This is a genomic window from Larkinella sp. (assembly GCF_965227735.1).
Classification (GTDB): domain Bacteria; phylum Bacteroidota; class Bacteroidia; order Cytophagales; family Spirosomataceae; genus Larkinella.
In genome coordinates, this window is record NZ_OZ245776.1 from 518,788 (window position 1) to 576,458 (window position 57,671).

Sequence of the window (57,671 nt, forward strand, 5' to 3'; positions counted from 1 at the left end):
ACTGAAAATAGCCAAAACCCCGGATTGGATCGATCCGCCAGTCGGAACTGGCATCACTGGCCACAAACAATCCCTGGTATTTGTAAGGCCCCCGAATCGTAACATTCTCCCGTCGGCGGGTGCGCGGGATGGCCACCGATGCCGACGTGTTGGTACTCCGGCGTTGCTTGAATTCAATGGTTTTGGCCACGTCGCTGTCAAACTGGTAGTTGTCCGTATCGACCTCCCCCGGCCCCAGCTTCAGCGCAGAGACTGCCGTGGAATCGACAGTTTTGGCCGCCGTCACAGAGCTCGTACTGGGAGCCGTCGTGGGAGTTGCCACGGCTTTGGGAACTTCCTGAACGGTAGCCCGGCGGGTGAGCGGCAACTGGCGCGCCTGATTCAGGTTGACCCGGGGCCGAAACCCAATGACCTCACTCCCGTTTTTCAACTGGCTGTAGACCAGCGCGCCCGAAGCAGGGTTCAGGTCGTAGCGACGAATATTCTGGCTAAAACCGGTAATAAATTCCCTTGTTTTGGTTTCAACATCCATTTTGGCGAGATTCCGTACACCGGTTGCGTCATCGAGATAATAGATGATATTTTCGGAAGAAGCCACCGGGCGCATGGCGATACTCAGCGAGTCGGTCAGGCGACTCACCACCTCGACGCGGGGTGTTCCATCGTGCAGAAACAAACTGAGCTGGTTGCGAATGGATTTGTAATTTCCTTTGTCGAGGCTCAGCGAGTCGATGTGACGATTCGAAGAAAACACGATTTGCCGGGTTCGGCCCACAAACTGCGGATACAGATCATCATACAAATCGTTCGTCAGTTGCTGCACGGTTCCCCGGCCCATGCTGAAGAGATACAAATCATTTTGCCCCCGACGATCTGCACTGAACACGACACTCGCCCCATCGTCGGAAGCATCCATATCGATCACCTGGCTAACGCCCCGGACGACCATCCGCTGTTTGAGCTTCGGTTTTTTATCCAGGTTATTATATACATATAGGTAAGTCTGTCCCCGCTCTTCGGTCAACACCAGCAGATTGTCACGTTGCCAGGTTACAAGTGGAGACGCCGGTTTTACGGGCGATTCGTCCTGCTTATAGCCCCCTTTCCGTATCACCTGCTTCTTCTGCGTCTGGGTGTTGACCACGGTTACTTCAAACTTTCCGCGCCAGGTCGTTGCATAAGCATACTGGCTCTGATCGGGGCTCAATTTCAAACTGGTCAGTTGGGCGGGTTCTTTGGAACTGGAAACCGTTATCTGAAAACCGTCTTCACCCGGTTTGTAGGCATCGACAACCGGTTTGGCCATCGACGAATAATATTCCCGCCATTCCCGCAAAAACCGGGAATAGGGAACTCCGAGTGTGCTGGCAATGCTGTTCTGCTCGTTGCGAATGATGCGGGTCAGGTTGAGAATATTGGAAATGTTGTCTTTCCCGTAACGCTCCGCAATGTAGTTCCAGATGGAATGGCCTACGTACATGGCCTCCTCCCCCACCAGCGTGGACGGTTTACGAACCGGACGCGTCAGGGCAACGTCGCGCATGTAATCGTCCAGGTCAACACTCCAGCCATCGGCAATGTAGGATGCAATGCCCGGCATATACCATTCCGGCAATGAAAGGAGCAGCGAGCTTTGCAGGGCGTCTTTCAAACTGCCGCCATAGAGCATGTCGTAGACGAAAAGCAGCGAAACTTCCTTAATCAATTGCTTGCGAAAGCTAATCTGGTCGCCCGTGAAAGCAAGTTCCAACCGCGATTTGGCCAGGCTTAACTCCTTGTAATTAGTGCCGCTGGGCGCACTCAGACCAATGTTACTCTGGGAAAGCTCCTGAGGTGAGTTGTAAATAAACACCTTGATGCGGTTATACGGCGTATAACCCAGGATCTCGGTGATCCGGTCGAAATCCGTTTCGGCGTATTGCGCCGTCAAATTGGCAATCTGGTTGCCTTCCTGATAAAAGTAAATCTCAAAGTTGGAGGTTTTGATCACCTTCCAATCAAACTTCCGGTATTGAATACGGTTTCTCCCAAACTGTTCCTGCGAAGGATAGTTCTGTGCGACCGCTTCATTCATCACCAGCAATAGTCCGGCCAGGCAGAGTATAAATTGCTTACTCATAAGTTACGCTACTTTTAGACATTGTTTCGGATCTGACAGGCCCCTGATTGTGCAACCGGTATCAAATCTTATCCAACATTTTTTCCACTGTAATATAACGAAAAGCTACGCTCAATATTAACCTCCGGGTCTAATTCTTTCCGACCTTCCAGAAAGTCTGCGAATTGGTCGGCAAAATACGGGGCCAATGATACGCCCTTGGTACCCAATCCATTGAAAATCCCCACCGCCGGATGAGCCGGATGCAAGCCAATCAAGGGACGTCGGTCTTTCGTCGCCGGTCGAATCCCAACCCGCTGCCCGACAATCCGGTACGGAACCTTTAGCAAGCCCTGTACTTTCTGCTCTAAGAACGCTTTTCCATCCTCGGTTGTTTGCCAGTCGATGTCATGCCAGGTGTACGTCGCCCCGATCCGGTAACGATCTGATTCAACGGGCATTATGAAGACGCCCTGGTTAACGATGCTGGTAACCGGATAATTGTCCATTGTAACATCCAGAACCTGCCCTTTCACGGGATTGTAAGGCAACCAGTCGAACAACGGATTTCGATACGCATGGGGGCCTTCACAGAAAATGATTTTTCCATAAACACTTTCCTGCCATAAAATTCCGTCTTCCCTGATTTCTATTTCCTTAGCGTCAAAATCTGTTTCGACATATCGGTTTTGGTCCTGAAAAAACAGCCGGATAGCGTTCAAAAAAACCGGCACATCCACCCAACCGGACCGGGTTACTTCCAGACCACCGAAGGGGTTATGAATATAAGGCTGATACTGCTGATTGTCAACGGATTCGGCCACGTAGCGACTGATGGAGGAATCCGACGTCTGAGCCAGGTAATTATTTTGTTCTTCAACCGAACGGAAGGGGCGGTAAATGTTGGAAAAATGGAGCAGCGGAATCTTCAGTTCCTGCTCCACTTCGCCGTAGAAAGCCGTCAGAAATGGAAACAACTGATCGGCCTTCCAGGTACGGACGAGTTTTTTTCCCGTTAGCGGATTAAAAATTCCCGCTGCCGCCAGCGAGGCTGAGGGAAGATGGGACGAATTGACAAGAACGACTTTTTTACCCCGCTGATGGAGCGTCCAGGCCAATACCGACCCGGCAATACCCTGTCCGACAATCAAGTAATCGGCGGTCATGCGTCTATGGGTTTGAAGTGCCCTTTGCGGTGGAGTTTGGAGATTTTCTCGTCGGCCAGTTGAATTACCCAGTCAATTTGTTCGTCGATGGTGATAAAGGAAGTATCGAGTTCAATGGCATCCTCAGCTTTCCGAAGCGGCCCCTCGCTGCGATTGCTGTCGATAAAATCCCGCTTTTTGAGGTTCTCCAGAATAACATCCAACCCAACCATCTCCCCCTTTTGCAGCAACTCGATCTGTCGGCGCTGTGCCCGAATGGTGGCGTCGGCCGTCATAAAGATTTTCAGTTCAGCGTCCGGGAATACCTTGGTCCCGATGTCCCGCCCATCCATCACCACGCCCCGTCTGCGCCCCAGCTTCTGTTGCTGGGCCACCATGGCATACCGCACTTCGGGAATTGCACTGACTTCACTGACAATATTGGAAATATACATTTTTCGGATTTCCTCTTCAACATTCAAGCCGTTCAGACAGGTTTCGTTCCGGCCATTTCTGGGATTGAAATTGAAGGTAATCTGAATGAGTTGAAGCGCATCCTGGACGGCTTTGGGGTTGGTGAGGGCAACGTGATTCTGGATAAAATACAAACTCACGGAACGGTACATAGCGCCCGTATCGATGTAGGCATAACCCATCCGGGCAGCCACCTGTTTGGCCGTCGTACTTTTTCCACAACTGGAATAGCCGTCGATGGCAATGACTATTTTTGGCATGAGTGCAAAGAAACAACTTTCCGGGGAACCCTACTGCTTTCCGGCCAGGGAAATACGCTCCTGCCGGGTTACAAATTCTTCGCGGAGCAAGGCGAATATGTGTTCGTCGAGGTATTGATTGTTCTTGATGGCGGCTTTTTTCAGAACGGCTTCTGCCCGGAAACCCGCCTGTTCCAATACCCGCATCGACACCTTGTTTCCCTCCAAAACGCAGCCAAAAAGCCGGTTTACCTGAAAATTAACGAAAATGTAGTTGACCATAGCCGGCAGCACTTCGGTCATGATGCCCTGTCCCCAGTGCGACTCGCCCAGCCAATAGCCAATTTCGGCATTGTGCCGGTAGATGTCTTCCTTGATAGTAAAACCCACGTTACCAACGGCTTTGCCGCCAATATCAATCGCCAGATTGACCGGTTGCTGATACGAACGATTCATCCGTATCCAGGAACTGGCATCGCGGACCGTGTAAGGGTGCGGAAAAAAATCCCGGACACGGTCCCAGATTTTTCGGTTGTTGGCCTGCTCGGATAACGAAAATTCATCGCCATCACGCCAGGATCGCAGAGTGCAGGTATCTAGATAAATGGTTGCCACGTTGCTGCCCGTTTTTGGCCAATATACGGTTTTTACAATATGGCCTTTCACTTTTTAGTTATGAATTTTGCAACAAAACCACCGAAAGGCTCCGCGCGCCGTGGGCACCAATGACCAGGGCCTGCTCAATATCGGCGGTTTTCGACGGCCCGGCGATGAAAACCCCAAAACCGGATTCGTCCATATTCAGCCGTTCGTAGGCATCGTGCATATTTGGCACCAGGTCTGCCGTGTTGAGCAGTAAAACCAGATGCTGGCAGATGAAGGGCAAAACGCGGTGGCCGCCCCGCTCCTCCGGCACCCAGATGGCCGAGTTTTCGGCCACGCCAAAAACACCCTGAACGATGGCCAAATCGACGGTTTCCAATTGGTGCGGATCCACGACGTCCCAGTCTGTGGTTGCCAGATGACTCAAAGCCGGGACTTTGCTCACCACACTGGGCAAGTCGCTGTAGGTCTGCCGAATGTACGTCTCCGCTTCGTTGTAGTCCGCCACCAGCACCGGTGTTCCGCCGATAAACCGAAGGATTTCGGAAAACTTGGCAACCAGATCCGGGTAATCGGACTGAAACCGGGTCGTTTCCGGCAACGGTTGAAACTCGGGTTTGTTCTGCTTCACAGCAGAGAGAATTCGTTCGCGACTGTTCATTTCTTCGTTTCTCTGTTCACATACCACTCCCGGAAACTCTCTTTGGGCGGTTCCGGCATTTCGCGCTGCTTAAACCAGGGATTGAGGGGATTGGAGACCGAATAAGGCAATAACCGCATCATCGTCCGACCGGCTTTCCCGGAAAACCGGAACAGTTTCGGGCTGGATAAGACGCTCGCCATCAGCTTCATACCCTGTTTTTTGGTACTGTCAACGTAACCTTCGGCCACCAGCACCTGCCGCCACTTGTAAAGCTGATCGTGGATGTCGATCTTGACCGGGCAGACGTTCGAGCAAGAACCACAAAGCGTTGACGCAAAGGGCAAATCGGCGTTTTTCCGCATGTCCAGATTCGGGGCCAGAATGGAGCCGATGGGACCCGCTACGGCATTGTGGTAACTATGTCCGCCACTCCGGCGATAGACCGGACAGGTGTTCATACAGGCTCCGCAGCGGATACACTTGAGCGAGTTCCGGAAATCCGGTCGACCGAGCTGCGTGGTCCGGCCGTTATCTACGATGATGATGTGCATCGTCTGCCCTTGTCGGGGCCGGTGAAAATGGCTGGAATACGTCGTGATGGGCTGACCGGTGGCGCTCCGGGCCAGAAGCCGCAGAAAAACGCCGAGGTGCTGCGCCTTCGGAATGATTTTTTCGATGCCCATGCTGGCAATGTGAACATCAGCCAGGTGGGCACCCATGTCGGCGTTGCCTTCGTTCGTACAGACCACAAAACCGCCGGTTTCGGCAATGGCAAAGTTGACACCGGTGAGGGCGGCCCTGCGTGTCAGAAATTTCTCCCTAAGGTGCTGGCGCGCGGCTTCGGCCAGGTATTTTGGATCAGATGCGCCTTTTTCTGTCCCCAAATGTTCATGAAAAAGCGCCCCGATTTCTTCTTTTTTCTTGTGAATACAGGGCATCACAATGTGGCTGGGCGGTTCGCCGGCGAGTTGAACTACGCGTTCGCCCAAATCTGTATCAACCACATCGACGCCTTTTTCGATCAGGAAATCGTTCAAATGGCATTCTTCCGTCAGCATCGACTTGCTTTTCACCATCTGGGTGGCCCCGGTTTCCCGCAGAATCTGCAACACGATTTCGTTGTGCTCGTGGCCATCGGCCGCCCAGTGAATTTTAACCCCGTTTTTGATGGCGTTCTGCTCAAACTCCAGCAGGTATTCATCCAGGTTGGACAAGGCGTTGTGCTTGATTCGGGAACCGGCTTCGCGCAGGGCTTCCCATTCCGGAATTTGAAAAACGGCTTTGTCGCGTTTCTCGCGCACAAACCACAGCGTCTTATCGTGCCAGGTGGTTCGGTCGACGTCTTCCGTAAATACTTCGGCGGCTTCGGAGTGATTCATCATGTTAAAGGTCGCGGGCTTTAACCCGAACAGGTTTTCCATCCCGGGCAATCACCAGTTCTTCGTCGTTACGTTTTGCCTGTTCAATGACGCGCTGAACAGCCCGGCGCATGCCTTCCAGAAGTTTTTCGTTTTCCGGAGTGATTTTAATCTCGCCCATTTTGGTTAATCTTCTCCCAGATTTTTACATTAAACAAATCAAGCGTGGCAGCTATTCCCCCTTGTGCAATAAATTCAGGAACTGTCCCGGAATTATTTATGACTAAAAATCGATCACTTATGGGAATGTATAAAGTCAGTAAATTTTCAATACTCCGACTGTACCGTCGCTCAATCACATCCGGCGGAATCGAATGTTCACCTTTTGCAATCCGAATGCCCACCCGCTCCTTCGCCAGTTCAACGGATTCAAGCCACACGTAGAACAAAGTAACCGAATAACCGGCCTGCTTCGCGCGTTTAATGAGCTGAACGTAGGATCGTGTCGAAAGCGTCGTCTCTAATGCAAAGTCAACGTTTTGTTCAAGCAAATGGTTGATGCGGTTCAACATAATTCTTCCCGCTTCAAACGCTACCGTTTCCGGCTGGAAGGGTGACAAGCCTTTTGCTATCGCTCCGGCGACCCGGTTCATCAGCGTTCACAAATTCCCGGCAATTCAGTACTTCCGGCAAAATAGTGTAAGCCGCCGTTGTTTTTCCGGCCCCGTTACAACCCGCAATAATATACAGATTCGGCATCAGGATTAATCCGTTTCCTCCAATTGAAAGATCTCGTTCACGGTTTTCTCAAACACCTGCGCCAGTTTCAACGCCAGAATCGTGGAAGGTACATAACGACCGGTTTCGATGGAATTGATCGTTTGCCGACTCACGCCGATCTGCCCCGCCAAATCCGCCTGTGATAAATCCTTTTCAGCTCGCTCTACTTTAATGCGGTTCTTCATAACGCCATCAAAACCGTCTTTTCATTCCGGCGAATGGCGAGCCTAAACCGGATAATGAATACAATCAAAACCGTAAACAGGTTGTAAATCATGACACTAAAAAAAAGGCCGCCGTGAACCAAAAGGATGAGCACCCCCAAAATCAGATAATTCACATACACCGCCCATTGCAATGATTCCAGTCGTAACTGGCTGATCATCTCATCTTCCACTTTCTCTTTCGAAAAAGCGATTAACAACAGTCCGATTATAACCCCCAAAGCCGCTAGTTCATCGGTCAGATTCATGGAGCTTTCACTTCCGCTTAAGAAATCACCTCCGCCACTCAACCACCAGATTATCGTATAAAACCCGGTTTCATTCTCTTCGGGTGCTTTCAGTATAATGTCCAGAAAACCAAACCGAAACTCAGCGTACAGTACCAACAAACCCAAAATCGTCGATGGAATTAAGAGTAACCAGCCCATCAGCCGGTAGCGATTCGGAAATAACCAGTGTGTCTTCATAAATATGTCTAATTATGTTGACCAAATGTAAAATTTACTTTACATCTTGTTAAGATAATTGGACAAATATTTTTCCAGTGGTTACCCCTGATTCAAGATTTCGGCAATATGCATCACTTTCACCGGCAGCTTATTCCGGCGAACAATGCCTTCCAGGTGCATCAGACACGACATGTCGCCCCCGGTCAGCACTTCGGCACCGTTGCGGATGTGGTCTTCGACCCGGTCGATTCCCATTCGCGCCGAAACCGCTTCTTCAAAAACACAGAACGTTCCGCCAAATCCGCAGCATTCGTCCTTGCGGTCGAGGCTGATCAACTCCAGGTCATCCACCATATTCAGCAGTTTTTCCGGTTTGGAATACGGCGCAGCAACCAGTTCCGACATCTGGGAAAGATGCAAACCGCGTTGTCCGTGGCAACTCTGGTGTAAGCCTACTTTGTGCGGAAACCGGGCCGACAGGTGATCCACTTTCAGCACATCCGTCAAAAATTCGGTCAGTTCATACATGTGGCTGCGGATTTGCAGCGCATCACCCTCCCGCTTGTCCGAATGGAGGTGGTGTTTAATATGAAGCGCACAACTCCCTGACGGACAGACAATCGCGTCATAATCATCCCCGAAATTTTCGACAAACAATTCGTTGCAATCGTGGGCCAGATTTTCAAACCCCGAATTGGCCATCGGCTGTCCGCAGCAGGTCTGGTTCAGCGGATAAGTAACCGTGCAGCCCAGTTTTTCCAGCAGTTGCAGCGTGGCGATGCCAACTTTTGGGTAAAACTGATCGACGTAACACGGCAAAAAAAGGGCAACTTTCATCGTTTAGTGAGCAGTTTACGTCCGACCGTTCAGCGTTACCAGCGGTTTTAACCCGTTTAGCCCCGTACAACGGTCTCTTATTTTTTGGGTTTTCGGAAGCGATACGTGGCCAAAACCGGCAGGTGATCCGACAATTTCGGCACATCCAAAACCCGGTATCGAACCAGTTCCAGTTCGCTTTGTTTCAGACTCAGGATGTAATCGATCCGCGCTCCGGTTCCAACCAGCGTCGACGTATGCGAGTCCCGTCCGGCGTCCGACCAGCGATCCAGCAGCTTTTCAATTTCCGGATCATCGGGGTCAGTGTTCAAATCACCACACCAGATGACGGGTTGAATGCTGTTCTCCAGGGTTTTATCAATGAATGCCAATTGGAGACTCCGGTTCAGCGGGGATTGGTGGTCGAGGTGTGAATTGCAAAAACGGACCGTTGTCTTTTCTGATAATTCAACGTACGCACACTGCAAAATCCGCTGCTCGGTTTTATCCGGATTTGGTAACATCATCTTCTGATTCGCAATGATAGGGTACTTCGACAAGATAGCTGTCCCGTACTTACCGCCCTGAAAATCGATGGCACTTCCATACAGCGGATACATCGACGTTAGCCGTGACAACTGCCCCAGGTGATCCTGCCCCCGGCTTCGGGTGGTCACACTGTCCACTTCCTGCAAAGCAATGATGTCGGGCTTATATTCCCGGATCAACCGTCCGATCTGAACAATGGTATTGTGTTCCTGGGTATTCGCTCCGTGGTGGATGTTGTAGGTCAGAACGGTAATGGTCGATTGCGCGTTTGTTTCCCGAACTAATCCAAACACCAGCACCACAATCAATAAACAGATTCGCATACAGTCGCACAGTTGGTTTCTGCCAAAAATACGCACAAATCCCGTTTCTGACAGCTTCCGCCCGGATCGGCCATGTTAAAGCGTAAAAATGTTATCCAGCAGCATCCATTTTTCGCCCGGTTTGGCCATCGGCAACGCCTGCTGGTAAGTCCACATCAGTTCTTCCCATTCCTGTACTTTCGGGTTCGCGGCATCCATTGCGGCCTTTTTTTCAAACGAAAAGGAATCATCGGTTTCCATGATCATGAACAGCCGGTTACCAATGCGGTAAATCTCCATTTCCGTAATCCCCGCCGAACGAATGCTCTCTTCAATTTCGGGCCGCAGTTTTTCGTGGTATTTCTCGTATTCGGCAATCGAAGCCGGGTCATCGATGAGGTCAAGGGCGAAGCAGTAGCGCATAGTTTTAATTGTGAATGAGTGAATAGATCGAAGATTACGCTTTTTAATTCACTCAATCACTCATTCACTCAATGGTTTGAGGTTTGTATCCCCGCCAGCCGTAATACGCCACCACCAGAAAACACAGGAGCGGGACGATGTAGGCGACTTTGATGTTACTTTGGTCGGAAATGTAGCCCATCAAAACCGGGAACAATGCACCCCCGGCAATGGCCATTACCAGCAGCGATGAACCCAGTTCGGTATCTTCTTCCAGTCTGTTAATGCCCAGCGAGAAAATCGTGGCAAACATGATCGACTCAAAAAACGGAACGGCAAAAATCGCCCAAACCGCAATTTGCGACTGCATGGTCATGGCCACCAGCAGCAGCAACACGCTGATCAGGGAATAGATGGTTAGCAGGCGGTTGGCCGACACAAACCGCATGAGGTAGGTCCCGATAAACCGGCCAATCAAAAAGCCCAGCATGGCCCAACCCAGCCATTCGGCAGCGGTTTTTTCGGGAACATCGCTGGAAAATTTGGCAAACCGGATGAAGAAACTGGTGACACACACCTGCGCGCCAACGTAGAAAAACTGCGCAATGACGCCCCAGCGCAAATGCCGGTGCCGAAACACCGAACCCAGGGTCGAAGGCGCTTTCTTTTCGCTTTCGCTGATGTCCGGCAATTTCGTAAACATGAACAAAGCGGCCACGGCAACCACCACCACCCCGATGACGACATACGGCATTTTGACCTGATCGGCTTCATACTGCAAATAGGCATTGAGCTGTTCCGACGACATGGCGGACAGCTCAGCTTCCGAATGCTCAATGCCGCTCAGAATCACCCGACCGCCCACGACTGGTGCCAGAAAAGCCCCCAGACCGTTGAACGACTGGCTGAAATTCAGCCGGGTCGTGGCCGTTGCCGGATCGCCCAGAATGGTTACGTACGGATTGGCAGCCGTTTCCAGAAACGCACAACCCGAGGCAATGATGAACAAGGCACCCAGAAAAAAACCGTACATCCGGGTATCGGCGGCTGGAACAAACAGAAAGGCTCCTGCGGCATACATCAATAAACCGGCAATGATACCGCGCTGGTATCCGTATTTTTTCATCACAAAACCGGCGGGTAAGGCCATGATGAAATACCCCAGATAAACCGCCGAGTCGATCAAAGCCGACTGCAAATCCGTCAATTGACACGCTTTTTTTAAGTGCGGAATCAGAATGGGTTCCAGATTATGGACAAAGGCCCAGAGAAAAAACAAACTGGTTACCAGCGCAAACGCCAGCGTATAGCCGCGCATGGAACCGGCGGATTTGGCGGTGGTGGAAGAGGGAACGGAGGCCATGAAAAGTCCGAAAATTAGGATGTAGGGATTTAGTTGCGATTTACTGCACGGCGGCACTCAATCGCTCAATAACAATTCACAAATGATCAGGTCAAAGCCCGGTCCAGGTGCACATAACCTCCATCCACGTAGATGAGTTGTCCCGTTGTGTGACTGGATTTATCGGACAGCAAAAAGACCACCATATTGGCAATTTCCTCCGGGGTCGTCATGCGTTTTTCGAGCGGTATTTTCGATACGATGCTGTCCAGCTTCTCCTGCGGATTGTCAAACGTTTTGATCCAGTTTTCGTACAGGGGCGTCCACGATTCGGCCACCACCACGGCATTGACCCGGATGCTGTACGGCAGCAACTCCACCGCCCATTCCCGCGTCAGCGCATTCCGACCGCCGTTGGCAGCGGCATACGCCGAGGTGTTTCCCTGCCCGGTTTCGGCGGTTTTGGAGGTGATGTTCACAATGGCCCCCTTGGATTCTTTCAGAGCGGGCAAAGCGTAGTGCGCCATCAGATAATAATGGACCATGTTTTTGTGCAACGACTGCATAAATCGCTCGTAGTCACCACTTTCTAACCCAACACCATCATTGACGCCCGCGTTGTTGACCAGGCCGTCGATGCGGCCAAACTGCGCCAGCGTTTGCTCAACGGCTTTTTTACATTCTTCCGGTTGGGTCAGTTCGGCGGCAATCTGAAACGCTATGCCGCCCGTTGCCGTGATGGCGTCAACGGTTTTCTGGTTGTCGGCTACGTTGCGCCCGATGATCACCGGGGTTGCTCCTTCGGCAGCCAGCACGGTCGAGATGCCCTCGCCAATGCCCTTCGCCCCGCCCGTCACGATGATTATTTTGTCTTGTAGGTTCAGGTTCATAAACGTACTTACGGACGAAATCCGCGTAGTTTTGGTAGGTAGGAATGGTTAAAATTGGGCTTTCGCTTTTACAGGTTATAAAATTTTACGGCATTGCCGCCAAACACCTTTTGTCGGACATCCTCACCCCACGGTTTCACGTAATCTTCCACAATGCTTTTCATTGCTTCATACTCGGCAGCCACGAGGCAAACTGGCCAGTCGGAGCCGAAAGCCAGCCGGTCAGGGCCGAAATGTTCGAAAACCACATCGAGATACGGACGAAAATCATCGGGTTTCCAGGTTTGCCAATTGGCTTCCGTCACCATCCCCGACACTTTGCAATACACGTTCGGACTTTTGGCAATTTCAGCCATGTAGTTCGACCACGTATTGATTTTCTGATCCTTGATGTACGGTTTAGCGATGTGGTCGATGATGAAAGAAACCTCCGGAACCGTCCGAACCAGGTGCAGAGCGGCTTTCAGTTGCGTGGGATAAATCAGGATGTCGTACGTCAGATCAAAAGCCGCCAATTGCCGGACACCGCGAATGAATTCCGGGCGCATCATGAAATCGTCGGGTTCGCCCTGCACGACGTGCCGAAATCCTTTTAATTCTTCAAACTGCGAGAAGAATTCCAGCCGTTCGTAGAGATTTCCGGCCCGTAAATCGACCCAGCCGACTACGCCTTTGATAAAATCATACGCTTCGGCCAGTTGCAGCAAAAACAGCGTTTCGGATTCCGACTGATCGGCCTGCACGGCCACACAGCCCTCGATGCCGTTCTGTTTCAAAACCGGCTCCAGATCGGCGGGCAAAAAATCCCGCCGAATCCGGTGCATCTCTTCCGTAATCCAACCATCCCGTTCCGGAGTGTAGAACCAGAAATGCTGGTGCGAATCGATCGTCATAACTTTTAACTGTAAGCAACAGCCGTCTGCTTTTGGGTTCCCAGGCCTTCGATGCCGAGTTCTACCACGTCGCCGGGTTTGAGGAAGCGTTGCGGTTTGAGGCCCATGCCGACGCCGGATGGCGTACCGGTCGAAATGACATCGCCGGGGAGCAGCGTCATGAACTGGCTGATGTAGCTAACGAGCGTGGGAACGTCGAAAATCATGTCGTCGGTGTTGGAATCCTGCAAGGACTCGCCGTTGACGCGCAGCCAGAGACCCAGTTTATTAGGATTTGGCACCTCGTCTTTCGTCACCATAAACGGTCCGAGGGGCGCGAAGGTATCGGCACTTTTGCCTTTCACCCACTGCCCACCGCGCTCCAACTGGAACGCCCGTTCGCTGTAGTCGTTATGAACGGCGTATCCGGCGATGTAGTCGAAGGCGTCTTCTTTGGAAACATACGTGGCTTTCTTGCCAATGACAATCGCCAGTTCCACTTCCCAGTCCGTTTTTTCAGACGCTTTCGGAATCATCACGTTGTCATCCGGACCAACCAGAGCCGTGGTGGATTTGAAAAACAAAATGGGTTCGGCAGGAACCGGAGCGTTGGTTTCGGCGGCATGTTTGGCGTAGTTCAGACCCACGCAGACGATTTTGGAGGGCCGTTTGATGCACGACGCCCGGCGAACACTTCCCGATACGCTGGGGCAACTTGATGCGTTGGTTTCCAGCCAGGTAGCCAGTTTTTCAAGACCGTTGGTCTCGAAGAAAGTTTCGTCGTAATCGTGTCCGAAAGCAGTTACATCCAGACTGGCACCCGAAGGCAGCATGACACCGGGGCGTTCGTTGTCCGGTGGGCCAAAGCGAAATAGTTTCATTATGGAGGGTTTACTTTTTTGACAATAAAGGGAAAAACCGGGGGCTTTTAACCTTGCGTGCAAAAATAAAGTGTCGAAACCGGATTGTAACAGCCCCGAAGAAATCTTATTATATTTGTAAAAAGCTTTTCTACACGCATGACGACGATTGATGACTTCCTGAAAGCGCCAAATTTACGAGAACTGCTGGATGAACTTGAAAATGCCTGGCAGGAAGAACAACGCCGTCGTCATCAATTCTGGGCCGAAGTCGACGAAGGAAAAAAAGCCGAGTTTATTTTGGGTGAAATCATCTATCACTCACCGGTTTATGGGCGGCATTGGATGGCTTCTACGAATATACTCGGCTATCTTATCCCCTATGTCAGAGAAAGCCGTTTAGGAAAAGTTGGCGTCGAAAAAGTGATGGTTCGTTTAACCCGAAATGATTACGAACCGGATATCTGTTTCTGGAAAAAGGAAAAATCAGCCCAATTCCAACAAAAACAATCGGCCTTTCCCCCGCCCGATTTTGTGGTCGAAATCCTTTCTGACAGCACAAAAGAACGCGACTACGGCATCAAGATGACTGATTATGCGCTTCATGGCGTGCAGGAATACTGGATTGTGGATGTCGAACACGAAACCGTCGAACAATATCTGCTCGACGGAAACGCGTTTCAACTAGCGCAAAAATTGAAAGATGGTGTTCTGGAATCTGAAGTGATCAGCGGTTTTCGAATGCGTATCAAAGAAATCTTTACTGAGTCCTGAGCCCTACTTCCCCACCGCTTCCCGACTCTCCAGTTTCCAGGTATTGTCAAAAAAACCGGCTTTCCGAACGCCCTTGATGCCCTCTTTGGCCATGTCCAGGCCGAAAATCATATAATCCGGGAAACCGCTGCCAGCCGCAAAATACTGGTTGGCATCGGCGGCTTTCAGACCTGCCAAACCGGTTCCGGTCACCACCGCCACCGAAGCTACAGGACTGTCGGCGCGGGGCCAGCTAAAATAAGCACTGACATCTTCGCCGGTATACTGCTCATTTCCAATCCGTAACGCCCCCCGACTGACCTGAATCGGGCAGTCTTTCAACAGCTTGTTCCACGCTCCGTTGGTCGTTGCATTACCAAAAAGCACGACGCCCCGATCGGCAAATTGCGCCGGATTAAATTCCTTGTCTGATACCATGTCCACGGCGCCATTGCCCCGGTAATACCAGGTTTCGGCATCATACCGCGCTTTGTTGAACGCCCATTCGTTTTCGGCCGCCGTCCCCGTCGTGCCGTAGACAAATACCATCCGATGATTGAACGGTTCTTTAAACGTGCCATTGCGGTGAGATCCCTTCGCCGTCAAGGCCGGTTTGCTACCAACTTCCCATGCCGCATTTTTGACGAGAAATAGTTTTTCAGCCGGACTTTTGACCTGATACGCAATCGATTTCAGACTATCCATCGTAATCGTTACGGTTTCTCCAATGGCAAAATCCGCCAGATTCAGCGACAGCAGGGCGACATTATCGGTTTTCCCGGTAATCGTTTTGGCTTTTTTATCGCGTTTCAACTGAACCCGGCTGTAGTGCAAGGGGTGTTCCTGCTGCTCGACCGATACCCAACGCATGGTCGGTGAAATGGCGGGGTTAGCGGTCGTAAAGTCAATGACGTTAACGGCGCTGTCGGCGGCAATGCGGTGCCATTTGAAATAGTCGAAAACCGGCTTCCAGTCCACACTCTCATTGCCGTACCAGTGCGACCCGCCCGGATATTCGTAGTGCGTAAAATCGGGATGAAACGTACCGAGCAGTTTTCGCATCTGGCGGGCGTATTCCACCGAAACCGTGCGGTCGGCGTCGCCGTGCAGGATGTAGACGCCCAACGGTTTGTAATTGGACGCCAGAGCCAGCACGTTGCTGGGATTGCTGGTCCGCAAGAGCATTTTTTCCAAAGCCGTGCCGCCTTCTTCCGGAATTTTCCCGTCGTGCGAACCGTAACCGGCCAGCGTCGGATACCCGGCGCAAGGTGCAATGGCCGCCCAATTGCCGGGAAACGTCGCTCCCAGATACCAGGTGCCGTGTCCGCCCATCGAGTGGCCGGTCAGGTAAATGCGCTGCGGATCGGGTTTGAATTGCTTTTTGGCAATATCCAGCACTTCCAGGGCATCCAGTCGCCCCCAGTCTTCCCAGTTGAAACCACGGGGCCGCCGGTTGGTCGGTGCCACCAGAACGCCCCAGTCTTTCGGCTGATAGGCCCGCGCCTGCCCAATGGCTTCGACCCCGGCCCCGTGGACCGACAGAAACAAAGCCGGGGCGTGTCCGTCCGGTTTGGTCTGGGGGGCCACCCCGAAATACTGAACACTGCCGTCGATGGCACTGATGAAGGTCTGGCTGTAATGCTCGCCCGGCGCAGCGACGGATAGCGTCAGTTCTTTTTCGTCAATCACTTTTCCAGACTGCACTAAATTAACCAAAACCGCTCCCTCTTCTTTTTTGGAAACGCCCGACGCGTCCATCCGGAAACCCACCTTGCGGGTGCTCAGGGCCGGAACCGTCAGCAAATCCGTCAGCATCTCTTTGCCAGACAGGCGGCTTTTCATTTTCAGACCCGCCAGCGGTTTGTTGGTGGTGTTGACCAGGACGACTGCGCCCCAGAGCGGTTCGGTCTGACGGCCCAACACCACGCTCGGCAAGGTCGGATCTTCGATCTTCAGGAACACCGGTTTTTCGGGAAAAACGAGTTTTGCCATGAGACCCTGAAAACGCGAAAACTGCGACGTCCGCAGGTAAATTTCATTCAGCCCTTTTTTCAGCGCGACCGGAACGGCCAGCCAGCCGAGCGCATACGGATCGCCCGCGTGAGGTGCGCCGTTGACATACACCATGTTATGCCCGGTGGCCTGTAACACGGCCACCTGATCGCGGTCGGCCTGGTACGTCAGGTAGAGGTAGCCGTTGTTAAACGAACGTCCCCGGAATTTGCCCTCCTTATCAGGGGTGACAACCTGCCAACGGAGCGAGTCGGTGCTGCTGGACAAGAGTCCCTGCCCCTCGGCCGGTTTTTTCAGATCCCCACGGTATAAATGGTACGCCAGTTGATCGGTATACAAAGCCTCACGGCCATATTGGTGACACGGCCCAATTGCCAGACCTTGAGAAAAGTTGTAAATGCGTTGCGCCTGAACCGTCAAAACCGTAGCCATGACCAAAAGCGCAGAAAGAAAGTTTCGGTTTTTCATCGGAAGTTCGTTAATCCATTACCCAATTTTGACAACCCAAACCGGTTTCCCGGCCAGTTGCTGCCGCAGTTTTTCCGGAACACTCACCTCCACGCCACTCCCCACTTTTTTCCATTTCAAGGCCTGTTTGCTGCCCAGAATAGTCAGCGTTGCTTTGGGTTGAGTCGGCACGATTGGGAGCGTGAGGGTGGCAGGCAATACAGTTTCGGTTTCCGTTGGCAAATACGACGCATACTGGACTTTGCCGTTGGCGGTAAAAGCCCACTGGTTCTGGCGGTAGGGAGCCAGCGGTTTGGTGCCATACACCGACTCGCCGTTGACCTTGATCCACTCGCCAATTTCCGCCAGCCGCGTGTAAGCTTCCTCGTGCCATTCGCCGTCGGGGCCGGGGGCGATGTTCAGCAGCAGATTGCCGTTTTTGGCCACAATATCGACCAACATTTGCACCAGTTTACGAGCCGGTTTAAAGTTTTCTTTCGGAATGTACGACCAGCTATCGCCCATCGTCAGACAGCTTTCCCACGGAATCGGCATGTAGTGATCCGGGATTTGCTGCTCGGGCGTTACGTAGTTTTCAAACTCGCCCGAAACCGTCCGGTCGACGACGAGCAAACCGGGCTGGTTTTGGCGACCCATCCCGGCGATGCGTTCCATGTCGATGTCCTGGCTGTAGGGAATCGTGCGCTGCCAGCTCACGGTCGAGTCGATCGTGCTGGCCGGGCGAACCCAACCGCCATCCAGCCACAGAATGTCCACTTTTCCGTACCCGGTCATCAATTCCTGAATCTGGTTGTAGGAAAAATCGCTGAATTTCTTCCAGAGTTCGGGGTATTTCTTCGGGTCGTAGCTCACGTTGCGGTCTTTCGGCGGAAAATACGGCCACCAGTACGACTCGGTATTCCAGTCGGGTTTGGAAAAATACGTGCCGACCATAAAGCCTTCGTTCCGAAACGCTCCCAGAATTTCCTTGGTCACATTGCTGCGCGGATTCGACGCAAACGGCGATTTGGTGCTGGTAATTTTGTAGTCGGTTTGCTTCGAATCGAACATGCAAAAACCGTCGTGGTGCTTGGTCGTGAAGATCATGTACTTCATCCCTGCGGCTTTGGCGGCCGTGGCCCAGCGTTCCGGATTGAAGCGGGTGGGGTTAAACGTAGTTTGCAGATTTTCGTACGCTTTTTTGTATCCATACCAATTACCAGACTCCGGTCCCCGGCGCACACACCAGCCTTCGTCCTCCGGGCAAAGCGACCACGACTCGACCACGCCCCACTGGCTGTAGGTGCCCCAGTGCATCAGCAGTCCGAATTTTATATCCTGCCACTGATTCAATTTTTTCTTCACGAGACTGTCTTTCGGCCAGACATACTTGTCGTGATTTTGCTCGGAATGTTGCTGGGCAACGGCCGATCCGGCGAAAACGAGTCCGATAAGCAAACCGATGAGAATGGATTTCATGGGGTAAATTAATAATGGGTTAAATGATACAAATTAAACTTTCTGTTTTATTAATCAATGCTTTAGCCAGTCCGAAGGCACCTCCCGGGGCTCTTCGTTGCCTTGGCTGTATTTCAATTTGAGGGTATAGCCGCCACCGCCTTCGATGAAGTCCAGTTCGACCGGGTGAAGACCCGCCTTCAATGCAACCTGCCCACTTTTCTCAATCGGGCCGTGTTGTCCGTCGTTGTCAACCACCTCGCGGTTGGCGATGCGCAGGATGCCTCCGTCGTCACAAGTCAGAAAAAAACTGTAAACGCCGGTTTCCGGAATGGCCAGATACCCCCGAAAACGGAGTCCGAAACTGGGAGCCGTGGCCTGTGCGGGTACTTGAATCATGGAGGTTATCAGACTTTCAGTAACCGTCGCCGAGGCCATTCCTTTGGAATTTTTGAACGAACCGGCGAAGTAATGGACTTGCAAGCCCGGTTGCGTCGTTCGGGCGGTTACGGGCTCCGCCAACGCCTGTTGCCGAAACCGGGTGGTATAGGTATCACCTTTCAGACCACCGGGCGTAAAAGCCGCAAACGTCACCGTAGTCGGCTGCGTAATGGGGAGAGCCGCGGGCAAAACCGTTGAGGTCGAATCGGGTGGCAAGCCGTCGGTTCGGTAGCGAATAACCAGGTGATCAGCCGGTTTCTGAACCGTAAAGATTGCCTTGTCGACATACACATTTTCTTCCGTAAACCCGGATAAATCGGGAAGACGATAATGAACATTCAACGCATTCAGCCGGGGATAATGGCTTTTCAGCCGCTGCAGATAGTTATCATACCGGTCTTCTTTCGTCCAGATCGCTTCGGCCAGGGCCGTCATCCGGGGCATGGCCATGTAGTTGACCCGGTTTTCGGAGGGAATGTATTCCGTCCAGATATTCGCCTGCGCCCCCTGAATCGCCGTGGCTTCGGACGCGGTCAGGCCAGCCGGGATCGGGTTGAAATGATAGACGTTGTCAAGGGAATTTTTATTGGGCAAGACATCGAAATACAACGTATTGACGGGTGTCATCACGACTGGATTGCCGTTTTTGACCGCCTTCACCGGCGCATCTTTCACCCAACTCCGCCAGTACATGATCGTCGCCGAAGCATTGATTCCCCCTTCCAGCGCATCGTCCCATACCAGCAGCTTCTTGCCCTTCGACTGAACGTATTTTTCCATGCGATGGACAAAATAACTCTGCAATTGGTTGACATCCTTCAGCCCTTCCCGCTGCATCAGCACCTTACACGCATCCGACTGCGCCCAGGTCGTTTTTTCAACCTCGTCGGCTCCCAAATGAACATACCGGCTTGGAAATAAGGCCATGATCTCATCCAGCACCGCTTGCGTAAATTCGTAGGTGGTTTCATTGCAGGGGCAAATCGGCACCGAGAAATCCTTGCCCCACCCCTCTTTTCCGGTGCAACTCAGAAACGGATACGCTTTGATGGCAGCCGCCAAATGGCCCGGCATATCGATTTCCGGAACAATGTCGATGTGCCGGGCGGCCGCGTAGGCGATGAGTTGCTTCATCTCAGCCTGCGTGTAAAAACCGCCGTACAGCGTTTTCCCGTCTTTCTGAATCAGGTGCTTCGACGGCAAGGCAAAGTCCGGGTTGGTTTTCGCCCGCTCCAGCACCACCGAATCCTGGTTGTTGAACGTCCGCCAGGCCCCCACTTCGGTCAGTTTCGGGTACTTTTTGATTTCGATCCGCCAGCCCTGATCGTCGGTCAGGTGCAGGTGAAAGGTGTTGAATTTGTACAGAGCCAGCAGGTCGATGAACTTTCGAAGGTAATCCATCGAAAAGAAATGCCGCGAGACGTCCAGGTGCATTCCCCGCCAGGCATACGCCGGTTGGTCTTCAATCTGCACCGCCGGAACCGCCAGTGACTGGATCGGGAAATTTGACCGGTTTTCCAGCGCGACCGGCAGCAACTGCCGCAGCGTTTGAATGGCCCGGAACATCCCCGCCGGTTCTTTCGCCGTCAACGTTACTGTTTTGGGCGTAACGGTCAGCCGGTACCCTTCCGGCGCCGTCAATCCGGCGTCATACTGAAAAATAAGTTGTGTCGCCGTCAGTTTGCCCACTTTCGCCAGCGGTTTTTCAAAGCCGGTTTCCAGCATCGTGCGCAAATAATCCGCTTCACGACGAAAAAGGGCGGCTGATTTTGGGATGACAATGCCGGTTTCCGGCGTCAGAACAGCCTGGCCCGGTTTGGGGGTCAGTGACGTCGGATACGGGATGATGGCGTACCTTTCGGCGACGGCCTGCGCGTGTAGCGTCGACCGATTCCAGACGCTGAGTATTACTAACAAAACCACTATTCTACTTTTCCTATACATACTTACACGCTGTTCATGGTGTCTTAAAAATGGCCTACTTAATTCCTGCGCTGATCGCGATTTGCAATCGCGATCCTCTCTGTTTCGGATTTGTAATCCGAAATTAGCCCTGCTCGTGAAGGGCGTTAAAAAAAGCAGATTACAAATCCGAAACAGAGTGGGTCGCGATTGCAACGGCGCCGGCCGCCCGGTCGCGACCAGCGGACGCTACTTAATTCCCATTTTTTGAATAAAAAACCGTCCGATCTGCTTGCCCTGCGCCACGCCGTTTTCAATGGAATCCCGGAAGTGAATCCCGCCGTACAAACGGGAAACGGCGGCTTCACTGGCGGCCTGTTCAAATGACCGGAACGACCGGGCCGGAATCCCAAATTCCAGTTCCACCGTGTCGGTATAGGTGACCGGCCCACCGGCCAGGGTCGTCAAAACCGTCGCAATGGCTGCCGACATCACACTGTGGCCACTGGTGTATTCCGGAAATGGGGGCGTTTGCAACATTGGTCGCCAGTCCCGGTCAAGGTGCTGATTGATAAAGGTTTCCGGACGAATCCGGTTGCTGTGGTATTTTTCTTCCCAGCACGAGATAAACGCATCGGCCATTGTCAACCCCACCAGCGTGTGCCAGCGCACGGTTTCGGCCAGCGACAGGTTTCGCTGGAGGCAGACAATGCTGGTGATCCCCATCCAATGCCCGCCCGGCGTGATTTTCTTGGTCCCGAAACTAACGTGGCCCTTCTGGTTCAGGAAAAAAGGATTGCAGTCCCAGAAATTGGCAATGTGCCGTTTCTGATCGGTCAGCGCGCGGGTCGTGTCGTATACTTCTTTTGCCAGTTGAAAAAACGGCGATCCGGCCTTTTCGTCGTACTTCACCATTGGCAAAGGCCGAAACTGCGACGCACTATCGAGTAGAAAAGGGCGCAATCTGGGCCAATGGGGCTCATACGCTTCCGAGTAGGCCGGGGGCGTCGGTTGCCAGTAACCCGGTTCGTTCGTGGGCGTGAAACGCAAATAACCGCTCGTTTTGATGTAACCATCCTGAGCCGCATACCGGACGAGTTTTTTTACCAGCGTATCGGCATAGGCCCGCGTGGCCAGGATACGGGCGTCCGTCAGCCGAAACCGGTTTTTGGCTTCTTTCACCAACGCCAGCCGGTCTTTTTCAAGTGTATAGCCCGATGGCAATAACTCCTCCCCCATGCGCAGCAGGGCGTACAAACTGCCAAACCGGGCGTCAATTTGGGTGTCGGGCTGTCCGGTAAACGCCGGATAACTGCGCAGCAAACCGCCAAAAGGGACATAATTGGCCGGGCGTTTTTGCTGGTACAGCAATTCGTAGGCAGCCAGGTTGGCATACGCATAATACCGGGCCGATGCGCAGGGGCCGGTGACGTCGTTGACCATGACATCGGTCAGTTTTTTCAAGGTTTTCGCGTAGGCATCAGCTTCCGTTTCCACCACAGGCGGTTCGGCCCGGAGGGTGAGGCTGCAAGCCAGCAGCAACAGAACTGGGAGTCTTTTTTTCATACTCAACGGGTCTTTTGGTAAACCCGGATGCTGTCATTATTGCGGCCAAACAAGATGGTCAGGGTGTCATTCTGTTCCAGAACGACAAGGTCCCGCACGTCGCCCTCGACCCGAAAACCGGATTTTAGCTGCGGTACATACGAAAACCGGAACGTTCCGTTGTTTTTAAACAGCGAACCGTAATTGGCATCCATCTTTCCAATCTTGATGCGGGTATACGACTGGTTTCCTCCAACCAGCAAATCCTTCAAACCGTCGCCATCGTAGTCGACCAGCGCCAGGGCAAAAATGGGCGCAAATTGGGCTTCAACGGGCAGGTCATGTTTGATAAAGGTGCCATCCCCCTTGTTTTCCAGCAGGATAGAACTGAAGGTGGTCGCCTGAAGCGTGTCGGCGCGGGTCAGTTGTTCCGGCGTCAGGATCTCTTTCAGGGTGGCGTCGGCGAAGGACTGGTAGGTCGGAAATTTCCGGCGAAGTGGAAAAAGCTGGTTGAGGGCTTCGTCGCGGCTCACCAACGGATACGAACGACCCTGGTTGTAATAACACAGAAACGGATCGATGGCTTCATTCTGGTCAAAATCGCCGTATACCATCGTCACCGGCTCGGTTTCGGCCGGTTTCATCTGGCTGTTGCGGCCAAAATTGCCGACTACCAAATCCAGATCGCCGTCGTTGTCAAGGTCGGCGGTTTCAATGCGGTTCCACCAGCCGTTTAAATGAGTGAATGAGTGAATGAGTGAATGAGTGAATACCCTGCCGGATTCATTTTTTAGAACGGATATGGGCATCCACTCGCCGACGAGGACGAGGTCTTGCCATCCGTCTTTGTCAACATCGAGCGTGACGGCGTCGGTGACCAGACCGATTTTGGTTAGAAAGGGCGCAAGCTGAGCGGTTTTATCGGTAAAAATGCCTTTGCCATCGTTGATGAGGATGCGACTGCTGGTGGGTTCGGGATACCGGCCCGGTATGACCCGGCCCCCAACGAACAAATCGAGGTCACCGTCTTTGTCGAAATCCAGCGAAACGACGCAGGCATCACTGATGGTTTCGTCGGGAAGCGCCCCGGTTTGCCGCGTAAAATTCCCTTTTCCGTCGTTGAGATACAACCGGTCCTGCAACAGCAGATCGTCGGGCAAATAGGCAAAACCGCCACTGGCTACGTACAAATCCGGATCGCCGTCGCCGTCGGCATCGAAAAACAGCGCGTCCGTGTCTTCGTGCATTTTGTCCGCATCGAAAGCCGGTTGCGGGCTTACCTGCCAGCTTCCATTCTTTTGCTGCAAAAGCAAGCTTCCCGCCTGACCTTTCGCACCGGCGGCATACAAATCGATCAGGCCGTCGCCATTCACATCCGCCTTTGCCAAGTGCGGCCCCTGAAACGATAACATATTGGGAATCAGTAACTGTCGTTTGAAATCATTGTAAGCATCCTCCGTATGCCGGTACGGGAGCGAATCGGTAAGAAATTCCGTAAAAACCGGTTTCTCCGGGACGGTTTTGTTCCAGTCATATTTTCCGGCTGCCTCCTCCGGTTTCAAAACCAGCTTTTGGTTGGCCTTTACGCCCCGCAATACCTGCATCTGGTCATTCGGCCAGACAATCCGCAGACTATCGACGGTTGTCGCCTTTCCCACACCAAAATGCAACGGCGTGTGCATGCAGGACTGAAAACCGCGCGAGGGGTTAAACTCCTGATACTGCGTCATTCCCTGGCTATACACCCATACTTTGGTTCCGGCAGTGAGTGTCGCCGAGCTGTTCCCGAGCTGAACCTGCAAATAATGCTGCTCCGAAACCCGGCTGTCGTTGCGGTAAATCGAGGGCGGAACGTTGATGTTGTTGGTGATGATTTCCAGATCGCCGTCGTTGTCCAGATCGGCATAAACCGCCCCGTTCGAAAGCGCTTTCTGGTCCAGCCCCCAGGCTTTTACCTTGTTTTCGAACGTCAACTGACCGCTATTCCGGAAAATGTAATGCTGGGTTGTGGTCGACGGCATTTGTCTGAGAATATCCATCATGGCCGTCGAATCGCCCCGGGCAATCTTCAACTGCTGGTCGGCGTAGAACTTCATGAAGTCCATGTTGGTGTAATCCCGCAGGTAGCCGTTGGTGACGTACAGATCCTTCCAGCCGTCGTTGTCAAAATCCGCAAATAGCGGACACCAGCTCCAGTCGGTATTGGAGATGCCCGCCAGTTGTCCGATTTCGCTGAATTTAGGCACCCGAAAACCGTTCTCTTTTTGAACGCCGGTATGCAACTGCAACATGTTCCGCATCAACTGGTGGTCGAACCCGTTGCGGAGCATGTTCTGGTAGGTTTCGTAATTCTCCGGGCCATAGAGCAGTTTTTGCCGCCGGTTGTCTTCGGGCAGCATGTCGAGCGTGAAAATATCCGGCCAGCCGTCGTTGTTGATATCCGTCACCTCGTTGCCCATCGAAAAGTAGCTCAAATGCCCGACCGACTTATCCAGCGAATCGTAAAAGTGGCCCTTTCCGTCGTTGAGATAGAGGTAATCCTGTTCGATGTAGTCATTGGAAACGTAAATATCGGGCCAGCCATCGAGGTTGATGTCGGCAATGGCAACGCCCAGTCCGAAACCGATCGGATTGCCTTTGATCCCGGCTGCTTCGCTGACGTCCACGAACCTTCCATTGTCGTTGCGGAGCAAGCGGTCGCCCGCAAACTCGTCGCGCATGGCTTTTACGGCAGCCGCATCGAACCGCTTGAAATCCTTGATGTTGTGGTTGAGCAGAAAACAGTCCAGATCGCCATCTTTGTCATAATCAAAGAAAGCGGCCTGGGTGCTGTGGGTGGGCAGATCCAGTCCATATTGGGTGGCCTGATCCGTAAACGTTAGATTTTTGTTGTTAATATACAGCCGGTTGCGCCGTTGTTCCGGTCGTCCGCTGCCGGAGTAACAGACGTAAATATCCAGCCAGCCATCGCGGTTGATGTCGACCAGCGTCACGCCGGTTTTCCACCCCAGCCCCTTGCCGATTCCCGCCGAAGACGAAACATCTTTGAACTTCAAACTGCCCTGATTGACGTACATCCGGTCGGCCACCATGTTCCCGGTGAAGTACAGATCGGGCAAACCGTCGTTGTTCAAATCACCGACTGCCACGCCCCCGCCGTTGTAGAAATACTCGTAGGCCAGCACGTTGTTTTTTTCGGTCTCGACCAGTTTGTTAACAAATTTTACACCGGTTTGCTGGGGAGTGAGCGGGGTAAACTGGGCCAAAGCAGGTTGGGCGGTCAGCAGACCGATGAGGCAGCGTATCAGGCCGGAAAGCCGTCTGATTCGAAGAAAGTGTACGGTAGTAATCATCAAAAAGACTTACGGGTTAACAAGCCCACATAGCGACAGCCTATTAACCCGTAAGTTACGAAAATATACAAGTTACTTATTGTTTATCCCACCAGATCCGGGTCGTAAACAGATCGGGACCCTGCACCGCAATGGCCGCGTTATACTGAGCCGCATTCCGGCTGGCTTCCGATGATGGATAGCGCAACCGGCGCATGATCGTGCCACCGGTTTCGTTGCCCGCGTAGTTGGTCGGGGTCAAAACCGGGTAGCCCGTCCGACGCCAGTTGGCGTAGGCTTCGTACGAATTCAGGAAGTTAACCGCCCAGTATTGCGTACCAATTTGCTCCATTTGCTGCGCCGTCGTACCGGTTGCCAGATACGGATGCGCCGTCAGGTAGGCCGTGATGGAAGCCGCGGGAATGGTTCCGCCATACAATGACATCATGCTCATGGCCGCCGTCACGCCTTTGTTGTAGTGTGCAGCCGCCTGACCGTCACCCCAGCCGCGAACGGCGGCTTCGGCGAGCAGGTATTCCACTTCGGCATAGCTCTGGAAAACCGTCGGGGCCGAGTTGCTCGCGATTTTATTCAGGTTGGCTTCCGAATACGTCGCCATCGACTGGTCGGTCCAGGTTGGAATGAGCGTTTTGATGGTCGTCACGTCATACCCGTTTGGCAGGCCTTTCTGCACAGCTGGAGCCGATGCAGTGGCTTCTTTCGTCGGGTCTGCGTTTCCTTCCCATAGGGTTGCGATAAACGGCAGGCGCGGATCGTTGTTGTTTTTCAGGAAGTTGACAAACGTCTGGCTCAACTTGCTGTTGGCATTGCCTTTCAGGTTGGTTGCGTCATATTCCTGCGTTTTCAGCGTGTTGCTGTCGAGGTTCCGTTTGTTGTCGTCACCCTCGGCATGGTTCACTTTGGCAATGTCGTCGTTGCTTTGCATAACGCCCCCGGCAATTGCTTTTTTCACGTAAGTTTCCGCTTTGGCCGGGTCCACTTTCGTGAGCCGCATACCCAGGCGGAGCATTAGCGAATAGGCGAATTTCTTCCATTTGGTCAGATCGCCCGCGAAAATGATATCACCCGCGCCGTACCCGGTTTTGGTGGCATCCAGGGCCGGAGCCGCCAGATCCAGTTCATTGAGCATGTCGGCATAAATGTCGGCCTGCTTGTCGTATTTCGGCGAGTATGTATTGTTCAGATACCCTTTTGCCGCTTCGGAATACGGAATATCGCCGTACAGATCCGTCACGCGGTGGTAGGCAAACACCCGGAAAATCCGGGCCACGTTGTAAAGGTTCGACTGCGCCGGATCGTCTTTTGTCAGGGCAATAATCTGTTCCAGTTCCTTGATGTGCGAACCGTAGGCCGTCTCGAAAAATGCATCTGAATACGGGCCGTTGTACAGGTACTTATCCCCCGACCAGTAGGTGTTCAGGGCGGCAAAATGCTGGATGATGGCGCCGGCATAAATCAGATTCCCCCGGTGATTTTCGTAACCTGTTCCGGCGGTTTTCACCACGCTGTAGGAAAACAGGTTGGGAATAACCGGCGTCGTGAGGGCATTCGGGTTGGTGTTGAGTTCCTCAAACCCGTTATCGCAAGAGGAAAACAGGAGACTGGCGCTCAGGAGACTCGTCAGGATCGGCAGTCGTCTTCTTTTTATTGTTTGTAACATGATGCTGTAGTGTTAAGATCAGTAGTTCTTAGAAACGAACCATCAGGTTCAGACCAAAGCTGCGGGCCGGTGGTACGCCGAACATTTCGAGTCCCTGCGCATTTCCGCTGTTGTAGGTCGATTCCGGATCGACGTTCGGCACTTTGCTGTACAATAACAGCAGGTTCCGGGCGACGAACGACAAACTAACCGATTGAATGGGCGTTTTGGCCAGGAACGACTTCGGCAGTGTGTAGCCAAACGTCAACTGGCGCAGCTTGGCAAAATCCGAGCTGTAGATGAACTGGTCGGTGATGGTCGTCAGACCGCTGTAGTAGTCCTGAACGTCTTTGCCCGCAAACGTTTTCGTGAACGCATCGCCGGTTGGCGAAACACCGGTTACGGTCAAACCGCCTTCACGGCCCACCAATGTCTCTTTGGCCAACCCTCTGGCGTAGGCGAAATAGTTGGTCGCACTGTACAGTTTGGCACCAAATTTCGCATCGATCAGGAAGCTCATCGAGAAGTTCCGGTAGCTAAACGAATTGGTCAACCCCATCGTCAACGGCGGCACACCGCGGCCCAGCATCGTAAACTCACTGCGCATCGGAACGCCGGTGGCGGTGTTGTAAACCGTGTTGCCATTGGCATCTTTCAGGGCTCTATACCCTGCCAGCATTCCATAAGGCTCACCCTCAAAGTGGTAGACGTAAGCACTTTGTGTCCGCGACTGATCGAGTTCCAGGCGTTTCAGACCATCGGCGATTTTCACGACTTTGTTATCGTTGTACGCCATGTTGTAGGCCACGTTCCACGTCAGACCGCTGGCCGCTTTGACGGGCGTACCGGTCAGCAACACTTCGATCCCTTTGTTCACCACTTCACCCACGTTCAGCAACACGTTGCCGTAGCCGGAAGCCGACGAGGTTGATGCCGTTACGGGGTCATTCTTGGTCACCCGGTTGTAATATGTCAGGTCAAGGCCCAGTTTGTTGTTGAACAGCTTGGTTTCCAGACCAATTTCCGTGGTCGTCGAGGTGTTGGGCTGCAGCAGGGCGTTCGGGATGGTTCCGCCGTTGATGCGCATCAGCGGGACGCTGCCCACATAGGAATTGCCTTCCAGCGCGTAGGTCAGGTTCAGGGCGTACGGGTTCGGATAACCACCCCCTACCTGCGCCAGGGAAGCGCGGATTTTTCCGTAATTCAGCCAGTTGCCTTTGTTGGGCAGCACGTCGGAGAACACAAAGCTCAAACCGGCCGACGGATAGAACAGGCTGTTGTTGGCCTTCGCCAGCGTCGAGAACCAGTCCTGGCGACCGGTCAGGGTCAGGAACAGCACATTCTGATAGCCCACATCCGCCGAAGCAAACAGGGAGTTGATGCCAAAACCGCTGTAGCCGTAGCCCGATGATTTGTTGATCGTATTGTCGAGGAAGTAGTTGAACGGCACGTTGAACTGGCTGCCGTTGTAGCTCATTTCCTCCGTCGAGCGACGCATCCGGTTTCCACCCGCCAGGGCATTGACCGAGAAAGCCCCGAACTCTTTGTTAAAGCCAAGCAACACTTCGGCGTTGGTTTCCTGAATCTGCACCTGACGGCGGTTCATGCTCCCCAGCGTCGAGTAGGCCAAACCGGTCGGTTCGATGCTCAGGTATTTCATCATGTTGTTGTCGGTACCCACCCGACCCCGGATGTAGAGGAAGTCGGTGATGTTGTAGCGCATCGAAAATGATCCCAGAAAGCGGTTCCGGATGTCTTCGTTTTTCACTTTGTTCACCACGAAATACGGGTTCTGTGCATACACGCTGCTGTTCCAGAGTGCCTCATACCCACGGGAATCATAACCCGGATCGAGCGAACGGATGTCGACGGTATTGGCAATCATCTGCACCCCGTAGTTCGGGTTTTTGGGCGTATCCGACAGGAAAGTCCGGTTGGTTCCGGTTTCAATGTTATACTGCGCAACGCCCTCGAAAAGCACTTTTTTCGACAGGTTGGCATTGGCGCTCAGGTTGAACGATTTCCGGTTGAATCCGGAGTTCGGAATGCTGCTTTTCGAGTCGAGGTTCGACGCGGAGAAACGGAAGCTAGCCGCTTCGTTCCCACCGGCCACCGCCACGGTGTTGGTGAAGGTGCTACCGGCGTTGTAGAAATTTTTGACGTTGTCTTTCTGGGCTGAATACGGCCGGGTAACGCCGTCGAACTGAATCACCGGCGAACCGTCGATCCGGGCACCCCACGATTGCGCTCCCGTGTTGATGGCTTCCTGCTGGGTCAGCGGTTTGGCCTGCCGGATTCCCTGACCGTAGTCATACTGCCAGTCGGTCAGCGTAAAAGGGCGATCGCTCGTATAGGTTCCGTTGTATTCGACCCCGATTCCTTTCTGGCCTTTCCCGGTTTTGGTCGTAATCAGAATGACCCCGTTCGACGCGCGTGAGCCGTAGAGAGCCGCAGCCGTTCCCCCTTTCAACACCGAAATGGTTTCGATATCGTCGGGGTTGATGCTGTTCAAACCGTCGCCCGTGTCCGTTCCACCCCACATACCGGCCGAGTTGACGTTCGTGTTGTCGATAGGCACGCCGTTGACAACGTACAGAGGCTGGTTGTTACCACTCAGCGAACCGTTCCCCCGGATAATGACCCGGCTCGATCCGCCCGGTCCCGTTGCCGTTGCGGTCGCGTTCACCCCGGCGACTTTTCCCGACAGGGCGTTTCCGAGGTTGATTTCGCGGGCCTGCGTAAAATCCGACCCTTTCACTTCCGTCACCGAATAGCCCAGGGCTTTTTTGTCTTTGGCAATACCCAACGCCGTTACGACGACCTCCTCCAGCGTCTTGTCATCTTCAACCAGGGCAACATCGATGGTCGTCTGGTCGCCCACGGTAATGTTCTGGGCCACAAATCCAAGCGACTGGATCACCAGCACACTGCCTTTGCCGACACTGATGGAATACCGGCCGTCGGCGTCCGTGATCGTTCCTTTGTTAGTTCCTTTAATCAAAACGTTGGCACCCGGAATGGCGCTCTGGCTTGCATCTGTCACTTTTCCCTGTACGTTCAGGAGTTGCGCCCACGACACGCTGCAACTCAGGAGCAGTACGAAAAAAAGGAGAGTAAACCGCTCTTTACATAGCTTCATTGGTTTTCTGTAGGTTGGTTGATGTTAAGAAATAAGCGCAATGGCATTACGGGAACTAGTACAGTAAGAAAATGGAAATAAGCAGATTAAGGGATTAGTGATAGAGTGCACAGAATACTTATTATAATAAATTACGTTCTTTATAGGAAACAAATGGCGTGTAAGCTTTAATAATATTTGGCTTTCTACTGAATTAGCAAGCAAATATACTATTTGTTAATTTTTTTAAAAAATGCGGTATAGATAATAAATTAATACGTTTTATCAATTTCCAAAGGTCAAGTTTTAAGAAATCTATATTTTCAGGTCCAGAATATTATTATTGCGACAACCTGAATAACCCTGGTTTTCCAAAGTCAAATAAGTTCTCTAAAAAATACAGCAAATATTTTGGAACAAGCCGACGCGATCAGCCAGCAGGCGGGCATTTGAGACAGAATAGCGTGATGTAGACCGACGACCAGGCGGGAAGGAGCGTCAGCGCAGAGGTTTAATACCGGCTTTTTTGATTTTAGCTACCACGAAATTACCGATGGCTTTTCCCTGTGTTTGCCCGTTCTCGATTGCATCGCGGAAATGAATACCGCCGTAGAGCCGGGAGATGGCCGCTTCTTCGGCCGCTTGCCGGAAAGACTTAAAATCGCGGGTAGGCAGTTCAAACAGGACTTCGGTATCGTCCGTAAACGAAAAATTATCGCCAATCAGGTACGTCAACACTTCAGCCACAGCGGTCGAAATGACGCTGTGACCGCTGGTGTATTCCGGAAAGGGTGGCGTTTGCAACAGCGGTTGCCAGCGTGCATCGATGGAGCGGTTGATGACGGTTTCGGGTCGTACGCGGTTGCTGCGGTATTTTTCATCCCAGCAACTGATAAAGGCATCCATCAACGTGGCGGCAACCAGCCAGTGGGCCTGGAGCGTTTTGTCAAAATCCAGTTTGGCTTTCCGGGTCGCAATGCTGGTAATATTCATCCAATGCCCGCCCGGACTGATTTTTTTAAAGCCAATCGACATGTGGCCGGAGGTATTGATGGCGAAGGGGTTGCAGTCCCAGTACGAGGCTATAAACCGTTTTTTTTCATCCAGATTCTTCCCTTCCCGATACACTCCGTAGGCCAGTTTGTAAAATTCGCTGGTGGAATCCTTGCTGAAAGCGACCGCCGGTTTGGGGGTAAACTGCGAACAGGTATCGATGAACATCGGGCGGATGGTTCGCCAGTGCGGTTCGATGGCTTCGATGTAACCCGGCGGGGTTGGATACCAGAATTGGTCGCCTTTGGCGGGCCGGTGGCGCAGGCGGGTGCTTAGTTTCAGGTAATTATCGGTAGCGGCATAGGCCGTTACTTTTTTGGCCACTTCCTGCGCAACGGCCACCGACGGGTTGATCACGGCCTGATCGTACCCTTCTTTCCGGAGCGTTTCCAGCAGCTTTTTTTGTTCCTCCTCCAGCATGTAGCCCGAAGGGAGCATCAGCCGACCGGTTTCCAGTACGCAAAAAAGGGCGGCAATCTGGTAGTTGTACGGGCTTTTAGAATCAAAGGTTATTCTTTTATGGCTACGAACCAAAGCCGCAGGGGGTGTCAGGGCGGTATTATGCTGCGCCATAATTTCATACGCTCCCAGTAAACTGTATGTATAAAACCGGCTGGCGGCTGGCGGATTAGCCACATCATGAATCATCACCATCGTCACCGCGAAAATCGTTGGCTGCAGATGACGCCCCAGATCCGGCCTGGCCTTTTGCCCCTGCACCGAATGAATAACCAGAAAACCAAGCAGGAATAAATACCGCATGACCATCATTTTTTGTAGACCTGGACCGGTTCGTTGAAGGCCCCGATTATCAGATATTTTTGCTGCTTTACCTGCAATTCGACCACCGCTTTAACATCGCCAATCACCGATAAACCCGATTCGGGTTGACTCACATAAGAAAAACCGCCTTTCCCATCTCCTTTTAATAAGCAGCCATAATTGGCATCCAGGCTGCCAATTTTCAGCCGATTATCGGATTTATTTCCCAGAAGCAGAACGTCCATAAAACCGTCGTGATCGAAATCCTCGACCAATGATTTCGTCACCGGCGAAAATTGGGCTGGCAGCGGCAGAATCTGTTTTACAAATGCGCCATCTTTCGCCAGAAAACAGACGGAACGGCATTCAGTAGCCGTCATTTTTTTGGCTTTCGCCAGATCATCCGCCGAGAAAATGTCATTGATCGTTGCCGTCGAATAATCTTTGTAGTAGCCAAATTTCCGGCGCATGGGGAAGATCTGATCATTCAATTCGTCGCGGCTGACAAACGGATAGGACGTTCCCTGCACATAAAAATTAAAGAATGGGTCAATGGAACCGTTTTTATCAAAATCGGCATACACCAGCTCGGCAGGTTCTTTTTTCGAGTATTTAAGCTGCGAATTGATGCCCAGGTTTCCGGCGATAATGTCTTTTTTACCATCACCGTTTACATCGGCAACGGTGATCGAAAACCAGAAACCGTTTTCTTCTTCCGGGAAGTAATGAGCGGTTTTATCCACGAAACCGTCTTTGGTATTGGCAAATACTTTAATTGGCATCAATTCCCCACACAGAATCAGGTCTTTTCGGCCATCACCGTCCAGATCTTCCCATTGGGCATCGGTGACCATACCGATGTTCGAGAACGGCGTTTTTACGGTCTTAAACTGCCCTTTTCCGTTGTTCTCCAGCAAATAAGAAGTGGGTGGTTCCGGATACCGCCCCGGAATAACCCGCCCGGCAACGAACAGATCCTGATCGCCATCGCCGTCGAAATCCACCACACGCACACAGGATTTACTGCTGGCAGTCAGCACGGGTAATGCGGTCGTAACCAGTTTTAAATTGCCTTTTCCATCGTTGATGTACAGAACATCCTGCAACGACGGCGTGTTGGGTTCGAACAGGGAATAACCGCCTTTGGCAACGTATAAATCATCGTAACCATCGCCATTGGCATCGAAAAAAACAGCCGCCGAAAGTGCCGAAACGTTTTCATCTCCAATGGTTAATTCTTCGATTTTTTTGAAGGTGCCGTCCGCTTGCTGCAGCCAGATTTTGCCGTTGGTATTTTTATCCCCGCCAATAAAAAGATCGTCCAACCCGTCTTTATTCACATCGCCTTTTGCCAGAACCGGCCCGACCTGCGAATACATAAACAGCATCAGCGGCTGGCGCTTGAAATCATTTTCGTTGTAGCCTTCGTGGAGGAAGGAAATGATCTTCCCGGTTTTTTGAAAAATACCGGGTTTGTTTTTCTGACCCACCACGCCTTTCGACTTCGGAGCGTTCGTCGGCTGCGTAATCGTGAGAACCTGATTGGCAGCCACCTGAACCAGTTTCTGTTCGGTTTGATCGGGCCAGATCACCCTGATGGAGTCAACCGTCGTTGCTTGGTCGAGGCCGAAATGCAGCCGGGCCGATTGCGAGGACAGATAGCCCCGAACCGGCTGTTGCTCCTGATACTGCAAACCGCCCTGGGTATAAACCGTTACTTTGGCTCCTACCGCCTGTTTATTTTTGCCCGCCGAAACCAGTTTGAGCTGAATGTAAGACGTTTTTAATTGCTCCCGAGTCAAATTCTGGTACACAAAAGCCGGTTCGTTGATGTTATTGACAACCAGTTCCAGATCGCCGTCATTATCCAGATCGGCATACACCGCCCCGTTTGAAATCGAAGCGGTTTGAAAACCCCAGTCGGTTTGTTTATTCGCAAAAGTCAGATCCCGGTTATTCTTAAAAATATAATTAGGCAGTTTGGTCGATGGCATCGCCCGGATCAAATCCATGAGCTGAATCGATTCGCGTTTGATCGCTTTCTGCACTTTGTAGTCACCCCAGTATTTCAGAAAATCTTTATTGGTATAATCCCGCAAATAGCCGTTGGTAATAAACAGATCTTTGTAGCCGTCGTTGTCAAAATCAGCCAGCAAAGGAGCCCAGCTCCAATCCGTATTAGAAACACCGGCGGCCTGCGCAATTTCGCTGAAGGTTCCGTCGCCATTGTTCAACTGCAACATGTTCCGCATGTATTGCTTGTAGAGTTTCTGCTGAACCATGAGTTCAAACGACTCGTAATTTTCCTGAAGTTGCAGCAGTTTCTGTCGGCGATTATCTTCGGGTAACATGTCCAGCGACATCATATCCGGCAGGCCGTCGTTGTTGTAATCGGCAATGTCGATGCCCATCGAGAACTGCGCCAGATGCCGGAAAGAATGCTGGGTTTCGTCTTTGAAGGTTCCGTTTTTCTGGTTGATATAAAGGTAATCCGATTCGTTGTAATCGTTGGTGACGTAAATATCGGGCCAGCCGTCCTGATTCACATCGGCAATGGCCATGCCCAACCCAAACGTGAGCGGATACTGGTGAATACCGGCTTTTTTGGTGACATCGACAAAGTGGTTATCCCGGTTTTCGTAGAGTTTATTCCCGGCCAGTTCATCCACTTCGTTCCGCAGTTTGGCCAGTTCCATGTTGTCATATTTTTTCACATTGTGATTCAACAGCATCATGTCCAGATCGCCGTCGTTGTCAAAATCGAAAAAAGCCGACTGGGTGCTGTAACCCGGATCATCGAGACCGTATGATTTGGCCTGTTCGGCCAACCGCACCGACCCATCGGAGGAAACACCCTGATTGATAAACAATTGGTTCCGGCGTTTATCATCCTCTCCTTTCCCGGAATAACAGACATAAATATCCAGCAACCCATCGCCGTTGACGTCGGCCATGCTAACGCCGGTTTTCCAGCCCCCCGCCCGACCACCCAGACCCGGTGCCGCGGTTTTGGTGATGTCTTTAAATTTCAATCCACCCAGATTCAGGTAGAGTTTATTGGGTTTCAGGTTGGCCGTAAAAAACAGATCATCCAGGCCATCGTTATTCAGATCGCCGACGGCAACACCGCCCCCGTTGTAGAAATACTCGTAGGATAAGACGTTCAGGCTTTCGTTTTCGTCGATGTCGTTGCTGAAATCGATGGCGGTTTGTTTCGGAGAAAGAAGTTGAAAAAGAGTCGATTGGGCTTGCAAAAATGAAACCGGGAGACACAACAACACTAGCCCTACCTTACACAACCATGCTGCTTTAAAACCGGATGCGCATACTTTATATTTCGAACCGAGGACAATCATGGTAGCTTAAAACGAAAAACTTCAACAGAAGAAGTTGAAGTTAAGGTAATTTCTGAAACAAATAAAAAAAGGGAAGGCACCATCCGGCGACCCTCCCTTTTTCCTGAGCTTACTTATCCCACCATACCCGGCCGGTGAGCAAATCACCACCCGTCAGGCGGCTAACGGCTTCGGTGTAACTGGTTTTGTTATTGATGATTTCCGTTGAGAGGTAAATCATCCGGCGCGGAATGGTTGCGTTCGTCACATTCCCCGGATAATTGACCGGCGTCAGCGTCGGATAACCCGACCGGCGCCAGTTGATCCAGGTTTCAACGAAGTCCATGTAGCTACCCGTTGCCAGCCAGTACTGCGTATTGATGGCATTCAGCGAAGCTTCCGTTGACGTCACGTTCAGCGGATTGGCGGCTACGTAGGCAGCAGCGGCTGCGGGCGTGATGGCTGCGGTGGCATCCAGTTGCGAGAGCGACGTCATGGCGGCCGTTACGCCGTTGGCATAGTGTTCGGCGGCCGTTCCCGGCACGTTCCAACCCCGCACTTTGGCTTCCGCCAGCAGCAGTTCGGTTTGCGCGTAGGTCATCGTTTCCAGCGTGCCGTTGCGTTTCAGGTAAACCGAGATGCGTGGCCGGGAGTATTTCCCGAGGGGTGCCACGTCGTTGCCGGTTCCGGTTGCTCCCGGATAGCCCGCCGACGTTCTGATGTCACGGGCACCTCCGCTCAGGTCGTAGCCATTGGGCAATCCAACCTGAACAGCCGGATCGTTGCCCCCCACCAGTGTCTGAAGCGCATTGTTGGCCAAGCCCGGCTGCGGCACTTCGGCAATGGCACTCAAACGCGGATCATTGGTCGTTTTCAGGGCATCGATGAAGGTCTTCGACCACCGCAATTCCCGGAAGTCATCCGCAACCTGGTACACGTTGAAAATCCCGGAGGTCGCATTGTTGGCATCCGAAACGATTTTCGCGTTGTCGTCGTTGGACGTAAACACCCCACCCGTAGCGGCTTTTTCGGCCCAGGTTTTCGCCGTGGCCGGATCGACTTTAGTCAGTCGCATGGCCGCGCGCAACATCAGCGAATAGCCCAGCTTTTTCCACTTGGCGATGTCGCCGGCATAATACAAATCACCGGTTGGTTTCAGCTTGGTGGCATCCAGGGCGGCCGTTGCCTGCTCGAGCTCGGTCAGAATAGCCGTATAAATCGACTGCTGCGTGTCGTATTTCGGGTTCGCAACGCCTTCTTTCACCTTGAAAGCTTCGCTATACGGAATATCGCCGTAGACGTCGGTAGCCCGCTGCATGTTCATGGCCTGCATGATCCGGCCGACGTTGTAGAGGTTCGTATACTGCTCCTTCCCTTTCGTCAGGCTAATCATTTCGGCCAAAACCGTACCGATGCTGTAGGCCCGGCTAAACAGGCTGCCCTGATAGCTGGTCGAATTCTGGGTATTTACATACTTATCACCATTCCCGTAATAGGTAAAGGTCGACGCCAGAACCTGCATCGAAGTGCTTTGGTACAGAATCCCATCGTAGCCCAGGTTGATATACGACATCTGGGCGTTGGGCAAAAAGAAGTTCGGGTCCCAGGTTGACTCACTCGACCGCGTCGGGTCGGTGTTGATGTCGTCAAATTTATCGGTACAGCTTGTCGCACAAACCAGCAACATCGCTGCTATATAGATTGAAGTTCTCTTCATGGTTCTCAATTATTTTTTAAACCGGGCATTTAAGGTGAAACCAAACGTTCTGGTCGAGGGCAACTGGGCACCTTCCGTTCCGGCGTAGCGCAGGTCGGACGAGAAACCGGCTTCTGGATCGAAGTTTTCGGTGTGCTTCAGCAGCGTAGCCAGGTTACGACCAACCAGTGATAAGGATAGGTCTTCAAACGGCAGTTTGCTACCCGTAAACCATTTTTCCGGCAGGTGATAGCTCAGAACGACCTGGCGCAGCTTAATGAAATCGGCATTGAACACGTTCAGTCTGGAAATGTTGGTCACCAGCGCCGGGTAGTAGGTATAGGCCGGTACATTGCGGGTGTTGGTTTCGCCGGTTGCCAGCACACCCGAAGCCACGACTCCGGTTTCACGGCCTTCGAGGGTCATCTTGTGCAAACCGTCCACGATGGAATAGTGGTTGGTGGCCGACAGCACTTTTGCGCCAAATTTATAATCAAACAAGAACGAAAGTCCAAAGTTTCCGTAGTTGAAGCTGTTGTTCAAACCACCGTATACTTTCGGAATAGCCGATCCCATGGGCGTCAGTGCTCCTCTTTCCGGAACCCCGTTAGCACCGACGATGACCTGGCCGTTGGCGTTATATTTGTAATCATACGCCATAATTTGCGCGGCTGGCAAACCTTTCACGTGGGCGATGTTCCCGTTCAGAGGCCGGTAGGTTCCCAGTCCGAGGGTAGTCGTACCGCCATCGCCGTCGATGTCCACAATCGTATTTTTGACGTTGGTGATGTTGAACGACACATCCCATTTGAACGATTTGTTCACAATCGGCGTACCGGTGATCAACAACTCAAGCCCGGTATTTTTGGTCGACCCCAGGTTCAGAACCCGCGACGAGTACCCGGTGGTGGGCGACAACGGACCGCTCACAATTTCATCCTTGGTTTCCCGGTTGAAATAAGCGAAGTCGATTCCCAGGCGGTTTTGCAAAAACTTAGTTTCAAAGCCAATTTCAAACTCTTTCAACCGGAACGGTTTCAGGTTGAGGTTGGGCAACTGTGAACTAAATCCGCCCTGTGGAACGCCATTGATGGTGTTGCCCAGCGAATAATACTGGCTCGTCAGGTAGGCGTCAAACGCTTCACCGCTGGTCTGGGCATACGACGCCCGTAGTTTACCAAAATCCAGAGAAGGCACTTTAAACAATTCGGAGAACACTAAACTGGCTGAAACCGAAGGAGCAAAAATGCCCCGGTTGGCCGACGGCAGAGTCGAGTAGATGTCGTAACGACCCGTGGTCGACAGCGTCAGGAAGTTTTTGTAGTCAAAATCCGCCGTGTAATAGGCCGATTGAACCTGCCGTTCGTTAAATCCATAAGACTGCCCTTTGGTCAGCGTGTTCGAGAGGGTATACAGGTACGGAATGCTCAGACTACCGCCCGAAACCCCAACACTCTCGGCTCTGTTTTTTCTGAGGTTGGCACCCAGCGCCATATTCAGGTTCAAATCTGGAAGCAGCTTGCGGTTAATTCCCAACAAACCGTCGATGTTCATCTCGTGTTTCTGCTCTTTGCTGTAATTGACGCTGCCTAGCCGCGAATAAGCGGTACCGTAAGGTGTCACACCAAAGCCGCCGTCATTGATCAGGTCATACCCAATCCGGCCCTGCAGGTAAATCCAGTCAGCAAATTGGTATTTACCGGTTATGGCTGAAATCAGGCGTTTCCGGTCCAGGCTGCTTTTATACTGATTAACGACAAACCAAGGGTTGGTTTTGTACGTATCATCACTGAACGTCAATTCATTCCCCGTTACGGGATCGAAACCGGGTTTCAAAGCGGCCTGGTTGAAACTTGTGGCGAGCAGCATAATCCCATAGTTCGGGTTCTGAGGGGCATCGCTCAAAGCTGGCCGGTTTTTATCCTGCTGATCGATGTAATTCCCCATAATGGTCACATCGAACTTGTCAGTAACTTTCTGATTCACATTGAGGTTGATGGTTTTGCGTTTCATACCGCTGTTCCGAACAGTGGTTTGGGCATCCATCGATGACAGGGACAACCGGAAACTGGTTTGCTCATTTCCGCCTGACATCGCCACGGTATTTGTCAAGGTGGCGGCTGTCCGGTAGAAGTTCTCAATGTTGTCTTTTACCGGCGAATACGGATATTGTTTGCCGTCGAACTGGGTATACATGGCACCATCCATTTTTTCGCCCCAGCTATAAATCCCCGAATTTCGGGCACTGTTGACGTCGGTCGGCCGTTTGCCCTGCGTTCCCTGACCGTATTCATACTGATAGTCGGTCCAGTTGATTACCTTGTCAAATTGCATGTTTCCGTTGTATTCCACCGACAGACCGGAGTTTTTGCTGCCGCCTTTGGTCGTAATCAGAATAACCCCGTTGGCCGCCCGCGTACCATACAGGGCCGCAGCCGTAGCCCCTTTCAACACCGTCATGGTTTCGATATCGTCCGGGTTGATGTTGGCAATCCCGTCCCCGTTGTTGTTTCCGCCCCACTCTCCGGCGTTTCCGCGCGAAGAGTTGTCCATCGGAACCCCGTTGATGACAAACAAGGGACTACCACCACTGAAGTTGCTCACCCCCCGGAGGTTGATCCGGGACGACGAACCGGGACCACCGGTTCCGGGCGTGATGCTCAAACCGGCCACCCGCCCCTGCAGGGAGTTGATGACGTTGGTTTCCCGCGCCTGGTTGACCGAAGAGGCATCGATGGTCGTTACGGAATATCCCAGCGAACGCGTGTCCCGTTTGATCCCCAAAGCCGTTACGACGACTTCCTCCAGCGAAGCATCGCCGGGTTGCAACTGAACATCAATGTTCGAGCGGTTTCCAACGGCAATTTCCTGTTTTGCGTAGCCAATATAGGAAAACACCAGAATGGCGTTATCGTCGGGAACCACAATGCGGAAGCTTCCATTTCCATCGGTGTTGGTGCCTCGTGTCGTTCCCTTTATGGTGACCGTTGCGCCAGCCAGCCCGTTCCCTTTCTCGTCCGACACCTTCCCGGTAACTGCTTTATCCACAGCCCATGAAGGTGAAGCCGCAAAGAGTAGCCAGGCTCCGGCAAAGACAAAAACCTTTAAGCAGGTTTTAAGTAGTTTTTGTTTCATAAACTTCATTATTAGGATTGTTTTAGGTGAATATAAGTAAAAAGCGCATTCGATTCAAGCAGGAAAACAGGGGGTTAACGTGTCGATTTCCAGACCATTATAGCCTAAAAAAAGCGACTCGACTTCCAGATATTACTGAAAAAGATAAAAAAACAGGCAGAAGATTCTGTACGATGGGTGATTAACTGCAAATATATTCCTTTTTTAAAAAATTTAATAATACCGGCATTAATTTTAAATTAATGTTGAATTTATACAGTTCATCCTTGAAATTACCCGGAACGCATCATGTCCGTCTCAAGAGGCACAAGATTGTACTTTAATAATAAAAATGCAGCAATTTTACTCTCGAACTCGTTACCGATTGGTACTTTAGAAATTCCCGGACGCACTGACGTTTATAGCCGGGATGTTCCGGAATGGCTGAAGAGTCCCGGAATTTTCATGTTCTGGTTCTGCCATTCACGAGTCAAAAAAAATAATTAACAACCTAAATTTTTGCAGTGAGAACGTTACAAAACCCGGATTAGACTATCTTCCTGCCGTTTTTGCCATTTTCATTCCGCAAACCACTCCCGAATGTCTTTGCTTCAAACCGGTCTGTTGTTTTTCATTACGCTCTGGGTATCGTCATTTTCTTACTTTGAAAAAAAGCCTACTCAGACAAGTTTACAACGCAGCACTGCGGGCGGAGACGATTCCATTTTCGTTGGCAAACAACTGGCTATGCGCCATTGTGGTAGTTGCCATCTGTTTCCGGAACCGGCTTTGCTGGACAAAAAGACCTGGCTCACGGGGGTGCTTCCCAACATGGCGATGCGGCTTGGCATCAGACTGCCCAGTCAGGATACACTAAAACCGCTGTCGCCCGAGGAGGAAAAAGCCGTTGCCCATCTGACTATTTACCCCGAAACCGCCCGGCTTTCGGCAGACGAGTGGACGGAAATTGTACGGTATTACGAACGTCTCGCACCCGCCGAACCGTTGCCGCAACAACCCTATCAGCCCCTGACCAATCAGCTTCCGCTATTCAAAGCGCGGGAAATTGCGCTGGGCGATAAACCGGTTCCGCAGACTACCTTGCTAAAGTATGACAAAAATACCGCCCGGCTTTACGTGGGCGATGCCCAAAACGCCCTGTATGTGCTCGACAACCCGCTGCAGCCGGGCGATGCTTTCCTGAACGATACCTGGTGGATCGATACCGCCCCAACGGACATCGACTTTCCTAAAAATGCCGCTCCCCGTCTGCTCACCATCGGCATTTTCAGTCCGTCCGACCAACACCTCGGGCGGCTCATGACGCTGGAACGGGCGTCCAAACCCGGCTCCTCCCCCATCAATATCCGCGACTTGCCCCGTCCGGTGCAGTTTGCTTCCGGCGACCTGAATGCCGATGGAAAAGAGGATGTGGTCATTTGCGGTTTTGGCAATCATGCGGGCAAGCTGTTCTGGTACGACGGTTTCGAGCCGACCAAAGAACACGTTTTGAAAGCTTTGCCCGGTGCCAGAAAAGTGGAAATTGCGGATTTTAACCGCGACAAAAAGCCCGACATCATGGTTGTGATGGCCCAGGCGCGCGAAGAAGTCGTTATTTTTTACAACCAGGGAAACGGGCGGTTTAAGGAAAAAACCGTGCTGCGGTTTTCGCCCCTGTTCGGTGCCAGCTATTTTGAATTGGCGGATTTTAACGGGGACGGTTTTCAGGATATTCTGCTCACCAATGGCGACAACTGGGATTATTCATCCGTCAACAAAAACTACCACGGTGTACGGATTTACCTGAACGACCGGAAAGACAACTTTAAAGAAGCCTGGTTTTATCCACTCTACGGAGCCAGCAAAGCCATTGCCCGGGACTTTGACCAGGATGGCGACCTCGACATTGCGGCCACATCTTTCTATGCCAATCTGGCCCAGCCCGAGCAGGGCTTTGTGTATTTGTCCAACGAAGGTAAGCTGAATTTCAAGCCGTTCACCACCCCGGAAGGCGCTCACGGAAAATGGCTCACCATGGAAGCCGCCGATTTCGACAAAGACGGCGATGTCGATCTGGTGCTGGGTTCGTATTTCCACACCGTTGGCGAAATGACCCAGTTGATTTTCAAGGGCATTCTGTCGTTTCCGCAACTGCTGGTGCTGGAAAACCGGAAGAAATAAAAACATCAGGCTTCCGCCTTTTGCCCCGTTCCCCTAATTGATTTAACCACCGGATTACTCGTTTGGCTTTTCAGCCCACTGCTAATTGATTTAAACAAAATAAACGCCGGATTATTCGTTTATTAGCCCACTGCTTTAGCTGTGGGAAGTTGAAACGCAACCGAATCGTCCCGCAACCGTTTTAACGGTTTGCTGGCCGATAAAACCGTTGAAACGGTTTCAGAATGATTCGGTTCCATGACAATTTACCCACAGCTAAAGCAGTGGGCTGAAAAGCCAAACGAATAATCCGGCGATTATTAAATTTAACGCGAACTGTGGGATTATTGGCCGCGTAGCGGACTGATGTTTGTAGCAAAACGAACCACCCGGTTCCTCCGGCGTACCTTTGGGTACGCAATCTGATGCAATTGTTGCGTACCCAAAGGTACGCCGGAGGAACCGGGTGGTTCGTTTTGCTACAAACATGTCGTGCCTATGGCACTTAATCAGCTCATAATCAATTAATAAGTTTCATAGTTCGCGTTAAATTTGAATCAATTAGGGGAACGGGGCAGGAAGCGAAAGTCCTGTAAACCAAAATAGGCAGCCCTTCCGGGCTGCCTATTTTGGTTACATACTAAATCAAACTATCAATGATTACTTCACATCCCAGAAAAGCTTGGTTTTCAGATTATCCGCTGCTTTTACGGCCGAGTAGTTCACCGCATTGTAGGTAATTTCGTTGCCCGGAATCGTCCATTTCACCGGTGGCAACGTCTGGTTATTGGCATTGTCAACCTGGAAGCTCAGCACGGGCAGGTCCAAACGACGCAGATCTGCCCAGTTTTCGTAGGGCTGAACCACGTTGTAGTGCAACCATTTTTGGGTAGCGATCAGGCTCAGTTTCTGAGCGTTGGTCGTTGCTTTCGCCCAGCTTACACCATCTCCCGCAATGTAAGCGGCAACCGAAGCTGGCGTTGCCGCCGTCGGAATGGTTGAACCCGTGATCCCGGTGGCGTTGGTCAGCGACAGAATCTTGTTGTAGAATTCTACCGACTGCGTAATGGCCGTTTCGTAGGCGGTTTTGGCCGATGCCTCGTTGCCCGTCCGCAGATAATATTCCGCCTTGATCAGGTTCATCTGCGCAGCGTTGATGATTACACCGGGGAAAAACTGGTTGTGGCTCGTGGTATACCGGTTATAAATCGCCAGTTGCCCGGCATTGTACTGAGCCGTTTGAACGGCTTCGGTCGCCAGGGGATCGATGCCAATAAACTTTCCGGCTGCGTTGAGTCCCGGTTCAAACAGGATGGGCAGACGCGGGTCCTTGTTGGTGTTCATGTGGTCTATCATCGCCTTGCCCGCCGTGTTGCCATACCAGCCGTCCGATGCCAAACCGCCCTGAAACCCTTTCGAGTTGATGTCGGTGTTGATGTCGAAAACATTGATCTGGATGTTCTGCGCGTTGGTTTCCACAATCGGGTAGGTGGTGGCGTTGCCCAGAATTTCGGCGATCTCGGTGTTGGAGCGGGTTTTCATGCTTTCCACATCCGATACACGGTTCAGCAACCGCAACCGCAAGGAGTTGGCATACCGTTTCCAGGCCGCAATGTCACCTTTATTGATAAAGTCCTGCGTCTGGAACGACTTCTGATACCCGGCATTCAGCGTAATACCGTTCAACTCGGTAGCAATGCGTTTCAGGTCATCCAGCAGAAAGGCGTAGATCCCTTCAGCCGTATCGAATTTCGCCAGCGAAGACGCGTATTCACCGCCGTTTGTGCTCAGCATACCGGCTTCCGAGAACGGGATTGCACCGTGTACATCCACCAGGCGCTGCGTTTGGTCGTAGACGTAAATCGCAGCTGCCAGCATGAAAATTTTCCGGTCAGCCTGCTGATCGGCCGGTCTGGAAGCGTAGATTTTCTGCAATTCGCGGTACTGCGCGAGCATGTTGTAGTAGTTGTACCACACGTTTTCGACCCCTGCCGAACCCGGAACGTAGAGACCGGACTGGTTCAGCCGGCCAATCGCCTGGGTGTAGGGATTCAGGGAGAGCCGCAGGGTCGTAAAATAGTGCGTATAGCCCGGCAGAACATACTCCCGGTTGGCGTAGAGCACACCGGTAAATTGTTTTTCAACGGTCGACTCGGCAATTTTGGCCGGATCGGGATAGGCTTCGGCAAACTCGGATTCCTTACAGGATACGGTTCCCAGCAAAAGCCCGGCAAATGCAAGTATGGCTATTTTTTTCATTTTCAGAATTTCGTTAAGAATTAGAAACTGGCGCGAAGCATAACCCCCATGGTCCGGAACGATGGGTTGTTCCCGGCGTTGTTGATGTTGTCCGACCATCTCGTACTGGCGTTGGTCTGTTCGGCATCCAGATCTTTAATGGTCCGGTAGAAGAAGAACAGGTTCCGGCCAAACACCGACAACGTCAGGTTCTGGGTTCCGATTCGGCGGGTGATGTTGGCCGGAATCCGGTAGCCCAGTGAAATTTCCCGCATTTTGATGTAGGAGTTTTCCTTGACAAACAGTTCATACCGGGCATTGCCGTATTGAGGTCCGCCCCAGTTGTAGGTTGCATTGTAATACGTAGCCTGCGAAACCACATTGGTGTTGGCTTCCCCGTTGGCCAGTACGCCCTGCATCAGCATCCCGTCGTTATAAACCACCTCGCCTTTGGGGCCGGCAGCAGCCGTAGTCTGCACCCCTTTGCCGTTGGCGTCTTTGTAGTAGCTCAGTCCACCGCGTTCCTTATCCATGGCAGTCAGGCTTTCTTCGGTCAAACCGCGTGAAGTCAACCAGTTGATCCCCGTCGGCATGATGTGACCGCCAAACCGGAAATCTGCCACCAGATCCAGATTGAATCCTTTGTAGTTCAGGCTATTGATCAAACCACCCGTCAGTTTCGGCATGGCGTTTCCGACCTTGATCCAGTTGGCACCATCCAGTTGGTACAGACCGTTCGGACCAACAATACCTTGTCCGTTCGCATTTTTCAGGATCCCGTGGGCATAAATATCCCCCATCGGTTGTCCGACCACCGACCGCAACTGGGCCGCATTGCCATCGTAATCCGCATGAATCAGTTCCGTCGAGCTATTGGCCAGTTTTTCAACCTTGTTGCTGTTTTTTGCCAGGTTCAGGGTAATGTCCCAATTGAAGGCATTGTAGCCAACCCCTTTGATCGGCGTCGCATTCAGAGCGAGTTCAAGGCCCTGGTTCCGCAGCGTACCGATGTTGGCCAAAACCGACCGGGCACCCGAGCTGGCAGCAATCGTCAACGGCAGAATCTGATCGACGATCTGGGCGTTGTAATACGACAGGTCGAACCCGATCCGGTCTTTCAGGAACCGGGCTTCCAGACCAAATTCAAATTCACGCTTCTGTTCAGGGCGGATTTTGTCGTTACCATAAGAACTGTTGATCGTCGTGTAGAGGACGGAACTTCCGCCGGTTTGCTGGAGGCTCAGATTCCCCTGGCTATAGGCATTGTTAGCGCTGTAAATTGGTGGATAGTTACCCACAATCCCGTACGACGCCCGCAGTTTCCCGTAGCTAACCACGACCGGCAACTTCAGGAAGTCACTGAACACCAAACCGGAGTTAACAGAGGGGTAGGTAAAGGCGTTGTTGCCGGTAATCAGCGTAGAAGTCCGGTCTCTGCGGATCGTTCCTTCCACAAAGAAGAAGCCTTTGTAATCAAAATTCAGCGTTCCCAGATAAGCATCCCGAACGTAGCGATCGCGGGTGTTGCTGCCGTTGGGGGTGTTCACCGAAGCCGAAACATCGAAGAAATTTTCTGTGCTCAATCCGCCATTGGTTGAACGGCTGATAAACGTATTCAACTGCTTGTTGGCCGTGTAGCCCGCCATAGCGGTCAGGCTCATGTCCTGATTCAGCTTTTGAATATAGGTTAACAGCACATCCCCATAAACGTTATTGTATAAGTTGTTGGTCATGGAAAACGACCCCGAATACCCGAACGCCAACGGAACAGAACTGCGTTGTTTGTCTTCCAGCCGTTCTGAGGTAATGTCGGTTCCGATCCGGCCCCGCAGTTTCAGGTTGTCGAGAATGTCATAGTGCTGCGTAACGGCCGCGATTACGCGGTTGCTATACTCGTCGTAGGTATTGGCACGGGTGCTCCAGACATAATCCCCGATATCGGACTTGAAACCGTTCCGGATGATGTTCTCACTCGGCGTCAAACTCTGGTTGGTACCGGTTACGAATTTGTAGCCCTGGCTGGTTTGGTATTTATTAAAATACCAGTCGGCCGATTCGAAGCGGTTCATCATCCCCGTAAAGTTGTTGATCATGCGATCCACTTTATACGGACGGTTGTGCGTATACTGGTTGACATAATTCACCATCAAATCCGTCCGAAGCTTTTTGTTCAAGCTAAAGGTCGTGTTCAGGTTCATGATGTTTTTGCTGTTCTTCGCGCCGTAGCTGATCATGCCGTTGTCCTGGCGGGTGTAGGAAAACCGCAGGTTGGAATTGTCCGTTGCCTTGGAAATTGACAGGTTGATGTTGGAACTGCTGGCGTTCTGGAACAAGTCCGCATAGCTGTTTTTAGAAGGCGAGTAGGGCCGGATCACACCGTCGAACGCCATCACCGGTTGTCCGTCAAACTTGGGTCCGAAATTGACCGTGGCATTCAACAAGCCCCGGGTGTCGCCCACGCCATCGCCGTTGGTGTCGTAGGAGATGAATCCGTTGGCATCCTGGCCGCCATTCGCGTAGTTCAGCATGTATCCCGGACCCCGAACATCCTGGTAGCGAGGAAGGTAGGCAATTTTATCGACGCTGTAGCTGGCGTTAAAATCAACGCCTAATCCTTTTTTCCCTTTTCCGGTTTTGGTCGTCACCAGCACCACCCCGTTCACGGCTTCAGAACCGTAGAGGGCGGCCGCCGAGGCACCTTTCAGAATCGAGATGTTTTCAATATCCGCCGGGTTCAAATCCAGCAAACCGTTCCCCCGGATGCGTTGGTCTCCCCAATAATCCGTGTTCCGGACTTCGCCGTTCCGGATGGGAATACCGTCCATCACGATCAAAGGCTGGGTATTGCCGGTAATGGAAGCTAATCCGCGAACGCTGATGCTGACCGCACTGGTGGCACCACCTGGTGTTGCGTTGATCACCACACCCGGTGCTTTTCCGTAGAGAGCCGTAGCAAAGTTTGGAGAAGCAGCCTTTACAAGCGCGTCGTTCTTGACCACCGTTGTTGCATAACCCAGCGCCCGTTGTTCTTTCGTAACCCCCAAAGCGGTAACTACGACTTCATTGATCATGGTCGCGTCTTCGGTCAGGGCGAGGTCTACCACCGACCGGTTGGCAATGGCTACTTCCTGCGTTTTGTAGCCGATGAAGGAGAAAACCAGCGTTCCGTTTTTGCTGGCAGACAGACTGTACTGGCCGCTGGCATCGGTGGTGGTCCCTTGAGACGTGCCTTTCACCACAATGGATACGCCCGGCAAAGGCTGGCCATCGGTGCTTGCCGTAACCTTCCCCGTAATCGTCTGGGCGAAGACGGGTGAACTTACCATCAAAAGCATGACGATAAGCCTAAGTAGATTTTTTGACATAAAGGAGATGTAGTAAGATGGAAGTAGAAGAAATTTAACACAAGATTAATAATTTTTTTAAATATAAAAGCCCGTTATATTAAAAAATATTATTAAGTCTTATCTGGATCGCTTTTGGCTGATCTGACAATCGGGTGCTATCGTCCTGAGCCCGCTTTGATTGATACGACAAGCAATAAAAATAACGCAAAAAAATGGGCCTTACAAATTATGGCACTTTCGCTTTTGCCCCGTTCCCCTAAAGGGGACACATTCCTCCAGATGCTAAAAGTCCCCTTTAAAGCAGGGCTGTTAAGTTCTGCCGCCTTTGCCCCCAACCCCCTAAAGGGGGCTTCGAAATCCGGATGTTTTAGCCCCCTTTAGGGGGTTGGGGGCAAAGGCGAAAGTGCAAAAGAATTATCAGACATAATTCATATAATCTGACAAATTATATGAAGACCAAAAAGCCAGGACGTGGCAGAGAGGAAATCACCAGCTACTACCGGCAGCATCGTCCTCTCTACCTCGTCCCGGCTCCTCATCTTTCGTCTCTTGTCTTTCGTCTCTTGTCTCTATTCTTTACGCTCCTCTTAATTATTCAACCGGACAAAACCGCCGTCGATGGGATAATCGCAACCGGTGTTAAAACCGGCTTCGTCGGAGCAGAGGTACAAGGCCAGCGCGGCAATTTCCACCGGTTTGGCCATCCGGCCGATGGGCTGGGTAGCGGCCAGTTTGGCAAACATCTCCGCTTCCTGTCCGGGATAGGTGCGCGCAATAAAACCGTCCACAAACGGCGTGTGAACGCGGGCGGGTGAAATGCAGTTGCAGCGAATGTTGTGTTTCAGGTAATCCTTGGCCACCGACAGGGTCATCGAAACCACCGCGCCTTTGGTCATCGAATAGGCAAACCGATCCGGAATCCCGACCGTGGCGGCAATCGACGCCATGTTGAGCACGACGCCCCCGCCATTGGCTTTCAAATGCGGAATCGTGGCATACAGGCAATTGTAAGCCCCTTTGACATTGACCGTGAACACCCGGTCAAAATCGGCTTCCGTCGTGGTTTCAACGGTCCCGATGTGCGAAATACCGGCGTTGTTGACCAGAATGCTGATGGCTCCTCCGGCGGCAATCCGGTCAATCACCTCGACAACCTGCGCCTGATTCGACACATCGACGGCATGGGCGTGCGCCCGCCCGCCATTGGCATTGATCTCCTCAGCCACCTGCCGGGCCTGGTCCGCATTCAGTTCCAGAATGTGAACCAGCGCACCCGCCTGGGCGAACGTCTGCGAAATCGCCAGCCCAATCCCGCTGGCCCCACCTGTGATGATGGCAACTTTATCTTTTAGACTAAACATGGCTTTTTGAATGAGCGAATGAGTGAATGATAGAATGAGTGAATAGCTTCGCAGGGAGTAGAAAATGGCGGAGCTATTCACTCATTCTATCATTCACTCATTCAAAATTAAAGTGAAACACCCCGCTTCCAGGGGATAAAATCGTCCTGACCGAGTTGCTGGGCTTTGGTTTTGACTTCGCCACTGGCGAGCCGGATCACGTATTCGAGCAGTTCTTCGGCATTTTGCTCGATGGTTTCTTCGCCTTCGATGATCGGGCCACTGTCAAAGTCGATGACGTCGGGCATGCGCCGGAGCAGAGCCGTATTGGTCGAAATTTTCACCACGGGGCAAATCGGATTGCCCGTGGGCGTTCCTAAACCGGTCGTAAACAGAATGATGTTGGTGCCGGAACCAGCCATGCCCGTCGTGGCTTCCACGTCGTTACCGGGCGTGCAGAGCAGGTTTAAACCGGGTTCGGTGGCGGGTTCGGTGTAATTCAGCACGTCGGCAACGGGTGAGGTTCCGCCTTTTTTGGCCGCTCCCGCCGACTTAATGGCGTCCGTAATCAACCCATCGCGGATATTGCCCGGCGAGGGGTTCATGTCGAAACCGGAGCCAACGGCCTCCGCTTTCGCCGAGTAATCCTGCATCAGGTGAATGAATTTCAGGGCTTTCTCTTCCGAAGTCGAGCGATTGATCAGTTCCTGCTCCACCCCGTTCAGTTCCGGGAATTCCGCCAGCACGGTTTTGGCCCCCAAAGTGACCAGAATATCCGACAGATGGCCGATGGCCGGGTTGGCCGAGAGTCCCGAGAAACCGTCGGAACCGCCACATTTCAGGCCAACGGTCAGGCTGCTCAGGGGAGCCGGTTGCCGTTCCAGTTTGTTGGCTTCGACCAGGCCGAGGAACGTTTCGCGGATTGCATTGGTCAGCATGGCGTATTCGGTGCCGTCCTGCTGTTCAAAAATCAGCATGGGCTTGTTGAACTTCGGATTGCGTTTCCGCACTTCATCGACCAGCATCGAAGTTTGCGTATGCTGGCAACCCAAACTCAACACCGTGACACCGGCCACGTTGGGGTTGTTGATAAAACCGGCAAACAAACCACAAAGGGCTTCGGAATCCTGGCGCGTTCCGCCACAGCCCATTTCGTGCGTCAGAAACTTGATACCGTCGATGTTTTTAAAAGGCCGCTTGACGACGGGTTCATCCAGCGTTCGGACCTGCGACGGTTCGAGGAAGGCTTCCATTTTATGAACCCGGCTCATGTCGCCCACTTTATAGAGCTGCAGCAATTCATGAACCTGTTCCCGGTAAATCTCCGACTGGGCATAGCCCAACTCCCGCTCAAAAGCATCTTTCAGAATCAGGATGTTGCGGTTTTCGCAAAAAACGAGCGGCACCACGAGCCAGTAGTTGGCGGTTCCTACCTGGCCATCGGCGCGGTGGTAGCCCATGAACGTCCGGTTATGCCAGGCCGACACGTCGGGTTGCTGCCAGGTGTAAGGCTGTTTTTTTTCGATACCGTACTGGTCGGCGTCGTGTTTGAGGTTAAACGTGGTGATGGGTTCGCCCCGTTTAATAGGTTGTGTGGCTTTTCCGACCAGCACGCCGTACATAATCACCGAGTCACCGGTTTGCAGATCTTCGGTTACAAATTTATGTTTCACCCCAACACCAACCGGCAGGGTATACGTTTGTCCCTCAAAATCAACCTGTTCGCCCGACTGGAAATTTTGCAGGGCCACAATTACGTTATCGGCGGGGTGTACTTTCAGAAGTTTATGCTGCATAGTTATAAGAGTAGGAATACCATCCGGGGCTGATCCAGCAGAATCCCGGTTTGTTTCAAGAGACAAAAGTCTGTGAATTATCACTAATATTGAAATAAAAAAATCAAGATTCTTCCCTATTCATGCAAGTTTCCGGCAATCTCCTTAATCTTTTTGACCGCACCATCCGTTTCAGCCAGTTGACCATTGAGCAGGGCCGGATTCATCAAATCGACGAACTGGGTCCCGAACGCACCGAAGAACCGTATTTGCTGCCCGGTTTTGTCGATGCCCACGTTCACATCGAAAGTTCCCTGCTCACGCCCGCCCAGTTTGCCCGGCTGGCGGTGGTTCACGGCACCATCGCCACGGTGTCGGACCCCCACGAAATCGGGAACGTTCTGGGCGTCGAGGGTGTGGAGTATATGCTTTCCAATGGCAAACGCGTGCCGTTCAAATTCTGTTTCGGCGCTCCTTCCTGCGTACCGGCTACACCGTTCGAAACCGCTGGAGCCACCATCGGTGTTCGGGATGTTCGGCGGCTGCTGGGGCTGAAAGAGATTGGCTACCTGGCCGAGATGATGAATTTCCCCGGCGTGCTGCACCAGGACCCGGACGTGATGGCCAAGATCGCGCTGGCCAACGCCTTCAACAAGCCCATCGACGGCCACGCACCCGGTTTGCGGGGCGACGACGCCCAACGTTACATCGATGCCGGCATGAGCACAGACCACGAGTGTTTTACGTACGAAGAAGGGCTGGACAAAGTGCAGCGGGGCATGAATATTCTGATTCGCGAGGGAAGCGCGGCCAAAAATTTCGAAGCACTGATTCCGTTGCTCGCCGATTTCCCGGAGAAGATCATGTTCTGCTCCGACGACAAGCATCCCGACAGTCTGGTGGAAGGCCACATCAACCAACTGGTTAAACGGGCGTTGGCAAAAGGACACGATTTATTCAACGTCCTGCGGGCTGCCTGTCTCAATCCGGTGTTGCATTACCGCCTGCCGGTGGGCCTGCTGCGGGAAGGTGATCCAGCCGATTTCATCGTGGTCAGCGACTTCCGGGCGTTTACGATTCTCAAGACGTATAGTAATGGCGTTGTGGTGGCCGAAAACGGAATTTCACAATTGCCGGATTTGCGGAGTGAACACGTCAACCGGTTTAACTGCCTGCCGAAAAAACCGCTTGATTTTGAAGTATCGCCGGATCAGCATCCAGGCCAATTACAGGTCATCGAAGCCCTTGACGGACAGTTAATTACCAACAACCTTCTTCTCTCTCCAACCATTCTGGAAAACCGGGTGGTGGCCGATGTAGCGCGGGATATTCTGAAAATAACCGTTGTCAACCGCTACCAGGACGCGGCCCCGGCCGTGGCTTTCATCAAAAATTTCGGTCTTAAAAAAGGGGCGATTGCCTCAACCGTCGGGCACGACTCCCACAACATCATTGCCGTGGGTTGCGACGACGAAAGCATTTGTCAGGCCGTTAACCTGGTTATCGAAGCCCGGGGTGGTTTAAGTGCCGTTGCGGAGGCAACCCACCACCACCTTCTCCCCCTCCCCATCGCCGGATTGATGACCGATACCGACGGTTATGCCGTATCGGCTACGTACACGGCCATCGACCGCTTTGTGAAGGATGAATTGGGAAGTACGCTGACGTCTCCGTTTATGACCCTGTCGTTCATGGCTTTGCTCGTTATCCCGTCCCTCAAACTCAGTGATCGCGGCTTATTTGACGGACAGAATTTCCGGTTCACCCCGATTGTGATCTAACGGTCGCAAAACCGTATGCACGCATACTAAAATAAAAAAAATCCTATTTATACAAGTTTTTGTAAAAAAAAGCCCGAACTGTTTTTATTAACAAGTTTTGTTAATAAGTTTACATTCTGTAGAAAGAGTACTTTCTGTTGACCCATCCTAAACCATTACTATGCCTCGCTACCGCACCCCATCCGGTATAGACGAAGAGCAACTCTGGGATCAGTTCCGGAGTGGCGATGAAGTGGCTTTTGCCCGGCTTTATAAGGAATATGTGCAGGTGCTGTATCACTACTGCGCCCACTTCACCGCCGACCGGGCCTTGATCAAAGACTGTATTCATGACCTGTTTGTCGAATTGTGGAAACACCGGCAAACCATCGGTCAGACCACCTCGGTCCGGTTTTATCTGATGGCGTCAATCAAGCGAAAACTGGTTCGCCACCTGAACGCCGAGATGAAATTCAGCAGCCAGGATGACGTCGAAAACGACCGCGAATGGCTCCCCGGCTGTGCGCCGTCCTACGAATCGACGCTGATTTCGTACGAAGAAGACGACCACGTCAACTCCTGTGTGGCCAAAGCCATCGAAAAACTCCCCCGCCGTCAACGCGAAGCCGTTTATCTGCGCTATTATCAGAATTTGAGCAACGAAGAAATTTCGTCGCTGATGCAGATCAACATCCAGTCGGTTTACAACCTGATTTTCGGCGCGTTGACCAATCTGAAAAAATACATTTCGCCCGAGAAAGTGGTTCTGTAACCAACAGCATCCCTCGCCTGGCGGTTCTAACTATTGTTTGCCGTTTGAAGTTTACCCAATCCGGTTACTTACCTTTGTAACCCAAACCGGTTTACTTCAAACGGCAAATTCTGCATGAACCCGATTACCACACCCCTGCCCGAACGGATGCGCCCCCGCACCCTGGATGATGTTATTGGCCAGCAAAAACTGATTGGCCGGGGAAGCGCCTTACGCCGGGCCGTTGAAACCAACCGCATTCCGTCGATGATTTTGTGGGGACCGCCGGGCGTCGGAAAAACGACACTCGCCCAGTTGATCGCGGAAGCCACCAAACGCCCTTTTTTTAGTTTAAGCGCCATCAGCGCGGGTGTTAAAGAAGTCCGCGACGTGCTCAGCCGCCCTTCGGGCCTGTTCCCTCCCATCGTTTTTATCGACGAAATTCACCGGTTTAACAAAAACCAGCAGGACGCGCTGCTCGGCGCGGTCGAAAAAGGGACCATCACGCTGATCGGCGCGACAACGGAAAACCCGTCGTTCGAGGTCAACTCGGCTTTACTGTCGCGTTGTCAGGTGTATATTCTGGAATCGCTCGGTGTCGACGAGCTGAAACAACTGGTCGACAACGCCATTTTGAAAGACAGTTACCTCAAAGAAAAAAACATCACCGTTGAATCCTACGATGCGCTCATGCGGATTTCGGGGGGTGACGGCCGGAAGCTCCTGAACCTGCTGGAGATGGTTGTAACGTCCCGTCCGGATAATCAGGAGATGACGATCGATGACGAACTGGTGACAACCGTTGCCCAACACCAGATTGCCCGCTATGACAAGTCGGGCGAACAACATTACGACATCATTTCGGCCTTCATCAAATCCCTGCGCGGCAGCGACCCCAACGGTGCGTTGTACTGGATGGCCCGGATGCTGGTAGCGGGTGAAGATCCCGAATTCATTGCCCGCCGGATGTTGATTCTGGCCTCGGAAGACATCGGCAACGCCAACCCGACGGCAATTATCATGGCCACCAACGCCATGCAGGCCGTGAAAATCATCGGCTTTCCCGAATGCCGGATTGTGCTCTCGCAGGTGGCGGTTTATTTGGCGACCTCGCCCAAAAGCAACGCCAGTTATGTAGCGATCAACGAAGCGATGGCGCTGGCCGAGCGAACGTCCGATCAACCCGTGCCACTGCATTTACGAAACGCGCCGACCAAACTCATGAAGCAGATTGGCTATGGCAAAAACTACCAGTATGCGCACGACTTTGAGGGGAATTTTGTGCAGCAGAACTTCATGCCCGATGAGTTGAAGGGGACGAAGTTGTATCAGCCGGGTCAGAATGCGCGGGAAAACGAAATCCGGAAGCAGTTGCAGCGTTGGTGGGGTGAGTGGTACGACTATTGACCGATCAATAGCGGTCTCCGCTGCCGCCACCGCCAAAATCGCCCTCCCCAAACCGCATTCCGTCCCTGGAACCCAGATGTCCCGAAGTGGCCTGAACGCTCGCCAGCAGTTCGGCATTGATCAGGAATTCTTTGGGCGAGTCCTCATCGGGCCGATCCGTAAAACCGGCCCGGGGTGCGCGCAGGTACCGAATCAGGAAAACCGCCACCAGAATGAGCGACAATCCGTTGACCGCCAGATAAACTTCCAGCGAAAACAGTGGATGAAAATACCGCCAGGTGGCCAGAGCCAATCCCCAGCCGATGGCACTCATGATCAGCAGCGGACGTTCTTTCTGCCGGAGACCCATATAAAACAGCAAAACCGGAACCGCGAGCGTCAGCGTCCAGAACAGGCCAGCCCAGGCAATTTCGGGGGCTTCGGCGGGTCGCCGGTCCATCATCCAGTAGTTCAGTTCACGAACGGCATAGTAGTTGCAACTGATTAGCAACAGGCTCAGGGACAGCCATTCCAGCAGAATAAAATTATCCCGCCAGTACACCAGTTCGTCCCGGTCTTCATACAACCGGGCCAGCCCATACAGCCCTACCGACACGCCCATCAGCACAAACGGCAGAAGCTGCTTTCCAAATGAAAACTCCAGGATGAAGTCGAAAAGAGCTACCGCGAGTGTGGCGAAAGCCACCAGGGTCAGGAGCAGATCGCTGTAGTACCAAACGCCGAGCAGCAACAGTGGCAAACCAATGAAACAGTATAGCCAGAGTGGCATGTTGTCGGGAAACAGACCGATTACCCCCACAATCACGAGGGCTACAGCGGCAATAATCAGGGCATTGTCGATACCGGATCGGTAGTGTTTCCGGCTGTTGATCAGGTGACCCGCCAGAAAGCCAATGGCGGTGCCGAAACCAATGTTGAAGAAATGGTAAAACAGATCGATTTCAAAGAGTTTTGACAGGAGTGTTGCCAGCAGAAAATACCCGCCACTGACGGCGACAATGGAAAACACGAACAGGCCGATTTCAATAAAACCGTTGGATTCGTGAAAACCGACCGGATATTTTTCCCGAATCTGCTGCATTTTCGCTTCATCGAACAAACCCTGACGCTGCCAGCGGGCGGCCTGTTCGGTGAGGTGTTTGTTACGAACCCAGGTTTCGTTGTAGGCTTTCATCTTGGCAAGGGGTGTGGAGTGAATGCGCAAACGGTCAGCGTCAAACTTTCCGGCTTTTTGATAAATAGGCCGTAATGCCAATGCCGGTAATGATCCAGTAAAGGTATGTTGCTTCGTCGCGCAGGTGCAAATAATGGAATACCAGATAGGTTACGCCGATGTACCCATAAAATGTACTCATCAATAGGAATAGAAATGAATGCTCTTTTCGGGCATACCAGTCGAAGGCAACGCAGGCAACAGCCAGCGCGACGGCAAACAGCAGATCCTGTTCTTTAAAATTGAATAGCCCGGCCACCAGCGCTACCAGCAACAGGTTGCCCGCGAACGTCAAAGTGGTAATGGTAAAATGCCGTTTGATCCGTTGCCGATCCAGCACCAGCGCCCCCGCCATAAGCACCAGACTCAGCACGATGGCCGAAAGCAAAACCGTCAGGTCTCTCAGGTTTCCTTTGAAGTAAAACTCCAGCGGACGAACCGTTACCCCGATCCACGAAATCAGGGCCGTGAGTCCCATCGCCAGCACGCCCCGGTGATCGAAGAGATACGCCAGTGTCAGAAACAGGATGGCGGGCAAAAAGGTTACCAGACCGTAGCGGGTTCCAAACAGGTTATACTGGTATTGCAGGTAGCCTTCCAGGGTCAAAAAAAGCAGGCAACCCAGCAACAGGGCGTAATCACCAAACGGCGAACGACTGGGTGAATGAGCGGTGGTGACTGGCCCCTTGAAACGGATGGCAAATGCAAAACAGGCCGCGCACACCACCGCCAGGGCCAGAATCAGCAGGTTGTGGCCGATCTGGTCGATGTATTTGTAAATCAGCCAGCCCGTTCCCGTCGTAAACAGCAGAATACCGGCATAAAGCAACGACCGTAACTCCCAATGTACCGAAAACAGTTTCTGGTCTTCAACCGATTGGATCACAACGCGTTGTTTCTCATCAAGTAAGTGCTGATCGGCAAGTTCCTGCAATACCCTTTTCGGGGACATATTAGCGAAAAATAGTGTTACTAGTTATAACGGTAAAGATGGGCAAATGGATT

General features: G+C 52.2%; 39 protein-coding genes (1 of these 39 running past the window's edge). 5 read left to right on the top strand and 34 right to left on the bottom strand.

The genetic code is table 11. From position 1 onward, the window contains the following. The 17 genes from ACO064_RS02115 to ACO064_RS02195 form a co-directional block, all read right to left on the bottom strand. Positions 1–2,119, bottom strand: the 5' portion of a protein-coding gene (locus tag ACO064_RS02115) for a hypothetical protein (protein ID WP_421825770.1). 1,094 nt of this gene lie to the left of the window's left edge; 2,119 of the gene's 3,213 nt are visible here — the first part of the coding sequence; its start codon is at positions 2,117–2,119; its stop codon lies off the left edge, out of view. A gap of 68 nt (positions 2,120–2,187) precedes the next feature. After that, positions 2,188–3,264, bottom strand: a complete 1,077-nt coding sequence (locus ACO064_RS02120; protein ID WP_421825771.1) for an NAD(P)/FAD-dependent oxidoreductase — start codon at positions 3,262–3,264, stop codon at positions 2,188–2,190. Next, positions 3,261–3,977: a (d)CMP kinase gene (gene cmk / locus ACO064_RS02125; RefSeq protein WP_421825772.1), complete on the bottom strand. Its 717-nt coding sequence runs from the start codon at positions 3,975–3,977 to the stop codon at positions 3,261–3,263. The genes ACO064_RS02120 and cmk overlap by 4 nt, the downstream gene beginning before the upstream one ends. A gap of 30 nt (positions 3,978–4,007) precedes the next feature. Further along, the gene (locus tag ACO064_RS02130; protein WP_114406255.1) at positions 4,008–4,571 is read right to left on the bottom strand and encodes a GNAT family N-acetyltransferase; all 564 of its coding nucleotides are present in this window, start codon (positions 4,569–4,571) and stop codon (positions 4,008–4,010) included. A gap of 58 nt (positions 4,572–4,629) precedes the next feature. Further along, on the bottom strand, positions 4,630–5,220 hold the full coding sequence (locus ACO064_RS02135; protein ID WP_421825773.1) for a LutC/YkgG family protein: 591 nt from the start codon (positions 5,218–5,220) through the stop codon (positions 4,630–4,632). Continuing rightward, the gene (locus tag ACO064_RS02140; RefSeq protein ID WP_421830979.1) at positions 5,217–6,581 is read right to left on the bottom strand and encodes a lactate utilization protein B; all 1,365 of its coding nucleotides are present in this window, start codon (positions 6,579–6,581) and stop codon (positions 5,217–5,219) included. Before ACO064_RS02140 ends, ACO064_RS02135 begins: the two co-directional genes overlap by 4 nt. A gap of 4 nt (positions 6,582–6,585) precedes the next feature. After that, positions 6,586–6,741: a hypothetical protein gene (locus tag ACO064_RS02145; protein ID WP_165840912.1), complete on the bottom strand. Its 156-nt coding sequence runs from the start codon at positions 6,739–6,741 to the stop codon at positions 6,586–6,588. After that, the gene (locus ACO064_RS02150; protein ID WP_421825774.1) at positions 6,728–7,213 is read right to left on the bottom strand and encodes a zeta toxin family protein; all 486 of its coding nucleotides are present in this window, start codon (positions 7,211–7,213) and stop codon (positions 6,728–6,730) included. The genes ACO064_RS02145 and ACO064_RS02150 overlap by 14 nt, the downstream gene beginning before the upstream one ends. Before the next feature lie 111 nt (positions 7,214–7,324). Beyond that, positions 7,325–7,525, bottom strand: coding sequence for a helix-turn-helix transcriptional regulator (locus ACO064_RS02155; RefSeq protein WP_114406042.1), 201 nt, complete (start codon positions 7,523–7,525; stop codon positions 7,325–7,327). Next, on the bottom strand, positions 7,522–8,031 hold the full coding sequence (locus ACO064_RS02160; RefSeq protein WP_421825775.1) for a hypothetical protein: 510 nt from the start codon (positions 8,029–8,031) through the stop codon (positions 7,522–7,524). The genes ACO064_RS02155 and ACO064_RS02160 overlap by 4 nt, the downstream gene beginning before the upstream one ends. A gap of 81 nt (positions 8,032–8,112) precedes the next feature. Further along, a complete protein-coding gene (locus tag ACO064_RS02165; protein ID WP_421825777.1) occupies positions 8,113–8,850 on the bottom strand; it encodes a (Fe-S)-binding protein in 738 nt (245 codons plus the stop codon). A 77-nt stretch (positions 8,851–8,927) separates the two neighbouring features. Beyond that, entirely contained in the window at positions 8,928–9,701 is a 774-nt protein-coding gene (locus ACO064_RS02170) for an endonuclease/exonuclease/phosphatase family protein (RefSeq protein WP_421825778.1), read from the bottom strand. Positions 9,702–9,776: 75 nt separating this feature from the next. Next, positions 9,777–10,103 (bottom strand): L-rhamnose mutarotase, encoded by a 327-nt coding sequence (locus tag ACO064_RS02175; protein WP_421825779.1) that lies wholly within the window; start codon positions 10,101–10,103, stop codon positions 9,777–9,779. 64 nt (positions 10,104–10,167) lie between these two features. Continuing rightward, positions 10,168–11,445, bottom strand: coding sequence for an L-fucose:H+ symporter permease (gene fucP, locus ACO064_RS02180; RefSeq protein ID WP_421825780.1), 1,278 nt, complete (start codon positions 11,443–11,445; stop codon positions 10,168–10,170). Between the two features lie 86 nt (positions 11,446–11,531). Next, on the bottom strand, positions 11,532–12,314 hold the full coding sequence (locus tag ACO064_RS02185; protein WP_421825781.1) for an SDR family oxidoreductase: 783 nt from the start codon (positions 12,312–12,314) through the stop codon (positions 11,532–11,534). A 68-nt stretch (positions 12,315–12,382) separates the two neighbouring features. After that, positions 12,383–13,207 carry an amidohydrolase family protein gene (locus ACO064_RS02190; protein WP_421825782.1) on the bottom strand — a complete coding sequence of 275 codons (825 nt, stop codon included), beginning with the start codon at positions 13,205–13,207 and terminating at the stop codon, positions 12,383–12,385. Between the two features lie 5 nt (positions 13,208–13,212). Beyond that, on the bottom strand, positions 13,213–14,067 hold the full coding sequence (locus tag ACO064_RS02195; protein ID WP_421825783.1) for a fumarylacetoacetate hydrolase family protein: 855 nt from the start codon (positions 14,065–14,067) through the stop codon (positions 13,213–13,215). Positions 14,068–14,205: 138 nt separating this feature from the next. Between ACO064_RS02195 and ACO064_RS02200 the strand changes: the two genes are divergently transcribed. Next, complete coding sequence (locus tag ACO064_RS02200; RefSeq protein WP_421825784.1) at positions 14,206–14,820, top strand: Uma2 family endonuclease; 615 nt, start codon at positions 14,206–14,208, stop codon at positions 14,818–14,820. Between the two features lie 3 nt (positions 14,821–14,823). Here ACO064_RS02200 and ACO064_RS02205 read toward each other — a convergent pair whose 3' ends face one another. From ACO064_RS02205 to ACO064_RS02255, 11 genes are all read right to left on the bottom strand, one after another. Continuing rightward, the gene (locus ACO064_RS02205; protein ID WP_421825785.1) at positions 14,824–17,280 is read right to left on the bottom strand and encodes a prolyl oligopeptidase family serine peptidase; all 2,457 of its coding nucleotides are present in this window, start codon (positions 17,278–17,280) and stop codon (positions 14,824–14,826) included. Between the two features lie 18 nt (positions 17,281–17,298). Then, on the bottom strand, positions 17,299–18,738 hold the full coding sequence (locus ACO064_RS02210; protein ID WP_421825786.1) for an alpha-L-fucosidase: 1,440 nt from the start codon (positions 18,736–18,738) through the stop codon (positions 17,299–17,301). Positions 18,739–18,792: 54 nt separating this feature from the next. After that, positions 18,793–21,075 carry a family 20 glycosylhydrolase gene (locus ACO064_RS02215; RefSeq protein WP_421825787.1) on the bottom strand — a complete coding sequence of 761 codons (2,283 nt, stop codon included), beginning with the start codon at positions 21,073–21,075 and terminating at the stop codon, positions 18,793–18,795. A gap of 234 nt (positions 21,076–21,309) precedes the next feature. Then, complete coding sequence (locus tag ACO064_RS02220; protein ID WP_421825788.1) at positions 21,310–22,626, bottom strand: vanadium-dependent haloperoxidase; 1,317 nt, start codon at positions 22,624–22,626, stop codon at positions 21,310–21,312. 2 nt (positions 22,627–22,628) lie between these two features. Further along, the gene (locus ACO064_RS02225) at positions 22,629–25,958 is read right to left on the bottom strand and encodes a VCBS repeat-containing protein (protein ID WP_421825789.1); all 3,330 of its coding nucleotides are present in this window, start codon (positions 25,956–25,958) and stop codon (positions 22,629–22,631) included. A gap of 76 nt (positions 25,959–26,034) precedes the next feature. Continuing rightward, entirely contained in the window at positions 26,035–27,618 is a 1,584-nt protein-coding gene (locus ACO064_RS02230; RefSeq protein WP_421825790.1) for a SusD/RagB family nutrient-binding outer membrane lipoprotein, read from the bottom strand. A 28-nt stretch (positions 27,619–27,646) separates the two neighbouring features. After that, the gene (locus ACO064_RS02235) at positions 27,647–30,736 is read right to left on the bottom strand and encodes a SusC/RagA family TonB-linked outer membrane protein (protein ID WP_421825791.1); all 3,090 of its coding nucleotides are present in this window, start codon (positions 30,734–30,736) and stop codon (positions 27,647–27,649) included. A 477-nt stretch (positions 30,737–31,213) separates the two neighbouring features. Then, a complete protein-coding gene (locus ACO064_RS02240) occupies positions 31,214–32,536 on the bottom strand; it encodes a vanadium-dependent haloperoxidase (protein ID WP_421830980.1) in 1,323 nt (440 codons plus the stop codon). After that, entirely contained in the window at positions 32,536–35,805 is a 3,270-nt protein-coding gene (locus ACO064_RS02245; RefSeq protein ID WP_421830981.1) for a VCBS repeat-containing protein, read from the bottom strand. The genes ACO064_RS02240 and ACO064_RS02245 overlap by 1 nt, the downstream gene beginning before the upstream one ends. 190 nt (positions 35,806–35,995) lie before the next feature. After that, on the bottom strand, positions 35,996–37,582 hold the full coding sequence (locus ACO064_RS02250; RefSeq protein WP_421825792.1) for a SusD/RagB family nutrient-binding outer membrane lipoprotein: 1,587 nt from the start codon (positions 37,580–37,582) through the stop codon (positions 35,996–35,998). 9 nt (positions 37,583–37,591) lie between these two features. Next, complete coding sequence (locus ACO064_RS02255) at positions 37,592–40,696, bottom strand: SusC/RagA family TonB-linked outer membrane protein (protein WP_421825793.1); 3,105 nt, start codon at positions 40,694–40,696, stop codon at positions 37,592–37,594. A gap of 579 nt (positions 40,697–41,275) precedes the next feature. Between ACO064_RS02255 and ACO064_RS02260 the strand changes: the two genes are divergently transcribed. Next, the gene (locus ACO064_RS02260) at positions 41,276–42,856 is read left to right on the top strand and encodes an FG-GAP repeat domain-containing protein (protein ID WP_421825794.1); all 1,581 of its coding nucleotides are present in this window, start codon (positions 41,276–41,278) and stop codon (positions 42,854–42,856) included. A gap of 639 nt (positions 42,857–43,495) precedes the next feature. Here the strand turns inward: ACO064_RS02260 and ACO064_RS02265 are convergent. From ACO064_RS02265 to ACO064_RS02280, 4 genes are all read right to left on the bottom strand, one after another. Then, a complete protein-coding gene (locus tag ACO064_RS02265; RefSeq protein WP_421825795.1) occupies positions 43,496–45,094 on the bottom strand; it encodes a SusD/RagB family nutrient-binding outer membrane lipoprotein in 1,599 nt (532 codons plus the stop codon). Between the two features lie 20 nt (positions 45,095–45,114). Continuing rightward, positions 45,115–48,438 (bottom strand): SusC/RagA family TonB-linked outer membrane protein, encoded by a 3,324-nt coding sequence (locus ACO064_RS02270; RefSeq protein WP_421825796.1) that lies wholly within the window; start codon positions 48,436–48,438, stop codon positions 45,115–45,117. Between the two features lie 569 nt (positions 48,439–49,007). Then, positions 49,008–49,781, bottom strand: a complete 774-nt coding sequence (locus tag ACO064_RS02275; protein ID WP_421825797.1) for an SDR family NAD(P)-dependent oxidoreductase — start codon at positions 49,779–49,781, stop codon at positions 49,008–49,010. 107 nt (positions 49,782–49,888) lie between these two features. Beyond that, a complete protein-coding gene (locus tag ACO064_RS02280) occupies positions 49,889–51,556 on the bottom strand; it encodes a UxaA family hydrolase (RefSeq protein ID WP_421825798.1) in 1,668 nt (555 codons plus the stop codon). A gap of 122 nt (positions 51,557–51,678) precedes the next feature. Between ACO064_RS02280 and ade the strand changes: the two genes are divergently transcribed. From ade to ACO064_RS02295, 3 genes are all read left to right on the top strand, one after another. Continuing rightward, complete coding sequence (gene ade, locus ACO064_RS02285; protein ID WP_421825799.1) at positions 51,679–53,316, top strand: adenine deaminase; 1,638 nt, start codon at positions 51,679–51,681, stop codon at positions 53,314–53,316. A 160-nt stretch (positions 53,317–53,476) separates the two neighbouring features. After that, complete coding sequence (locus ACO064_RS02290; protein WP_124873068.1) at positions 53,477–54,067, top strand: RNA polymerase sigma factor; 591 nt, start codon at positions 53,477–53,479, stop codon at positions 54,065–54,067. 114 nt (positions 54,068–54,181) lie between these two features. Further along, positions 54,182–55,453 carry a replication-associated recombination protein A gene (locus ACO064_RS02295; protein ID WP_421825800.1) on the top strand — a complete coding sequence of 424 codons (1,272 nt, stop codon included), beginning with the start codon at positions 54,182–54,184 and terminating at the stop codon, positions 55,451–55,453. Positions 55,454–55,457: 4 nt separating this feature from the next. On the opposite strand, the gene ACO064_RS02300 is transcribed toward ACO064_RS02295, so the two are convergent. Beyond that, complete coding sequence (locus ACO064_RS02300; RefSeq protein WP_421825801.1) at positions 55,458–56,627, bottom strand: hypothetical protein; 1,170 nt, start codon at positions 56,625–56,627, stop codon at positions 55,458–55,460. A 40-nt stretch (positions 56,628–56,667) separates the two neighbouring features. Then, a complete protein-coding gene (locus tag ACO064_RS02305; RefSeq protein WP_421825802.1) occupies positions 56,668–57,618 on the bottom strand; it encodes a DUF2157 domain-containing protein in 951 nt (316 codons plus the stop codon). Positions 57,619–57,671: the final 53 nt, after the last annotated feature.

Bases quoted from the DNA above. Each gene is read 5' to 3' on its own strand.
- ACO064_RS02120 (WP_421825771.1), bottom strand. From the start codon at position 3,264: ATGACCGCCGATTACTTGATTGTCGGACAGGGTATTGCCGGGTCGGTA.
- cmk (WP_421825772.1), bottom strand. From the start codon at position 3,977: ATGCCAAAAATAGTCATTGCCATCGACGGCTATTCCAGTTGTGGAAAA.
- ACO064_RS02135 (WP_421825773.1), bottom strand. From the start codon at position 5,220: ATGAACAGTCGCGAACGAATTCTCTCTGCTGTGAAGCAGAACAAACCC.
- ACO064_RS02140 (WP_421830979.1), bottom strand. From the start codon at position 6,581: ATGAATCACTCCGAAGCCGCCGAAGTATTTACGGAAGACGTCGACCGA.
- ACO064_RS02145 (WP_165840912.1), bottom strand. From the start codon at position 6,741: ATGGGCGAGATTAAAATCACTCCGGAAAACGAAAAACTTCTGGAAGGC.
- ACO064_RS02150 (WP_421825774.1), bottom strand. From the start codon at position 7,213: ATGAACCGGGTCGCCGGAGCGATAGCAAAAGGCTTGTCACCCTTCCAG.
- ACO064_RS02155 (WP_114406042.1), bottom strand. From the start codon at position 7,525: ATGAAGAACCGCATTAAAGTAGAGCGAGCTGAAAAGGATTTATCACAG.
- ACO064_RS02160 (WP_421825775.1), bottom strand. From the start codon at position 8,031: ATGAAGACACACTGGTTATTTCCGAATCGCTACCGGCTGATGGGCTGG.
- ACO064_RS02165 (WP_421825777.1), bottom strand. From the start codon at position 8,850: ATGAAAGTTGCCCTTTTTTTGCCGTGTTACGTCGATCAGTTTTACCCA.
- ACO064_RS02170 (WP_421825778.1), bottom strand. From the start codon at position 9,701: ATGCGAATCTGTTTATTGATTGTGGTGCTGGTGTTTGGATTAGTTCGG.
- ACO064_RS02175 (WP_421825779.1), bottom strand. From the start codon at position 10,103: ATGCGCTACTGCTTCGCCCTTGACCTCATCGATGACCCGGCTTCGATT.
- fucP (WP_421825780.1), bottom strand. From the start codon at position 11,445: ATGGCCTCCGTTCCCTCTTCCACCACCGCCAAATCCGCCGGTTCCATG.
- ACO064_RS02185 (WP_421825781.1), bottom strand. From the start codon at position 12,314: ATGAACCTGAACCTACAAGACAAAATAATCATCGTGACGGGCGGGGCG.
- ACO064_RS02190 (WP_421825782.1), bottom strand. From the start codon at position 13,207: ATGACGATCGATTCGCACCAGCATTTCTGGTTCTACACTCCGGAACGG.
- ACO064_RS02195 (WP_421825783.1), bottom strand. From the start codon at position 14,067: ATGAAACTATTTCGCTTTGGCCCACCGGACAACGAACGCCCCGGTGTC.
- ACO064_RS02200 (WP_421825784.1), top strand. From the start codon at position 14,206: ATGACGACGATTGATGACTTCCTGAAAGCGCCAAATTTACGAGAACTG.
- ACO064_RS02205 (WP_421825785.1), bottom strand. From the start codon at position 17,280: ATGAAAAACCGAAACTTTCTTTCTGCGCTTTTGGTCATGGCTACGGTT.
- ACO064_RS02210 (WP_421825786.1), bottom strand. From the start codon at position 18,738: ATGAAATCCATTCTCATCGGTTTGCTTATCGGACTCGTTTTCGCCGGA.
- ACO064_RS02220 (WP_421825788.1), bottom strand. From the start codon at position 22,626: ATGAAAAAAAGACTCCCAGTTCTGTTGCTGCTGGCTTGCAGCCTCACC.
- ACO064_RS02225 (WP_421825789.1), bottom strand. From the start codon at position 25,958: ATGATTACTACCGTACACTTTCTTCGAATCAGACGGCTTTCCGGCCTG.
- ACO064_RS02230 (WP_421825790.1), bottom strand. From the start codon at position 27,618: ATGTTACAAACAATAAAAAGAAGACGACTGCCGATCCTGACGAGTCTC.
- ACO064_RS02235 (WP_421825791.1), bottom strand. From the start codon at position 30,736: ATGAAGCTATGTAAAGAGCGGTTTACTCTCCTTTTTTTCGTACTGCTC.
- ACO064_RS02240 (WP_421830980.1), bottom strand. From the start codon at position 32,536: ATGGTCATGCGGTATTTATTCCTGCTTGGTTTTCTGGTTATTCATTCG.
- ACO064_RS02250 (WP_421825792.1), bottom strand. From the start codon at position 37,582: ATGAAGAGAACTTCAATCTATATAGCAGCGATGTTGCTGGTTTGTGCG.
- ACO064_RS02255 (WP_421825793.1), bottom strand. From the start codon at position 40,696: ATGAAACAAAAACTACTTAAAACCTGCTTAAAGGTTTTTGTCTTTGCC.
- ACO064_RS02260 (WP_421825794.1), top strand. From the start codon at position 41,276: ATGTCTTTGCTTCAAACCGGTCTGTTGTTTTTCATTACGCTCTGGGTA.
- ACO064_RS02265 (WP_421825795.1), bottom strand. From the start codon at position 45,094: ATGAAAAAAATAGCCATACTTGCATTTGCCGGGCTTTTGCTGGGAACC.
- ACO064_RS02270 (WP_421825796.1), bottom strand. From the start codon at position 48,438: ATGTCAAAAAATCTACTTAGGCTTATCGTCATGCTTTTGATGGTAAGT.
- ACO064_RS02275 (WP_421825797.1), bottom strand. From the start codon at position 49,781: ATGTTTAGTCTAAAAGATAAAGTTGCCATCATCACAGGTGGGGCCAGC.
- ACO064_RS02280 (WP_421825798.1), bottom strand. From the start codon at position 51,556: ATGCAGCATAAACTTCTGAAAGTACACCCCGCCGATAACGTAATTGTG.
- ade (WP_421825799.1), top strand. From the start codon at position 51,679: ATGCAAGTTTCCGGCAATCTCCTTAATCTTTTTGACCGCACCATCCGT.
- ACO064_RS02290 (WP_124873068.1), top strand. From the start codon at position 53,477: ATGCCTCGCTACCGCACCCCATCCGGTATAGACGAAGAGCAACTCTGG.
- ACO064_RS02295 (WP_421825800.1), top strand. From the start codon at position 54,182: ATGAACCCGATTACCACACCCCTGCCCGAACGGATGCGCCCCCGCACC.
- ACO064_RS02300 (WP_421825801.1), bottom strand. From the start codon at position 56,627: ATGAAAGCCTACAACGAAACCTGGGTTCGTAACAAACACCTCACCGAA.
- ACO064_RS02305 (WP_421825802.1), bottom strand. From the start codon at position 57,618: ATGTCCCCGAAAAGGGTATTGCAGGAACTTGCCGATCAGCACTTACTT.